Origin of the sequence: Desulfitispora alkaliphila, assembly GCF_050433185.1 — a bacterium.
Taxonomy (GTDB): domain Bacteria; phylum Bacillota; class Desulfitisporia; order Desulfitisporales; family Desulfitisporaceae; genus Desulfitispora; species Desulfitispora alkaliphila.
Window position 1 is genome coordinate 1 of sequence record NZ_JBNPXS010000018.1, and the last position, 56354, is coordinate 56354.

A 56354-nucleotide genomic window follows, 5' to 3' on the forward strand; every position below is an offset into this window, starting at 1 on the left:
TATGCCTTCAAAAGGAGCAATTAAAAGAGCTCTTAAAATTGCTTGGCGATTGAAGCCATCTGCTCCTTGGGGTGATGCCGACATTAGCTGTTTTGTATAAGGGCGCAAGTCCAGGACACTAAAAAATATAGATAAACGCTCTTTTGATTCAATTTCAAATAATTCTTCAAAGGAAAATAGAACTTAGAACTTCTTGGAGAAATTAGCTTCCATATAGACCAAATTAGTCCGACCAACCCAATTATCATCATAAATGTAAAAATAGCAATTTCTTTATTTCCATTGAAAAGCATTACTATTAATAAACCAATTCTTTGTAGCACAAGTTCTACAATAGCTCCAATCCTATTTAGGTTTAAGAAGACAATTACGATGACTGAAATTAATAAAGTTATTATTGCAAACCTTTCGAGAACTTCATATTTTTGACCTGTTTTCCATTGTTTCTTTGTGAGATTAAACCCTCTAATTAAATCTCCTTTTTCTTTTTCAACTCTTTCTTAAAAATCTTGGAATGAGTATTTAAAACCAGCGTTCGGTATAGTTTTGATATTAACTGGGTACAAAAATATGATAGGTTAAAGGTTTCGAAAACTTAACGTTAACAAAGGAGGTTTACTCCTTTGTTTCTTTATTTTGAAAGTTCCTCATGTGGTGGTTCCTCAATCGGAGGGCATACTTTAATCGGCTCACCCAGTTCTGCAGGAACATATATTTGTTCTTGCCAGGAAAAATCAGCAAATGTAAAATCCTGTGTTGGATGACTTGGTATGATTCTTTTTCTATACAAACTACCATCCCATAAAGCACGAACCACAGGGTGATACAAATCCAAAGAATTATTGAGTACTTTCCTATCACGCAAATAGCTAGATTCTATCACTTTATAGGAGTAATATACATCTCTTATGTTCATTAACCTTTCAAAAGTGGTATCATTAGGGAATTCATTGCTTTCTTCTACATAACTTTGGTTTCCAGAAAATAGATTTGTTGCATCAACTACCCACATTTTAATCGGTACAATACTGTTATCCCTCGGACCAAATAATACCAATAGCGACATTCTACCTGATTCTGTTTCCAAGTAATATCCATCGTAAAACCAGCCAAATTCCTCTGACGGGAAAGCAATGAACGCCCAATCAGAAATACTAAGTTTACCAATATCAGTTGTTTTTTTCCATAATATACTATCAAGTATAACTGGACGTCTATTTTCCTTTAAGATTATGCGGCGAGCATCTTCAATATTTCCTTGTTCTAAATAATTAGCAGCAGTTTTGTATACTGTTTCTAATTGGTGGTTTGAAGGCTTTTTGTCAATAATATTACTCGCCTCTGTCCCTATTCGATAATAAGCAGCACTTGTTATAGCAATGATTAATAATGAAATTAAAATAATTTTTTTCACCATACTCCTCCCCCGTATTCATAATCTTAACAAAAACCTTAATTGCTTATCGGGTACTTCGGTTATTTTTGGTGTCACCAGTCCATACCATTTCATTTTTGCTCTGAACTCATCCCATTTGAAGCTTCTTCTCTGACTCCTGCGGTTCAGCCATTTATATAATATCTTTATGGCTGTATTATAGAACTCGTTTATCCCTTTACTATTTCCTATTACTCCGTAGTAGTTGAAGTACCCCCTAAGTTTGGCATTTAGCATGTCTACTATTGTATTTATTCGGTTATTACGATTTTCTTTACACCATTGGGTAAAGGCTTGTATTGATTTACTGAGTTTATTCCTGCTTGTTCTCCTGGCTATGATGTCTTTGCCTTTGCGGGAAACTTTCCACCGATATTCAAAACACAGAAATTTAAAGCTGGTGTTTTCATGTTTTCTGAATCTTGAGAAGCTTATTATTTTTGTCTTTTCTTCGGCTAGTTCAAGTTCAAATTTCCCAAGTCTTTTCCCCAATACATCGTAAAACCTTTCTGCATCACGCTTGTACCTGAAGGCGCAGATGAAATCATCTGCAAAGCGACATATGTACGCTTTCCTTTACTTCTGGGCTTTACCACTTTTTCAAACCATAAATCCAGTGCATAGTGTAGGTATATATTAGCCAATATTGGACTTGCAATAGAGCCCTGTGGACACCCTGTTACCGGGTGTATTACCTTTCCTTCTGTTTCTAATATTCCAGTCTTCAACCACTTCTTTATCAGCCTTAGAAATGCTCCATCTTTTATCCTTCCCTCTAGCATTTTCATCAGCCATTCATGGTCTATATTGTTGAAAAATCCGTGTATATCTGCCTCTACTATGTAGCTGTATTTCTCTTGTATTTCCTTCGTGAGTTCTTTTACCGCTTTCTGTGGTCCTACTCCTGGTCTGTATCCATAGCTGTTCTTTAGGAAATCCTGCTCGTATATTGCTTCTAATATCTGAGCTACCGCTCGCTGTAGTATTTTATCTCTTACTGTCGGTATCCCCAGCGGTCTTGTTTTTCCATTTCCTTTTGGTATGTTGACTCTTTTCACCAGTTTAGCTTTGTATTTCTTTGCCTTTAGTTCTTCCAGCAGTTCCTCCAGATTTTGGTCAAGGTTTTTTTCGAATTCTTTTGCTGTTACCTTATCCACTCCTGCAGATGCTTTCTTGTTGATGTCTTTCCAGGCTACATACAAGGCCTTTTTGTCCAATAATCCGTATAGGTTCCCAAAGCGATAGTCTTTTTCTTGTTTTGCTTTCTGTGATATTCCCCGCAGTGAGGTTTGCATTATTTCCTCCAGTCCTGCAGTCCGGATAATGTTTCCTTTGCGGGCTGCATATACCTGTCAACCCCTTCCCCATGTAGCCGGCTTTCCCGCCCTCAGAGTACTATGAGTTGATCCGAATTCCTATGTGCATTGGTCGTCCTCTTTTTCGATTGGATAGACCTACCTGCAATTACAGGGGCAACAGGAGTCTTCCCAAGTTCCTGACCTCTCTCTCCATACATACCACGTTCTTTGACCCCGACAGACCCTCAGAAATCTCACCGTTTACGATTTCTTTGTGTTGGCTTCCATGACGTTAAACATGTCGCCATCTGCATTTGTGTCTGTTTCCAGACTACCCGGTTTACGAGGCTGAATATGCTTCAGGGATTACGGTCTCCCCTGTGGTCTATATGGTTCCCTGTGTACGCTTCACCTTACTGTTACCAGCTTCGGCGCAACACTCGGTATGGGTGGTTGGTTAGACCTTGCCCAACAGGGACTTTCACCCTGTAAGAAGATGTCAAGCTTTGCTTGGCGCACTAACGTTCCGAGTGTTACCGACATACCCGTCCCGAAGGGCTGGCGCAAAGCTTGCTCATTCATTTTGCTTTATATATTGCAAGCTTTGTGACAGAGGGTATGTGGGCGGCAAGCTTAAAAGTATTTCTTATCCGTCCCTTGCGGTAACACTCTGTTAACTGATGTCGGACAGCTACAGAGCCAGAAGTTTACAGGACGTCAGCCGCTTAGATCTGTAAAATCAGTTTTTTAAATTACAATACAGAAATTATCATTATTGTCCACCATTAAACAGTACCTCTCTTGTCACAGCATTCTCAGTTTTCAAGTTTCTCTCACTAAGAACTTTTCCATCCATATTTTTCGCAATTATTTTAAAATCTTCTTCTTTACCTTCAATAAAGACATACCAAACATAAAAATCATGATCACCTTTGATAATAGTAGCTGTATATTCTTTTTCTGTGTTCAAATTGATTGAAATAATATTATCTATTTCATCATTATTTATCATTCCAAAAATCATTGGGAAAGGAGATTTGCCAAATTCTGTCCCTTCTGTACTAGGCAAATATTGAGCTGACCATGACTCACCAAATTCCATTACGGGATCTTCCTTAACATTGTATATTGGAGAGTGCCCTCCTCCGAATACCCACTTCCATCCAGCATACGTCTTTTTGACAAATTCTGCTTGAATAATCGGTCTATCTTTATTAGTAGAACTGTATTTAACGTGAAAAACTACCACCCCTCTATCCATTTCTAGAACATGTATTACCCTATCAACCGACATTCTTACTTGTTTCACTGCCTCTATAGGAGTTGATCTGGATCGTCAATAAAATATATGAATAATAGCATCAAAAGCAATAACCCAAACCCTATTATTGTTATTCTTTTCATTTTTCCTCCTTCACTTCTGTGTTTTCCCGCGCCATGGACGGCGCGGTCATCGTCCGATTTCAGTTAACGTTCCGAGTGTTACCGAGGTACCTGTCCCGTAGGGCTGGCGCAAAGCTTGCTCTTTTAGCCTTTCTTAAGATATCGCAAGCTTTGTGACAGAGGGTATGTGGGCCGCATGCTCAAAAAATCATCCTATCTACCCCTTGCGGTAACACTCTGTTAACTGATGTCGGACGCCCCAAACTCAGAGGCTGACAGGACGTCATCTCTTTAAACCAAAGTCTTAGCCTTTACTTTACAGCAATAGAGATTATGTCAATAAATAATTATTTTAAATTGCGATTAATATATAAAACATTTCCTGAACTATCATACGCAATTATAGTATCATGTTCAAAACCTGTATCATCATCAGTCAAAAAATAGTATAATTTTTTATTTTGCTCTTTGAACTCTAATAGCTGAGCTTCTCTAAAAGATTCTTTTTGTTTATCTGATCCTACTAATATTTTCTCTACATCAGGAGAATAAATATAACCCCATGCTACTGCAGCTACTTCCGGTTTATCTTCATCAGACGGATTTGATAATAGTGACCATTGCCAACTAATTACTTCATCGCCACTCCTGCCAGTGGGAACACTGACTTTTGCTTTCCATTTGTTATTTACATTAGCTAGTCTTGCAATACTAATTGTCTTTTCCTTATTAAGAAACAGCAGGATTATTTCATCATCGTTGATAGTCTTCTCCCATAGAATTTCTTCTACTTCCATATTTGATCCTGGGTTACTATATTGATTACTAATAATATTTTCATATGATAAACCTTCAGAATCTGCAATGTACCAATTACAACTAGATACTATAAAGGCTAGTATACCTAACATCACTAGTAGCTGTATTTTTTTCACTTATCTCACTTCCTTGTACTTCACATTATTTATCTGCATTGGTATTAAACAACCCATATTATAATTAAATACTTAGCGCCATGGACGGCGCGGTCATCGTCCGATTTCAGTTAACGTTCCCGGCATTCCCGACGTGCCCGTAATTGGCGCAAGACTTGCTCTTCCTGCAGCACATCCCTAGTTGCAAGTCTTGTGACATAGGGCATGTGGTGCGGCAAGCCCTAGAGTCCTAGCTACACCGCACCCTTGTGGGAATGCTCGTGTTATCGGATGGATGAGGCCTCCCGAAGCCAGAGTGCGACAGGACGTCGCACCCTTAATTCCACGATGGATAAAATCTTTTAAACTGACCATATTCAAAAACACTTTTATTTAAACTTCCTATTTCAGAATCTAATAATGAAGCTTTCATATTTGCTAACATATTGGCTATTTTTTTATCTGTTCCGTCATATGATCCATCACCTAAGTATTTTTCTAAGATTCTATTAACTTCTTCTTGAGGTTTTTTCTCATAATAATCAATCAAATAATCAAATAATCTATTTTGCAATTCCAATGAATCATATGCTAAATCATAGAAGATTTTTTCTTCTTTTGTGTCACCCAAATCTTCACCTTTAACAGTTACTACTCCTTCATATATTTTCGTAAACACAAATAAAGAAAATAATAACGTTAATAAAGAAAAGTTGTTTTTACTATATGTAAACTGCTTTTCCCCATAATAACAAGTAAGTGCTCCAAAAGAACAGTGTGTATACTGACATAGAAATTGGTAGAAATCACTATAATATAGCTTATCATTTCCTGCTATAAAATTATTTGGCATAGGAATACTCCCTACTTTATTTCCACTGGTATCAAATATATTGTACCCTTGTAATGTGTAATGGTTAAAAGTAACTGATAAGGGATTCACTATAAATTTCTTGATAACATTCTCCCGTTCGTTTTCTATGTCAATATGTTCTCTAATATATCTGCTCATAATATGGCATTCAAAAATACTACGAATTAGCATAAAACAATCCTCATTGAAAAAATATTTGTCATCATTTAATAAACACTTAATAGCCATTAATGACTTGGTACTTTTAGTAAATGCAAAATAGTCATAATCATAAGATAGTTTTTTACTAAATAATAATTCATCTGGAACTTTCCCGGAAGATAAATATACCATTAAAATATCCCCCAATGCATCTGGAGCAGCGTATTTACAAAAATGTCGTGACTTCAAAATAAGACTATTTAACATCTTGTGACAGTTTTCGGTCATGTTATCTTTCATATCACTTGACCTCCTGAATTTAAAAGATTTTAACACCGCCGCAGGACGCGGCGGCCCCACCTCATCTTTCCGATAACTTTTGTTTTAACGCATCTTAATTCGTGTTAATATTTAATCTAGAAGTGTTAAACGAACTTTGGTTCGTTTAAGCTCCTTATACCTTTAGTCTTTATTTCTTTTTTTGTGCATGATTTTATCTAGTGGACTTTAAATACTGCCAATATCCTTTTTGCTAACATGAGTATAGATTTCCGTTGTTTTTGTGCTTTGATGCCCTAATAATTCCTGAATATAGCGCAGATCTGTTCCGGACTCTAATAAATGAGTAGCAAATGAATGTCTCAGGGTATGTACTGTAATTTCTTTTTTTATTCCTGAATTTTTACAGGCTTGCGCAAAAACCTTCTGTATTGACCTCACATTCAAATGTTTCCCCGATTCAACACCGGGAAAAAGCCAATTGTCCGGCTTATAATTAGCTACATAAATCCTTAATGCTTCTAAAGTTACTGTCGATAATACTGTATACCTATCTTTGCATCCCTTTCCATTCCGAACATGGATTAAATTACGCTTACTATCTATATCATTAATTTTTAGGCGAACTACTTCTCCTATTCGAAGTCCTGCTGAATAGATTAATAACAATATTACACGATATTTTGGGTTCTCAACATTCTCAATAATTTCAATTATTTCTTCTTCACTTAATATATCAGGTAATTTCTTCTCTTTTTTGGGGCGAGGCAAATCCAGGGCTAGGTTTGAAATATTTAATACTTTACTGTAATAAAATTTTATTGCACTTATGACTTGATTTAAATATGAATGAGATACCTCCTTCTCTTCCATCATCAGTAATAAATATTGTTTTATTTGATCTTTATTGATTTTTTTGGGGTGAACATCGAAATGGCGAACCAAACGCCGCACGTGACTTGAGTAAACTTTAATAGTTTTATTGCTATAGCCTCGCAATTTTAGTTCATTTCCCATGTGATTTAAGGTAGCTATTTCATAAACAGGAGTTAAAACATCATCAATAAAAATTCTTTTATTACCAAGAGCTGGGTGAAAGGTAACCTAAAATCGTTCTTCTTTAACCTCAACTTTTATCATGGCACTTCTCCATTTACATAGTTTTACTTTTTCCTTCTGCAAAATTTGTAAAATTCCTGCAAAATTAAAGTTTAATACCAATTCTTTAAAACTTGCTATAGAATATTTACTAAATCAACTTTCCAACCCAGCCGTCAACATTCCGCAAAACCCCTACTATTTACGCGCACAAGTTATATTTCCGCGTAAAAGTACGACCCCCTTAAATAAATATTTCCCCCAAACCAGTAGTCTGAGGGAACATAAAACACACTTCATTATTCAGTTGAAACCCGAAAACCCCTGATACCAACCTATTCCTTCTCTATCAACACAACACACTCAACATGCGTCGTCCTCTCTTGTTGCCATAACTCCACGAAAACCGCCCGGGCTGGTCGTTTGGGCGGTTTCGTTGTGCCTTTTTCAAGCTGCTTGAGGTTAGAGGCTACTCCACTTATATTTTACCATATTTGACCGTCGGGCGCTCTCCTTTTCTCTGGACTGTGGCCGGTCTTTTTCCGCGTTTGTGCTCCTGCCTCTGCAGTTGCTTTATTGCTTCCGGGGAGCTGCGGGGTTTCTTCCTGCTCCTAGTGCTGCTATTATTCCAATGGAGCGGGAGGGCTCTGTCCTGTGTCTGGCGTGTCTCTGGTGGAGCTTCCTCTCTGGCCTTGTGCCGGTCCTCTGTGCTGTCTATGTGCGGGCGGTCCTATCTCTGACCATGGTCTCAATGTCTCCCCAGCTGCCGCAGCCGCCTTGTTTTATGGTCCAGTCGGGTACACCTGCAGGAGGGCGAGGGTTCCTCTAGTGTTATCCTTTGCCGGTATGCCTCCCAGTGCTTCCGGATCCGGAGCAGGGTCCAGCGGGTATGTTATGGATTTATTGGTCTTTCCCTGCTTTTCTGTCGCGGTTATATCTTTACTGGTGGTATTTCTGTCGCGGATATTCCTCCATTGGTGGTATTTCTGTCGCAGTTATTCAAGGGTAAGCCTGCCGCCTGTCCTATGGACTGTCCGGTGGATTGTCCCTCGCTTATCCTGCTTGTCCTAATATGACTATGATTTGTCCCCTCCTGTACCGCGTTTGTCCCTTTTGTCCCTTATTTGTCCCTTGACATTTGGCGAGGCTGCGTTCTAACCTCTCGGCCTGCCGCTGTTCCTTATGGTCTCCCGGTGTTATCGGCCCGCCTTATTCCTTGGCCATTGTCTAGGTGTTCCCGCTGCAGCTGCTTTTATTGCTAGTTGTCTTTCGGGAGCTCCGCCGGCTCCATGGCCATTATAGCGAGAATTGTCGAAAGGTTCCCGACATAAACGCCGGGGAGGGCTGCCCTTTGTCTCCCGGCGGCTCTTGTGTCCTTGTCCCGCTCCGCTGGATCCATAAACCTAATAAGGGCCATTCTTGCCGGTGGGCCTTTGGTGTTTCCCTTCTGGTGGCCATCTTCTACCTGTGCGCGTTCTGTTCGCGTAACGTGCGAGTAACATTCCAGTAACGTGCGGGAGCGGTTCGCGTATCTCTGCAGCTGCGCCGGTGTTTCCTCGTGCTTTTATAGCTGCATTGGTGCCGGTGGCCTTCTGGATCCTCTCTAGGTTCCTGCTGCCTCCTTGCTGCCTTGGCCACTCCTGCCGGTTAATATGCCCGGCTGCTCTTTGCCTTGTGCCCTCTGGTCCTGCTGTGGCCCATTCTGGCCCTCTATACTTATTCAGGGGTGTTAATACTCCGTGTTGCCATATCGGCCCGCCTGTTGTGCTTCTGGCTGCGTCCGGTGGCTTTCTATATTCCGACATTTATAGACATAAGGAGCGGGGGAGGATAAAATTATGGTAAGTGATGGGAGGTTTTCGGATTGATAATATAAGCGGCTCCGGGAGAGGCTGTCAAGCGAGGCATAAAGGCGGTTATATATGCGCCTACCTCGGGTATTAAATAAAAAGGTTTGTCGGTCTGCGTTTATATAGCGCTGCCCTTAGCTTTGGTCTTGGGCTCTTTGAGGTGTCCACGTCCCTAGTGCAGGTCTAAGCGCTATATCCTGCATAACAAGAAAAGAGTCCACTTCCGGTAATAGTCCGGGGCGGGCTCTTTTTGTGTTTGTGCTGGTCTATTGGTTTTATTCTTGGGTCTGCAGCTGCAGCGGTGGCCATTGTTAGTATTCCTCCGGGAATAGGATTGTTGTTGCTGACCGGTCCCACTCGGTTATTATCCATATCTTCCCCTTGCTGGTTTGGTACGCTGCCAGTATCCTGCCCTCGCTTTCGATTGCCTGATCGTTTAGCTCCTTGTCCTCTTGACAGAGGTCTCCCCAGTCTTTCCGCTGGTACCGGTTAAAGGCTGCGGCTATCTCTTGGGCGAATACCGGGCTATTCTCCGCCTCGTTTGCTATGCCTCTGGTTGCTACTATCCTGCCGTATTCCATGGACTACGCTCCTTTACTTTGGTTTAGTTAGATAATACCGGCACGAGCTCCCAGTTGTGAAGGCGTACCGGGTGGGTATTCGTGTCGGGCTTCTCTGTAAGCGTTGGGCGTTATATTGGCGCCTTAAATAATTACGGAGGAGGTTATAAAAAAATGATTATTGCTACCCGCTACACCTTGGAAAGAGGCCCGGACGGTAAGTCCTACGCCATTAAGAACGAGGAGGCCCCATTGTGTCCTGATTGCGGCCAGCTGCTCTCTGGCTATGATAGGAGGCGCCGCCATGTTATCGACAGCTATGGCCGCGTCTTTTGGTTCCAGCTGCGCCGGCTAAAGTGTAAGCCCTGTAATAAATTACATACAGAGCTCCCGGACTTCATGGTCCCCAATAAACACTATGAGGCCCGGATAATAGACGACGTTCTCTCTGGCCGGTCCTACTTTTGCCCTGCGGACGACTCGACGATCCGGCGCTGGAAGAAGTAAGCGCCCACCTAGTTTGCCTTTATGTATTCAGGAAACGCCTTTATTATTAAAGCTGCACAGTAAGAAAAAAAGGGGGTAATATCCGAATGAAAAGCAATCTTTTGATTATGGCAGCTGTGGCCCTTTTTACTGCCATTGTGCTACTTGGTGGCATAATTGTAGGGGCTATGGTTCTAAACAAAAACGATAATACAAATAACACGCCGGGAAACTCTCAAGCTGTTTCGTTGGACGCTGCTCCGCCTGCAGCTCCCGAGACAATATCTATACCCGGATATGCTCAATTGGTTATGAAAGCGGGGGAGCTCATGCAGGACGTTGAATTGTATAACCCTGCGGGAAACCCTTGTTATTTTATCATATCCATAATTCTGCCAGATGGTACCGAGGTCTATAAGTCCGGGCCCATAAATGCAGGGCAAAAGACAGACGTTATAAAGCTGTCGCAGCCATTAGAGGCGGGAACATATAAGGACGCTGTATTAAAGTATTCCACTTTTTCTTCCACGAACGACGAACCAATGAACGGCGCTAATACAAAATTTACTTTGGAGGTGGTCGAATGAAAAAGACTTTTACTGTTTTTCTTTTAATTATTGCTATGCTGGCCATGCCTTTTTCGGTCTATGCTGCAGACGAGACTTCCAGGAGTATGTCCGTTGTTTTTGAATATACCGCTCCGGAGCCGGAGCCGGATCCAGAGCCCGATCCTGATCCTGAACCTCCGGCGGATCCCACTACTTACATCATAGAAATTCCTGCAACTGTAACGAATGGCAACATGGAACATATACCGATTACGGCCTCAAAAAATACGATTGATGAAGGAAAGATGGTTACTGTTTCGGTGGACTGGGACAAGTCCTATGATAGTGAGGGGTATTTTTACCTTTTCAAAAACAAAGGGCTGATATCAGAGGAATTAATCTTATGCCGGGTCTTGCTGTACTTAGACGATAATCTAACCGAGGGTGTCTATGTAGATTATTTTGAAACCACACGCGATAGGCCGCTTGTTAAATTTCTAGCCGGTGACACTACGCCGTCGTACGGTGGCGTTATAGGTCTTAGGCCAATAACTCAATATTCTAGTGCCAGCTCTGGCACCTACACCGGTACGCTGTATTTTAATATTCAGGTGGTAGATGCCGATTAGTAGAGCGTCCCTCTTTTCCTACTGTGCATGAGGAAGGTCGCGCCTGTTATTTGTGGTTGCCAGCGTCGTTCAAAAGGTGTATAATTTAGGTGAGTTCTTCGAGAAAAACCTGTTACCGGTTCAAAGGCTTGAGCGTCTCCGGTGGCAGGTTTTTTGCGTTCAGGTTCCTGTGTCCGCTCTGGATCCATGGCACCGGTCAATAATACATATATCCTCTAAAGCCTCGGTAATTATGCCGGGGCCTTTTTATTGGCCACTCTTTCCATTTCTTGCGCTGCTCTCCCGCGGATCCGCTGGGGCTGCTTCCAGCTCCGGGCAGCTGTGGCCATTCTCCGGAGATTGTTCCCGGTTTAGAAGTGCGGGCCTGTTTTTTGGTCTCCATGTTTGGCCTCTAAGGGCTTTTCTATTCCTTGGCCATGGTATTGCACCTGCTAAAAGTCTATAATATGGCCGCCTTTATCCTTTACCTGCTCCGCCGGCTATTCTATGGCCATGCCTTGGCCACTGGCAGCGGTCCCGGCTGTTATTCTGTGGCCTGTTGCTGCAGCTCTAGGAGCTGGCCTCTGCCTCCTGAGTAGGTTAATGCTTTGAGGCTGGGAGCTGGTGGCCACGTCCGGAGCTTTCCCGCTGGTTAAGGTGTCGCCTCCCGCTCCTGCAGGTGCATTTTTGGTATTAAAACCCTGATATTTGTTAACTTTCCCAGGTCTTTTGTTATATTCTGGCCGCTTGGCGTTGGTTAGCCTCTCTTAATGGCTGGGAATGCTGGGAGCGACTCCGGCTCTCGGTGGTCCTCTCTGCTGTTTCCCTGTTCAGTGTATCGTGTGTTATTGTTGCCGCTTATTTTAATTCAGGAAACCGACTAAAACCCAAAATAACCGAACGGTTAATATTAAAACCGAGGTAAACCCATAATAACCGAATGATTGCGCCGCGGTCCGTTGTGTCTTGGTTTCTGTCGTCAGAAACTCCGTTGTAGGTAGGTTTCTGTCGTCATTATCCTAGTTTATGTTATCATTAACTCGGTTTCTGTCGTCATTAACCCCGCTGAACGGTGATAACTGCGACGGAAAAAAAGGGAGAAAATAAAAAGAGCCCCGCTCCGGATCCGTAGTCCGAGGCGAGGTCCTTTTCTTGCTGCAGCTAGAAAAATAATTCTACAAAGTCCTGTCTAGTGATGTGCCTTTTATCCGCCAGCGCTTCTATATGGGCCTCTAATTCGTCGCTCCTTATGCTGGGGTCAAGGTACCAATAAGCGACTTCTTTCGGCGGCCTGTCCATTCCCCTCATGGCTGCCCGGTATAGTAGCTGCGTTAATGCGCGGACGGTCTTGTTATGCTGTTCCTCGTCTAACTCGGTGCGCCTCCTGCAGGACAATATCTTGTATAGGAGGTCCTCTCTAAAGTCGCTGGTATTACTCGTGGTACAGATACCGAACAGGTGGCAGGCTCTATCTAATAGGCTTATTTGTATGGCGTTAATCATCATTAGCGGCCTCCTTTCGTGGTCTTGGTCTCTTGGCTTGCGTCTGGATCATACTCATAATCGGAGAGGTCGTCCAAAATATCAATAACGGCCTCTTTTATCCTGTCGGAAACCTCCGCCGCTGTGCCTAGTTTGGCTATGTCCTTTCCCAGTATGTCCGGGAGCTCTGATATCTTGCTGTGTATGGTGCTTATCAGGTCCGTTGTCATTCCTTCCACGTCCTCGGCCCTGTGCATTTTGCTCTCTAGCTCTTTAACTTCTAGCTGCGCAATTTTGGCTTTGCTTTTCTTGAGGTCAATCTCTGTCTTTAGCTTCTCGATTTGAAGGTCAGGGGAGACGCCGGTCTCGGCTTCCTCGGCCTTGTGCTGCAAGTATGATATATACCGCTGTATCGTTGAGAGTAAGTCATAATGATAATTGTTGCCTACCTTCTTGCCTACGATGATACCGTCCTGTGTGAGCTGCTGTACCCACCGGCGGGTAACTCCTAAGAGCTGGGCTATCTCCTTACTGCCTACTGTTTTAGGTTTATTGTTCTCGCTCATGTTTTTACCTCCTTACTGGTTATTTTGGCGAAGCGAAGTGCCTCGAAAAATGTTTCAAAAAACTAGGGGTCTTTTGGGCTCGCCAGCTCCGCAGGCTTTTTTGGCGCTCAGAAGGAACCGCTCGACTTTCCCGCCGCCGTCTGGCCGCTCCTGTGCCCCTCTGGCGTCCCTCTGTCCTTGTCTAATGGTTTGTATTGCCTCGCGTCCTCTCGTTCTTCCTGCTTTGTCCTGTGGCCTCTGGTGGCCTCCTGTGCCCTGTATTATGGCCCTGTCTGGTCTATCTCGGCCCCTTGTGGGTGTATCTGGTCCTTTTATTCCGTCTCCTTGGCGTTTATTCCGCCCATTCTGGCCCTCGTCTGCCCTTGGTGGTATGTTTGTACCCCTTGGGCGTGTTTCGTGGCTCCTGCGTCCTCCTGTGGCTTTCTGTGGTGGTCCTGTTGTTTCTTTCTGCCCTCTGGTGTCCCTGTTTGCCTTTTCCCGGGCTTTAGTCCTTCCGAGTGGGGTTTATATCCCTTTGGGCCTTCTCGTCCATCTGTGGCCCCCTGCGTTTCCCTGTGGCCTGTTCTTGGTGTGGTCCTTGGTCTCTGGTCCGGGCTGGTTGTTATTTGTCTGCACCTTTAACCTCTAGCCTTTTTCTTTCTACCGCTCCTACTAATGCGCTCCATGCTGGATCCGGTACAAAGTCCTCCGGCTTTATAAAGTCCTTGCAGGTGTTTTCTGGTTCAATGCCTTTCCAGTTATCGCGGTCTAGGTTTATGCACTTTATCTTATCCGAGTATGATTTGTCCGGCTTGTACCAATGGCAATTCTGACACACCTTTTCGTCCTTAATGGTTATTCCTCCGATCTCCGCTATATGGTTATACCTCCCGGGCTTTGGTCTCTGGTCCGGGCTGGTTATAAATATGGCCGGTTGGTTATGATTAAACCTTCCGGCCCTTGGTCCTTATCTCTTGGCTGGTTCCCTGTCGGTATGGTGTCCAGTCTGCTTTCTATTAGGGCCAGTGTCCTAAATGTTTTGAGGTCGTTCTTTTCCGCGTCATGTGCTGGCAGGGTAAACAGCTCCCCCGCTCCTAGTCCGTATGATGATATTATGAGGCTGTCGGTTAAATGGTCCGCCGGCTTTCTTCTTGGCTTTATATCGTCCAGCGACTACCGCCTTGTCTTTGAGTTCCTGTGTTCTCAGTGTGTAGCTTCTTCCCGCCGGTGATACTTTCGGTGTTGTTCTATGGTGAGTAGGGGAGAGGCCGCCTCCTTGATATGCAAGCCTTAAACTCTTTCCAGAGTAGCCCTTTAATATAAAGCTGGCTTTGCTTTTCTCTGCTTTGTTGAATTGGAGAGGGCCGCTCTTTTGGTGCTGTGGGTCTGGTGGATCATGCCGGCCATTCTCCCCGGAGCTCTTTTCTTAGTCGTTGGCTGTTGTCCTTGATTACCTTCCCGGTGTTTTTCTCAATCCGCTTGAGCTGCTTATTGTCTCTGTTCCTTCTGCCTCTCCCGCCGCTTCAACTGAAAACCCTACATCGGCGTCAAGTCTTAATAGATTGCCTATAGCCCCTCTAATGTGTCCCCCTAAATCGTCCTTGAATTGCTCTGGTATATCTTCTTCGATTACCGATACAATAAATATCCGCTCCATGATCCTCCGCCTTTCTGGTTTATTATAGTGTGGTCATTCCTCTTAGGAGCTTGCCTAGTATTCTTTCATGGAGGACCGTTATCCATTGTCTGGTTTTCCCCAGCTCGTCGGCTATATCTTCCCACGTCATACCTTCTAGATATCTAAGCTGCATTAACGCTCTTTCGAGTGGTACCTCTAGGGACATTATGCTGCTCTCTATGGCTGCCGCTTCCTCCTTGGTACTCATTAGGCTTTTAATGATCATGTTCTCAAGTGTTACGGTGGCCATTCTGTTTTCTGTAAGGCTTGGCGGCTGCCTTTGCTGGGGAGGTGGGAGAGCGGCTCCCATCTTTGCCACTCTCTCCGCTTGTGCCTCTATCCTGTCCAGTATGCCTATATATTCTTTGCGCTGCTCCTTGCTTATGAGTTCCTCTTTCGGTTTCCCTAGGAGGTGTATTGAAGTCGCTCTCATGGCTTTCCCTCCCTGTGGTTTTATTCTCTGGTCTGTTTCCCGGCTATCATTTCCGCGGCCTGTCTTTCCTCCTGTGTTAGAGGCTTGTTGCCCTTGATGATCTGCTCCGTTGTGCTGGTGGCTATGGCCTTTAATTTATCGAGGCGGGCCTGTTCTTCCTCGCTTAGGCCCTCGTCTCTTTTCTTGGCGATAAGCTCCGCCAGCATGGTTTCCGTTTGCTGCTCTAGGTTCTTGTTATTCATTGGTTACGCCCTCCATTCTTTTGGCTGCTGCCTCTGTTCCTTCTAGCCCTCTTAGGCTGCCTCTTACGTATCTGATTTTCGCGTCTCTGTCGGTTCCGGCTTGGTGGCCGTCTACGTTTATGAGTCCGTCGTGCTGCTCTGTAATGCTGACCATGATATCATCTTCCTTGGTTCGTCTCCCGGCGGTGTTGTAGCCTGATCCTGCTACTGGGCCGTATGCAATGGTAAAGGCTTTTTCTTGGATATCCTTGTAATGTTTAGCCCATGCCTCTGCAGCTTTTGAAATATCGCTAGCCATGTTTGATATCTGTGTTTCTTTCCTGATCATGTCGTTGTATGCGTCGCTGGCTGCTTTGAATAGGGCGCTGTCTCCCTTAACTCCTACCGTCTGAAATTGAATGATCTTCTTTTCCAGCGAGTACATTTCGGAGGTGATTTCGTCCATTCTCATTTCTGCCTGCTCTGCCTTGTCGTCGTCTCCCTCGGCTATGTGGTCGGTGATTTCCTCGGCTAGTCTTTCGCTTTCTGCTGCTAGTTCCTCCAATGTTGCCGCCATATGGTCTCTTTTGTTGCGGATCCTCTCTTTCTTGTCCTCGACGTCTGCCTTGTATGCTTCGCTGGCCTCCTTGAATGCCTTTTTAGCTTCCTCGTAGGGCTTTGAGATATCCTGCAGCATTTCTCTGGTTAGTGTGCTAGGGTCCTTCTTCATTTCCTCTAAGCTTATTGTCTTTGTCTCTTTCATGGTTTACCATTCCTTTCGTTTTTTAGTTTAGTTTGGTTTACTTGTCTTTATTGTAATTATCAGAGGTACCGGAGGGCTCTTGGCCATGGATCCGCTGCCTCTGTAATTTTATAAATAATCGTCGCCTCTCTTGAATGTCTCCCACGACTTTTTCCAGCGTAATTGATATTGCTCTTTTTTCTCCTGCTTCTTTGGCCTAGGATTGATTATCTCCTGCAGCTGCTGCCATGTTTTGAAGGTGTCCTCTGATAGCTGGGCCGCTTCCTGAATGATTTTAGCCGGCTGTCCTGTCTGGTGTGCGTGTAGTAGGAGCTTGTCCGCTTCCAGCATATTATTAAAGGCTGCCTGCTCCATGGTTTCTATTTGGGCCTTTACTGCCCGGGCGCATTGGCCTTCAATCTCTTTTCGTAGATACGTGTACTGGTTATATTTCTCCTGAAACGCTGCCAGTGTTGCGTTTTTGACTGCCATTTCCATACCACCCCTTTTCTTTTTCTAGTATTCTCTCTACCGCCTTTTCTGTTGATGAATAGCCGGTGTATTTCCAGTATGAGTAGTTTGTCCGCTTCAGTCCCTCGCTTAAATATTCATCATCGGTATAAAAGGGCCTTAGCCTGTCGGCGTATTCTGGTTTCTTTAGGAGCTTTTCCGCTGCTCTTTGTTTCTGCCTTACCCGCTCCGACGAAACTCCGCAGGCCGCCGCGCATTCCTTGAGTGTTGCGTCCTGCATTCTTAGTCTTAATACTTGGGCTAGGTCCGGCGGTATTTCCCCGAGGATTTCCTCCACCGCATTTTTTAATTGCTCCTTGGCCACTTCCTCTATGACGTCGTCCTCAAACTCCGCCTCTGGATCCGCTAACATTTCGACGACATTCGTGTCCGTTTGATTGTGTACGGTTTCGTCTATGCTTGCAAGTCCCTTGTCTACTCCTTTTTGGTACCTGTAGCGGCTTAGTGCGCCATTTAAGAACGTGAATAGAAACGTTGAAAACTTTGCGCCTCTAGCTGGATCATATTTCTTTGCTGCGGTATAAAGAATTATAAAGCTTTGCTGCAGGTAGTCCTCTATTTCTTCAATGTCGTTACATGCGTAATAACTTAGTTTTTTTATAAGTCCTATGTTTTGAAAATAAAGCGTCTCTGCTGCCTTCATGTCATTGCTTTTTACCAATTCGGCGAGTTCTTCGTTGGTTTGTGCTATTGGTGTTTTCTGATTTTCTCCGATCATCGCCGCCCCCTTGCTCGGGGTATTGTCTCAACCCCTTTTCTCTATCTTTTTCTAAGCTGGAAGCGGCTATTTATACCCTGCATTCCTGCTCTTGGTCCGTTTGCTGCTCTTGCTGCTGTTCCTGCTGTTCCTGCTCTGCCTGTTCTTCCAGCTGGTAGGCGTAGGAGAGTAGCGCGGTTCTTTTCTTTACGTCGAGGGCCTTGTAAATTCTTAGTAATTCCGCCGCCCATTTGTCGCCGGCTCCGGTGTCCGCTGCCTTGCCGTTCCCCACGTCTATGCTCTCCGCTTTGTTGCCTTGTACTATGGTGCTGTTGGTGATATTGCTTGCATAGGTGAGCTTGTCGATTATGTAGAGGTTAACCGCTCCGGGCTCTGCCTCTAGTCCTGCGCCTGCTAGTATTTTCTCTAGCTCTGTTGGTGTGATGTTCTCTTGATTTAGCCTATTGTTAAACATTGAAATTCCCCCTTTTTTTAATACCAATCTCCTGTTGGTGTGTAGTGGAGCCATTCTCCATTCCTGAATGTTACCTGTAGGTTTCGGCCTAGTGGCCTAACGCTTACCGGCGTCCAGCCTTCCTTGTAGTCGTTTCCGACGCCGCTCTGGTGTCTCTGGTGGGTCTTTATGAATTGCGCCTGCTGCTCTGGCGTTAGCTTGTTAAATCCTTTGACATTATCCATCTTTAGGAGCTCCTTTCCCGGGCGGCCTTTAGTTCTTTCAGGGCGGCCCTGTGTATTTGGCGGTCCTTCTCTCTGGTGTCGTGCTGCAACTGGTATTCCAGCGCTGCTATTTGTCTGTCTAGCTTAGTTTTATCCTCTGGTACTATGACTTTTAACATGGATCCATTCCTCCTTTTGGTTTTCCTTGTCTCTGGTCCTATATGCTGGGGTTTATGCCTCGGCCTCTGCTGCTGCGTTTGCCGGTGGTTTGATTAACTCGGTCCCTCTTAGCCCTTGCCGGTGGTATCTGCTTACTACGGTGGTATATTTCAGGCCGTATTTATTGGCCGCCTGTGCTAGTGTCATTTCTTCGCCCTCAATCTGTACGTGTACGTTGGTGCTGCGGTTATTGGATTGTTCTTCCTGTGTGGCCCATCTGCAGTTATCCGGCTGGTATCCTTTTTCGTTTTCTATTCGGTCCAGCATTAGGCCCTCTTGGTATCCGTTTTCTATGGCCCATTCCTTAAATGTTGCATAATCGGTCCATTCCTCGCATACCTCTATGCCTCTTTCTCCGTAAAGGTAATAATCGCTATTGTTAGGGTTCTGGCACCTTTGCCGCATGGCCGCCCATACAGAGTATAACTTTGTTACTCCTCCGCTTGTGTCTCCATGGGTGAGTCTTGCTGCTGCCGTTCTTTCCCTTTGGAGGCAACCGCAGCTTTTAGTGTAGCCCTTCTTTAGGCTTGTGCCGTCTATAATGCAGGGGTCCCCGCAGTCGCACCAACATAGCCACTCTTTCCCGCGCTTTCCGTATCCGGCGAAACTGTCAACGGTTAGCCTGTTAAACTTCTTACCGGTTAAGTCCTCGCTTCTTGCCATCTTTGCACCTCCTGACTCTTGTTTTTAGTCCTCGTCCTCCGGATCCGTCGCCATTTTGAAGCTTGTTAGTTTATGGCCTTGTGTCGTTTCCGGTTCTTCTTCGTCGTGGCCATTATATGGGCCGGTTTCTATTTCGTCGCTAGATGTTGCCATCTTAAAGCCTGATAATACTGGGGCTTTCTTGTCGCTGCTGTCTGCTGGTTCCTTGTCCTTACTGCCCTTTTCTTGATAAAGGTCCTCTAATATTTTTAGAAAGTTTGTAGGCTTCATCATCCAGTCGAATGTAGCCGCCCAGTTTCTCTCGTTGCGACCCTTTAGAAAGCTGCTAGCCTCTGACTTTTCAAATACCGCCTTGAATACCTCAATGTCTTTATGCTCGTTCCATCTTGCCGCTACCGCTTTTTTTCTCTGGCCGTTAATGGCTCTAATAGCTGGATAACTAGGGCAGGTTTCTAGGAATAACTCTTGTATTTTCTTAAATGGTACCGGCTCTTTGGTGGCTGCTTCTGCTGCAGGGGGCTTGTCCCCCTTAGTAGTCTCTTTTGTATCTGTATCTTTATCTTTATCTGTATCCTTATCTGTATCTGTATCTGTATCGGGTTTTTTCGGTTTCTCAAATAACCGTTCGGTTTCTTTCGGTTCTTTTGGGTTATTCTCGGTTTCTATGGGTTCCTTTCGGTTATTCTCGGTTTCTATGGGTTCCTTTCGGTTATTCTCGGTTTCTTTCGGTTCGGCTGGTCGGCCCCCTTTTGCTCCGTTGGCCTTGTTGACTTCGCACCTTTCAATGTATTTTCGTTCGTCCCTGTCCATTTGCGCTTTGATAAATGAAAAGGCCATCATTGCAGCTCCGGGAAGGTCCGGTATTTTTCTACTTTCGGCGTAGTCAAATAGGGCTGTGATAAGTTTTCCGCGTTCTTCGTCTGTCAATAAATCTAGGTGTTGTCGGTAGTCTATATAAATCATAAAACTCTTTTTTTTGCTTGCCGCCATTCTGTTTACCCCCTTTCTTGGCTTATCTTTTTGTTGTTACTCGTTGAGAATAAAGAGATTGTCGAATGTCTTTGAAAATGTTTCGCATATCTCTTTTGCTGTGTTTGGGCTAGTTGACTTCCGGCCGCTTTCTATTTGAGCGTATGCGTTGGCTGTAATGCCTATCTTTTCCGCTACCTCTTTTTGAAGCAGGCCTGCCTTAATCCTTGCGATCTTCAATTCCTTTGCTTTAGCTCTGATCATCTTTTCTCACTCCCTTATTCGTGTAATGGTTGATGTTAATTCTCTTTTTAATAGAATAATTGAGAAATATTATTTTGTCAATACCCTATTTACATTATTCCTGTAAAATGTTAATATGAATATGCTATTACTGGAATTTGAAAAAGGAGGTAAGGTGTATGTCTTTTTCTGAAAGACTGAAGGAATTAAGGAAAGAGAAGGAGTTAAATCAATCTGATCTAGCGGACATGTTAAAGGTTTCTGTTCAAAGTGTTTCTGCTTATGAAAATGGCCGGGAGCCCGATTTCAAAACTCTAATAAAACTATCTGATTTTTTTGACGTGAGTGTTGATTATCTTGTTGGCGCTTCTAACAATAGGCGAAATATGAGCGAGGAAAAGGCGAGGGAGATTTTTTCAAAAATAGACATTGGAGCGGATCCGGCTGTTAATGAAATAGTTTCCGTCGTTCGCGAGCTGATAGAGCTTGAATTATCGGCACCGCATAACTGTAAATGCTTGCATTTATACTCGAATATTCTTCTAAACCTGAAAGAGCTTCAGGAGCTGGCCTATAAGCGTATATCGCCACTTAAAAATGCTTATCCCGACTTTAACTTTGGCGATTTTTACGAAATGACTTCTAAAGAGTTTCTGGCCGCTATGGCTTCCGGTGGAGCCGCAGCCAATCTTTACGATCAATACCTAGGCTCTGTAAGAGATATAGAGTCGGCAGCCCATGAAGTGGCCCATAATGTGTATAGGCTAATCGCCCAACACTTGGCGAATGAGCTCATTGGCAAGAAAGAAAAAGGCGCCGATTAAGCGCCGGGGAAGGAGGTTATAGAAATGGCTTTGTTTTCAATCTCTAAGCGCGGGAGGTTCGCTCTGTTCCTGCTGGTGCTGGTGGCCCTTGCCTTTGTCAGTGTGGCCATGGGTATTAGTGATATGGACTCCGGCTCTTTCGCTTCCAGTTTTGTGGCCTATCTGTTCCTTGTCTGGCTACTGCTCCGGAGGGATATCCGGTATATGAGGACGCCGTCCGAGGTTCTTTGGAGCCAGTGGGAAGCCTGCGCCGGATCCGACGACCAACAAGCCCGATTATCTAGGGCCGCCTCTGGTGAATTGGCCATAAAGGAAATTGACAAAAAGGCCCGCTATGCTGTGTTTGTTGATGGTAAGAGATACCGGACCACTCTGTCCCGCTGCTCCTGCCGCGACTTCAAAAAGCGAGGCGTACCCTGTGAACATATGTATAGGCTGGCCGGCGAGCTGGATATTATCGAGCTGCCTAAACTATCCTAGAAAAGTAAAAAGCCCCGCTCCTATGAGCAGGGTTCGTATTGGAGGTGACTTATGAGAAAAGCTGCAATTTATATTAGGGTATCTACTCAAGAACAGGCCATGGAGGGTTATTCCATCGGAGCCCAAAAGGATAGGCTTATGTCTTATTGCAAGGCTAAGGACTGGCTTATCCATGACATTTATATCGACGGTGGCGTCTCTGGATCCTCTCTTGATAGGCCCGCTATACAAAAATTAATATCAGAAATTGACAAGGTGAACGTCGTTCTAGTCTATAAGCTGGACCGCCTCTCTCGTAGCCAAAAGGATACGCTCCATTTAATCGAGGAGGTTTTCCTCCCGGCTAATGTGGACTTTGTCTCCATGAATGAAAGTTTCGACACTGGTACTTCCTTTGGTCGGGCCATGATTGGTATTCTATCCGTATTCGCCCAGCTGGAAAGGGAACAAATAAAGGAGCGGTCACTCATGGGCCGCATTGAGAGAGCAAAAGACGGCCTTTTCCATGGTGGTCCTTTCTATCCTATCGGCTATGACTACGAAGATGGGAAGCTGATAGTTAACGAGTATGAGGCTATGCAGGTCCGGGAAATTTACGACATGTATATTGGCGGCGCCGGTGATGATAAAATCGCGCAGACGCTGCAGGAAAAAGGCTATACTAACCGTTACGGCTCTTGGAAAAGTAATTCCTCTATCCGAAGTGTGTTAGGCTCCGACATCTATCTTGGAATTATCCGCTATAAAGGTGTTGTGACTGAAAACGCCCACGAGCCTATTATTACACCGGAACAATTCGAGGAGGCTCAAGCTATCCGGGAAAGAAAGAGAAAGATTTATAAAAAGGTCTTTGAGAGTAACTCCTTGCTACAGGGTTTCCTCTACTGCGGAAATTGTGGGGCCCGGTACTATGTAAAGCGTAACCGCGGCGATTTAAGGTATTACACCTGTTACTCCCGGGGAAAAACCGCCCGCCATATGATTAAGGATCCTAATTGCAAGAATAAAAACTGGAATGTTACTAAGCTGGATCCTATCATCGAGGGGGAAATTAAAAAGCTAGCCTTTGATAAAAACTATTTTGAAGAGCTGCTAAAAAAAGAGACTGCCTCAAAAAGGCAGCCCATACAAGAAACCGAAATCCTAGAGAAAAAAATTGATGATCTAGACCGTCAAATTAACCGACTGATGGATCTATATCAAAAAGAAACCATGCCCCTCGATATCGTAAGCGAGAGGATAGAAAAACTATATCAAGAAAAAAAGGCTTTGTCAAAACAATTAAGTGAGGTTAAAGAGGACGCCTCTATCGACTTTGACACCGAGGGTATTAAGGCCATACTTTCAGATATTCCTATGCTTTGGGATATAGCCGATATGGAGCAAAAGCGGCACATAATGAGAAGCCTCATAGACCGTATAATTATTAACGGTGAAGATATCGACATTCATTGGTCTTTCGCTCCTAAAAAGTAAGCATGGCCGGGCCTCCGGTTTATTATTTTACCCTTGTAAGGCAACAACAAACCTCCACATGGCTCGTATGCGGAAACATATCCACCGGCTGAACTACCTGCGTCGCATACCCCTGCTGCTGTAAGATGTTCAGGTCCCGACTCAATGTGCCAACGTCACAGGAAACGTATACTATTCTCTGAGGCTTTGCCTTAGCTACTGCGTCTAGCACTTGCTGGTGGCACCCGCTCCTAGGGGGATCTAGCACTACTGCATCTGGCCTGTATCCCTTTTCTACTAATCTTGGAAGCTCATTCTCAACTTTTCCTGTAATAAATTGGGCGTTATCTATCTTGTTAAGTTCACTATTTTTCTTCGCATCCCCAATAGCCTCTGGCACCACTTCTATGCCAAGTACCTCCTTTGCCCTTTTGGCCAGGTAAAGGGCTATGGTTCCCGTTCCACAATAAGCATCTAATAACAGCTCACTTCCCTTCAACTGAAGAAATTCTTCCGCTTTCTGGTACAGCACAGCTGTCTGCTCTGTATTTACCTGAAAAAATGACTTGGGTGAAATCAGAAAAGTCAACCCCAGTAAATCTAACTGGATGTACTCATCACCAGTTATCAGGTGGCACTCCCCGTAAATGTTGTATCTATCGGCCTTAGGATTAATATTGTGGTAGATGCTGCTTACTGTTTGCTCCAAACTTATTAACTCATTGGATAAAGCTTTCAGGTCACTCTCATCCTTAGTAGTTACAAATATCACCATCACTTGGTTGCAGTTACCCTGCCGGAGAATCACATGCTTCAGCCACTTTAAACTGTAACCAGAAAGCAGTCTGTTAATAGCATGAATGATGTGGCCAAACTCCGCTGCCCCCGCTTGGCAATGAGTTAACGGAACTAGCTCTTTCGACCTAACCTGATAAAATCCCAGTTGCTCACCTCCAGAACAATGCAACTGCACTTTATTTCGATAGGCTAAGGGGTTCTCCATTCCCAACGCCGGCAATACATTTGGTTCACTTATCTTACCAATCCGCTTTAGGGTTTCCCTTACCATATCCTGTTTCCAGTCTAACTGTGCCTGGTAATCCATATACTCTAACTGACACCCACCACATAATTGGCCTTCACTACAAAAGCGCTCCACTCTGTTCTCGGATTCCTGCAAAATCTCAACCAACTCTGCCTGGCCGTATTTCTTTTTTACTTTAGTCACTTTTACCCTAACACTTTCTCCAGGTAGAGCTCCGGGGACAAATAGTGCAAACCCTTCAGTTCGTCCTACCCCTGCTCCTGAATTTGTCAGGTTATCTATTGTCAGAATAACTTCTTTACCCACTTTTAGTGTCATATTTCTTTACCCTCTCTTTTGCGCTGTGAATTTAGTATATTAACTAGTTATATAGCAATACTATTTTAATAAACAAACTAAAAAGGTGATTTCTTTGACCGATAGCTTACTGATAACTTCAGAGTTTATGAAAAAATTAAAGGAAGAACTAGTAAAAGTGCCTGAATTTATATCTTCTGATAGCAATTACATTCACCTTTCACAAGTAGATTTTATCTGTGAAGATACTATAAAAAATACTGATGAGCTCCCCTTAGAAGATCCTTTGGTAGCTGCATTCAATATTATCATAACTGTCTCGAACAATAACTTTGTAGACCACGTAGAACTAGGTATAAATGAGCTTTTAAAAAGCTATGTAGAATACATAGACGCAGATAACCAAGAAAAAATCAGTAAGATGTACAGCTATAGGATTTACTTAATCTTTATCTGGTGTATAAATAGCTCTTTTATTTATACTGCCCATATCTGGAGTTATATAATTGAAACAGTTACACCTGTTTCTCATTATTTATTAGACCAGGAATATTATAATGGCTGCAAAATCTTTTGGAAACAGTTAGGGCGTCTAGGTAGGGGCGCATCTCACAGTGGGCTAAGCACGCACAGACTGCAAAGATTATTGCGCAGCCTAGAGGTAAAAGCTGAAGATATAGCTTGGATAGAAGGCTCCCGACTTTGTAAGCAGTTACGCCATGAACTTGAAATAACATAAGGGGAATTGATATGTTTAATTTTGATAAATACCTGCCAGTTTTATTGGCTATAAATAGTGGAATACTCACTCTCTTAGGTTTTGTTGGAATCTTTATTTCCCTGATTGTCCAGAGAAGAGTAGAACGACTACAGGATATCTTAGAAGAATTTATGGATTTATCCTATCACAAAGATATTAACTTAACAGGCAAAATGTTTAAACTTCTACAAAAATATCAGATGCAGTATATGCTACCTGATAAGCCTAGCCAAACCATATTAAACTATACAAACTTTACTATAGCCATCGTCATAACCAATTGGTCAGCCATGCTAATATCAGCTTTTGAGCCCCCTTGGAGGCCTGAGTCTTTTATTTATTTATTGCCCATTATAGGTGCCCTTATATTGTTAATCTTCTTCCGCCAGTTGCTGAAATATGCCATAAATCCAGTTCGCAACCAACTGTTGCAAACTATTATACCTCCTCCCACAAAGTTGAGAAGCTTGTCCTTCCTATCAAGCTATATAAATGTATCAGTTTCATCCATATTAGCTCAAGCGCGCCTCTCACTAGTAGTAAGACTGAGACCACCTGAGAAAATAGAAACAGCTACTTGTCCAGCTTCACTTGTGCTCAAAGAGGAGCTCTCCTTTGATGACTTCTTTTATTATGTAGAATTATACGAACGAGACAGCAAAGACTTGCTATTTATTGGCTTTGGAGAGGTAGTTATAGATTTCAAAGAAGACCCCATAACCAACAAACCTATTCCCATAAGGCGAAATGTTAATATCCCCATGGGAAATATGGTGTTAAAAAGAGATATAAAGTACCTAGATGCTACCTTACTGTTGTTTTCTCGCAGTGAAAAGCATCCCTTAGAATACACGTTTTATTTAAAAAGAGCTGGCAAAGTACTCTCGCCGGAGTACGAACCAGAGGTCACAACCGCCACCACTATAACTTATAGATTTTCGAATAACGAAATCGAAATTATCGATTGTCACCACCCCTCTGAGTGGCTAGAAAAGCTTTCTACTAACTTTAAGTTTCAATCTAAGAAGTGGTATTTAACTGGTAAGCATTTTGAGAAGTATTCAGTGAACTCCTTGGCCCAATGCGAGGATCAAGTATTTATAAAATAGCTTACATCTGCAAAGTGGTAAATAACATAATTGTCATTATTCCATTCCAGACGGCGTGGGCTATAATGGGAGTCACAATTGACCCTGTTTTTTCGTAAAGCCACGCCAACCCTATCCCCCCAACTGCTAAAGGGATAGCTCTTATTAAATCAAAATGCAATGAAGCAAATAGGATCCCACTTACAATCATGGCAACAGGTAAACTCCACATCCTCCTGAAAACTGGATAAACAAATCCTCTAAAAAAGACTTCTTCTCCAATAGGAGCTAATACCACTGCCATAATAAACGGTATTATCAGCCCACCTGTACTATCAATCTCAAACAATAACTCCGCAAAAGGCTGAGGTTCTGCTTCCACTGCAAAAAAATGACTGATTAATGCTCCAGTTCCCATGACAAGCGCTAATAACGTAATACCACCAGTAACTCCCCAAATGATATTTGAACCAAAGTTAGACAAATTAATTCCTAAATCAGACAACCTACCTCCATAAATCCAAACAGCAAACACAATGCTGAGTCCTACGAAAAGCGTTGTCTGAATAACGCTGGCTATAAAGAAGTAGGTAATATAATCATCTGGAATTACTGGCAAAATCCTAACTATTAAACTCTGTAACGGCTCACCAAAAAAGGCTCCATAAGATAACCCAAATACATTGATAATAACCAATATAATAAAAATATCCTTTAAGTTCCACTGGGGGTTTTTAATGCTTAAACTATTCAATCCTAATCACTCCTATAAGATTTAACACCATCTAATTATAACTTTATGATCTAAAAAAAACAATATACCGCCACTTGGTGCAAAAGCACAAATAAAATTTATGCATTCTACCAATAATAACTATAGTATCTATTTTACTTTCAGCTTTTACATTAGGAGGTTACAAAATGGAAATTTTCGGTCTACCTATTGTATTGCTCGCTTTAATTCTTGGAGCAATTGCAGTTGTTTTGTTTATTGGCAGGGGTTCATTAATACCTAAAGGTTTGCGGAAACCTAAATCCGATCCAGTTCAAGATGAAGAAACTAAGCTTGACGATCATAGCAGTCATCCCACTGATATAGATGAGTACTCTAAGTCTGATCATATCAACCGCTCTACTGATAAGGGCAAGATTTCCAAGTATGGAATCAATGAATTTAGTAGTGAGCTAAGTGAGTTCAGTGAGCTTCTAAAAACTACTGGCAAATCTCATAACCAGTTATCAGAGATCCATTTAATGCTTAAAAATCCCCAATCTATATTTGCCTATTGGAAATGGGGACCTAATGAAGTGGAAAACTTTGAAAAACATTGGGGCTTAGCCTCTTGGAGATCATCTAAACTACTTTTGAGAATGTTAGCAGATAACCGTGACCCATATGATATTTTTGTAGATGATAATAATACTTGCGATTGGTATTTAGATGCGTCACCTTTTCAGGGCGAAATAATAACCGCCTATTTAATGAAACTAACTCCCTCCGGTGATTTTATACAAATGGCAGTTTCCAATAGTATAGCTGTACCCAGTAGTACAGGAACCTTTGCTGAAGGGTGGGAACCAGTTTCAGAAGTTTGGAAGCATGTAGAAGAAAAATGTGAAAGTTCTGAAGTGCATACGGAAAGGATGAAATCATGAGTAAAGGATACCATTTGTTAGTTCTTCACGCTCATTTACCCTATATAAAACACATAGAGTCAATGGATGTACTTGAAGAACGATGGTTATATGAGGCAATAACTGAAACTTACATACCACTAATTCGACTATTGAATAAACAAGTTTCTGATAACATAGAAGGTTCAATAACTATTTCAATCAGCCCTACACTAATTTCTATGCTTACAGATAAGTTGCTACAAGAGCGATATTTATTTTCCATAGTTAATAGCCAGGAATTAGCACATAAGGAACTAAAGCGAAATAAAGATGACCCCGCTTACTATAACTTAGCTGCTTTTTATCTGGAGTTGCTTCATCATGCAGAGGCTACATTTAAACAATATGATAATAATTTGATAACCGCTTTTAAATATTTAGCTGACAAGGGAAAAATCGAGCTCATAACTACTTGCGCTACCCATGGATTTTTGCCCTTATATCAAGAGTACCCCCAAAGTGTAAAAGCACAGGTTCAGGGTGCTCTTGACCTCTATCAGTCTCAATTGGGAAGACTACCACGGGGAATGTGGCTTCCAGAGTGTGGCTATTATCCTGGTCTAGATGCTATGCTCACCGAATGTGGATTAGATTACACTTTTGTGGAAAGTCATGGTTTGTTAAATGCAACCCCACAGCCTAAGTACGCCTCTTTCGCACCTGTAGCCACTAGCAGCGGCCTTTGTGTTTTTGCACGAGATTCTCAATCCTCAAAGCAGGTATGGAGTGCCGAAGAAGGTTATCCTGGCGACCCTGATTACCGAGAATTTTATCGGGATATTGGGTATGAGTTGCCTTTAAAATATCTAGCAAACTGCCTCCCAGGAGGGGACGTGAGAACTCAAACTGGGTTTAAATACTATCGCATTACAGGAAAAACAGAGGCGAAAAAACCATACAAGCCAGAATGGGGCAAGTCAAAAGCTGATATGCACGCTCAACACTACATGGAACAACGGGTTAAGCAAATAGAAGATTTGAGTCGCAATATGCAATTGCCACCAGTCATCCTGTCACCTTTCGATGCCGAGCTCTTTGGGCACTGGTGGTTTGAGGGACCAGTCTGGCTGGATTACTATATGCGAAAAGTTGCAAGTGACCAAAGCAGTTATGAACTGATTACCCCCTCTAACTATTTGGATAAAAACCTAACTTTACAGCAAGCTGACCCAGCCAGTTCTAGTTGGGGTGCTAATGGTTATGCCGATGTTTGGTTAGATGATTCTAATAAGTGGATTTATCCTTTAGTCCACAGCGCCGTGCAGGATATGGTCGAACTGGCCAGATATTTTCAGACACCTTCACCTATAGAAACAAGAGCGCTTCAGCAGGCAGCTAGAGAGGTGCTGCTGGCCCAAAGTAGTGATTGGCCCTTTATCATAAAAACAAATACAGTAACGCCCTATGCAGAAAAACGAGTTAAAGAACACCTTGAGCATTTTGAAGCTTTAAAAAAGGGACTATGGGAAAAGAGCATAGATGAAGATTATCTGTCCAGGCTTGAAATTATGAACAGTATCTGTCCAAATATAAATTACACTCTCTTTAGATAAAAAAGAAAGCCTCTATTAATGGATATTAGTTTATCCATTAATAGAGGCTTATATAAATTTACTTTAATTTGTTAATAATGGCTTCAGCCATTTCGTCAGTAGATGCAGTCCCCTTTAGGTCTGGAGTTACATCCTTCCCTTCAGCTAAAACCGCTTCCACAGCTGTTTGAATATTGTCAGCCTTTTCATGCTCATCTAGGTGTCTTAACATCATTACCCCAGAGAGTATTGTAGAAAGGGGATTTGATATGTTTTGCCCAGCAATATCAGGAGCACTTCCGTGAACAGGCTCAAAGACCGCTACATCCTTACCAATATTAGCTCCTGGTGCCATACCCATGCCTCCTACTAAACCTGCACATAAATCTGATACAATATCGCCGTAAAGGTTAGGTAATACCATCACATCATAATTTTCAGGATACTGAACTAAGCGCATGCACATAGCGTCTACAATAGAATCATCAAACTCAATATCAGGGTACTCAGTTGCTACTTGACGGCAGCACTCTAAAAATAGACCGTCACTGCACTTCATAATGTTGGCCTTGTGCACTGCTGTAACCTTTTTTCTGCCTTGCTTACGGGCTAATTCAAAGGCATAACGGACAACTCTAGTTGAGCCCTCTCTGGTAATAATCTTAATACTTTCAGCTGCATCCTTCCCTACCATGTGTTCCACACCTGCATACAAATCTTCAGTGTTTTCACGGACTATAATCAAGTCAATATTTTCGAACTTGTTTTCAACACCCGCAAATGTCTTAGTAGGGCGCACATTAGCATATAGGTCAAATTCTTTTCTCAGTGCTACGTTCACGCTGCGAAAACCGCTACCCACTGGTGTGGTCAATGGTCCTTTTAGGGCTATCTTGTTATTTCTAATGGATTCCAGTACCGCTTCAGGTAATGGTGTTCCTGCCTCTTCTATCACACCAGCGCCAGCATTTACTATATCCCATTCTACATTTACCCCCGCTGCTTCAATCACCTTTACTGCGGCATTTGTAACTTCTGGTCCTATCCCATCACCAGGGATTAGCGTTATCTTATACTGCATAATTATTCACCTCATCCTTAAACTTTTTCTTTTAAGAAACCTCCCCTTCAAATAAGCAGATACTTACTTGAGGAGAGGTTTCAGTTATAAGAAATTTCTATACTGCTAGAGCTTTTTCCTTCTGTATTAAAATGTATATTGTATTCTTTTACAATACAATGTTTATTTATAACCGGTCTTTAATCAATTTGTTTACCATACCTGGGTTTGCCTTACCCTTTGTCTCTTTCATAACTTGTCCAACCAAAAATCCAATAGCCTTCTCTTTTCCACTGCGATAGTCTTCAACTGATTTAGGGTTAGCTTCTATTACCTTGTCTACTATAGCAGCAATTGCACCTTCATCAGTTATCTGTACTAGCCCTTTTTCTTCAACTATTGTCTTTGGGCCCTTTCCTGTTTCAAACATTTCGGCAAATACTTTTTTAGCAATCTTACCGCTAATAGTATTCTCATCAATTAGTTTAACCAATTGGGCAAGTTGAGTAGCTTCAATTTTGCAATCAGCTATTTCCATGTTCTCAGCATTTAATGATCCCAATAAATCTCCCATTATCCAATTGCTAATCAGCTTGGGATTATGGTGTTCTTTCACGCATTGGTCAAAGAAGTCCGCCAAGTCCTTAGAGCTAGTTATTACCTGAGCATCGTATTCAGGTAGCTCCAGTTCTTGAACTAGCCTTTTTTTCCTCTGATCAGGAAGCTCCGGCAGATTTTCTTTAATCTGGATTATCCAGCTTTTTTCGATAACTACTGGTACTAAATCTGGTTCAGGGAAATATCTGTAATCATGAGCTTCTTCTTTACTGCGCATGGATACAGTAACTCCTTTAGCTTCATCCCAAGATCTAGTCTCTTGTACTACTTTTTCTCCCTCATCAAGAACATCTTCTTGGCGCTCAATTTCATATTCTAGAGCTTTTAGCAGCGCTTTAAAGGAGTTCATATTTTTTATCTCAGTTTTCGTTCCCAGCTTAGTCTCACCTTTTGGTCTTAAAGAAATATTGGCATCACAGCGCAGTGAGCCCTCTTCCATTTTGCAGTCAGATACTTGGGTGTATTCCAGTATTGCCTTTACTTTTTCCAGATAAGCTCTTGCCTCTTCAGGTGAGCGCATATCTGGCTCCGATACTATCTCTATAAGGGGTACCCCTCCCCGATTATAGTCAACTAAGGATCCCTCTGAGGCAGTAATTAATTCACTACCTTGATGACTTAGCTTGCCTGCATCTTCTTCCATATGCACTCGATTAACTCTTATTATCTTTTCTTCCCCATCTACTTCAATCTTCACTTCTCCATTCAGAGCGATAGGTAAATCAAGCTGCGATGTCTGAAAGTTTTTTGGCACGTCTGGATAAAAATAATTCTTGCGGTCAAATTTATTAAATTCAGCAATATTACAATTTAGAGCTAATCCTGCTCGCGTTGCCAGTTCCACAACCTCTTTATTTAAAACAGGTAAAGTTCCAGGCATACCCAAACAGATAGGACATACATTTTCATTTTGGTCACTATTAAAATTATTAGCACAGCCGCAGAAAATCTTGGTATTAGTTTTCAGTTCTGCGTGAATTTCAAGTCCTATTACAACTTCGTATTCAGTAGTCATTATCCAATCACCTCCAATGAAGGCTTTTGCGTGTGGTAATCAGTATTCTGTTCAAATGTATAAGCCACTCTCAACAAATCTGCTTCACCAAAGGCTCTTCCCATTAGCTGTAATCCCACAGGTAACCCCTCAGAAAATCCGCAAGGAATTGAGATGCTGGGAATCCCTGCAAGGTTAGCTGTATTTGTGCATACATCAGACAAGTACATGGAAGCAGGCTTATCCATTTTCTCACCAATATTAAATGCTGTAGTAGGAGACGTTGGCGTCAATATTACGTCATACTTTTCCAGTGCCTTTTCAATGTCTTGTTTAATTAATGTTCTAACCTTCATTGCCTTAAGGTAATAGGCATCGTAGTAGCCTGAACTGAGGGCATATGTACCCAGTACTATTCTTCTTTTAACTTCCGCACCAAAACCCTGACTGCGCGTTTTGCTATACATTTCAATAAGATTTTCCGCTTCAGCAGCTCTAAAACCGTATTTCACACCATCAAATCGAGCAAGATTTGAACTAGCTTCAGCGGTTGCAATAATATAATAGGCAGGTAGCGCATATTCAGTATGAGGTAGAGATATCTCCTCCACTTCTGCTCCTAGTTCCTGATATTTTGCAATCGCTCCCTCTATAGCAGTTCTAACCCCTGGGTCTATTCCCTCTCCCAAGAACTCTTTGGGCACACCTATCTTTAAGCCCTTTACGTCGTTCACAAGAGCTTTCGTGTAATCAGGTACTTCCACATTTACAGAAGTACTATCCATTTGATCATAGCCAGAAATAGCATTTAAAACTAATGCACTATCTGTTACGTCCTTTGTTATAGGTCCCACCTGATCAAGAGAAGAGGCAAAGGCTACTACACCGTATCTGGATACCCTTCCATATGTAGGCTTAAGACCTACCACTCCACAGTAAGCAGCTGGCTGTCTAATAGATCCTCCTGTATCAGAGCCCAAAGCAAATACTGTCTGATCTGCAGAAACTGCTGCTGCTGCTCCTCCACTAGAGCCGCCAGGAACTTTCTCAAAATTCCAAGGGTTTTTAGTAGTAGCAAAATAGGAGCTTTCCGTAGAAGACCCCATGGCGAATTCATCCATATTTAGCTTCCCTGTTCTTACAACATGAGAATCGTCCAGTTTTTCAGTTACAGTTGCGCTATAAGGTGGTACAAACTGTTCTAGCATCTTTGAAGAGCAGGTTGTCCGCTCCCCTTTTGCACAAATATTATCCTTGAGAGCAGCTGGTACTCCAGCTAAAGGTGGCAAGGATTCTCCATTGGCTATCTTTTTATCTACCTCTTTAGCTTGAGCAAGCGCTTTCTCCTTGTCTGTATAAACAAATGCTTTTACTTGTCCTTCAACTGCTTCAATGCGATTGAAGACAGCTTCTGTTAGTTCTTCAGCCTTTACTTCTTTTTGCTGCAGCAGTCTTTGCATTTGAGCTGCTGTAAGCTTATGTAGTTCCACTGTTTTAATACCTCCTCTACCCTAGTCAATCTATCCTATTTTTGGTACCTTGAAAAAGCCGTTTTCACTGTCAGGAGCATTTCTAAATGCTTCATCTTGGTCTAAGCTATCTTTAACAACGTCATCCCTAAGAACGTTCTTCAAGGGTAGCACATGAGCTGTAGGCTCCACATTGCTAGTGTCAAGCTCCTCTAGTTTCTGTACATAGCCCAGTATATCGTTAAGTTGCGTTGTATACTTTTCCAGTTCCGTTTCCGTTAGCTCTAGTCTTGATAAAATAGCTACATGCTCTACATCTTTTTTGGAAATACCCATGTTATTCACTCCTTTTTTCTCTCAAATCTTTAAAACCTATATATCTTAACTATTATAACAAAAAATAGGGCCAATTGCCAATAAATTACCCTATTCTTCTTTGTTCTCTTCTCTTTTTCTAAGTTTCGGAATAAACCTTTTTATTATTGACACCGTACCTGCAAGAGCCCAATTTACTTTATTCTCTTCTTCCCTGTCATTATCTTGCGTATCTTGTGCATCCTGCTTATCTTGTTTATCTCCAACTTTATCTCCCTCTTCTCCCTTTGCCTGATTATCAAAAATTTCCTTTTCGTTTACGGTAAAAGCAGCTAGAGCAAGAGATAACGCTACCATAGCAGCACCGGAACCGAACATAAACATGCGGCTCACCTCTAACATAGAACTAAATGCCGGCGGACCTGCAGCAACTCCAAAAAAACGTACACTACCATAGAGAGCAGTAATGCCCCCTCTTTCTTCTAGAGGAGCTGAACTTGTGATCAATGTGTTTACCGCCGGCAATACTAGTCCAGCTCCCACACCGTTAAAGAAGAGACCTGCAAAAAATACAATGTCATTCTTAATAACCGTTATCATTGCTAGGGCAATCACTGACATTGCTAGCCCTAAAACTATTGATTCTTTCATTTTTTTCATGTGATTTTGCAAGTATCTCCCCGATAAAAATGCTGTGGCAGACATAGCAAGCACTGGTCCTGCTAAAGCAAATCCCTTGACTACTCCCGTTAATCCATATTCATTTTCAAGTGCATCTGATAAAAATGACAATACTCCAAATAAAACTAGTAGTACCACACTACCCGCAGCATAGCATCCCAGCAATGTTTTTCCCTTTTGCTTAAAAATTGTAGTAATATTGCCCACGTATTTTTTAAAAGTCCTGTCCTTAGTCTCCAATGGAGGTTCTTTAATAGCTAACCACACGCCAATAGCGATGGGGATTGCAAGTAGGGCATATACATAAAATAATGCATACCAGATTATAAGTCCAATCAGAGCTCCTACTATGGGGCTAATCACCTTGCCAATACCGTTTGCAGCTTCTATAATACCTAGTGCCTGGCTCCGCTCACTGCCCTTAAAGATATCACCTACTAAAGCCATAGCAATGGGCCCTGTCCCACCTGCACCTATTCCTTGTATTACTCGACCCGCTAGAAGCACATTATATGGGTTCTCCATCAGTAATGGTGCCAAACCAGAAACTGTCCCGCCAATAGCATATAAAATCAATGCAGGTACAATTACTTTTTTACGACCGATTTTATCTGAAACAAACCCTAGTATGGGAATAGTCAGCCCTGCCGGAATGGAAAAAAGGGTTATGGTCAATCCTACCTGTAATTGAGTTATACCTAAATCAGACTGCATTTGAGGAAAAACTGGTATTAACATAGAGTTTCCCAAAACCATGATAAATGGTACTCCACAAAGCGCAGCTAACTTTATCAGTGATCCTTTTTGCATAATTCCGCTCTCCTTTTTTTAGTATCAGTAACTTTTATATTATTCTGCACTTTGCCCTGTAATATTCTGCAAAAAAAAACTGAGTAGCTAAATTTCTACTCAGTAATTTTTAACAATTCTTCTTCATTTATAATTGTAATTCCTAGCTCCTGGGCTTTTGTCAATTTAGAACCGGCCTTGGCACCTGCCACTAGATAATCTGTATTTTTTGAAACACTAGAGCTTACCTTTCCACCTGCACTTTCAATCAGTTCCTGAGCCTCTGTGCGACTCAAGTTTGGCAATGTCCCTGTAACTACTAGCACTTTTCCTACTAGCTTTCCTTCCAGTTGTTCTTGCTTCTCATCTTCCTCAAGCCTTACTCCTGCATTTTGCAGGGATTTAAGCACCTCTATATTCTTGCTGTCTGCAAAAAATCTAACTATGCTTTCTGCCATTTTGGGCCCTACTTCAGAAACTGCTTCCAATTCTTCAACAGTGGCCTTGCCAAGTGCATCAATGGAGTTAAAGTGGCGGGCTAAAATTTTTGCCGCACCTGCCCCCACATGTCTTATTCCAAGTCCAAACAAAAGTCTATCTAAACCGGCTTGTTTACTCTTTTCAATAGCGTTCAGGAGATTCTGCGCTGACTTTTCACCCATTCGCTCTAATTGAACTAATTGATCAAAGTTTAAATAATAAAGGTCTGCAACATTTTCTATAAGCTTTTCTTCGATTAGCTGACTAACTACCGCTGGCCCCAAGCCTTCTATATCCATTGCATTTCGCGAGACAAAGTGAGTTATTCCCTCTCTCAGCTGAGCAGGACAAACCATGCCTGTACACCTAGCAGCAGCCTCTCCCTCTATTCGAACTACATTAGACCCACAGTCGGGGCAGGTTTTGGGCATCTCAAATGCAACCTCTTCACCAGTCCTCTTGTCTTTAAGTACTTTAACTACTTCGGGAATTATGTCCCCAGCTTTTTGTACTAAAACCCAGTCCCCTATGTGAATATCCTTGTCTTCAATAAAGTCAATATTGTGCAAGGTTGCTCTGCTAACCGTAGTACCTGCCAACTTCACTGGCTGTAACACTGCAGTAGGTGTGAGTACCCCGGTTCTACCCACTCGCACAAATATATCTTCTATCTTGCTTTCCCCCTGGTCAGCAGGAAACTTGTATGCCACAGACCAGCGCGGGCTTTTAGCTGTAGCTCCTAACTTATATTGCTGCTCCAGGGAATTAACTTTAATCACCATTCCGTCAACTTCATAGGGCAGAGTATGCCGCTTCTCAACCCACTGCTGACAATACTCGTCTACATTGCCTATATCTTCTGTCACTAGCCTTTCTCTATTTACAGGTAGACCTAATCGAGATAATTGATCTAAGCTCTTACTGTGAGAAGTAAAATCCATCCCCTCTTGGTATAGTACTACGTAAACATATATGAGCAACTGTCTACTAGCAGCTATCTTTGGGTCTAATTGCCTCAATGACCCGGCAGCAGCATTTCTAGGATTAGCAAATAGAGGCTCTCCCTTCTCTGCACGAATTTTGTTCAGATTTTCAAAGCCCCCCTTAGGCATATAAGCCTCGCCCCTAACCTGAAGCATAGGTATGTCTTCCCGCAATACCAAGGGTAAATTAGCTATAGTTTTTAGGTTAGCTGTAATATCCTCACCTATATTACCATCGCCCCGAGTAGCACCTCTGATAAACCTGCCATTCTCATAGGTTAAAGCTATAGAAAGCCCATCTATTTTGGGCTCTACTACATACTCTGTATCTTCACCAACTGCCTGAGTTACACGGCGGTGCCAATCAAGTAAGTCTTCAGTGCCAAAGGCGTTTGCTAAGCTCAATAGCGGAACACGATGTTCTACTGTAGAAAATTCCGGTAAGGGTTCCCCTCCAACTCGCTTTGTAGGCGAATCATCTGTAGCAAGCTGGGGAAATTCTTCCTCTAGATTTATCAGTTTCTGCATCAAATTATCGTATTCTCTATCAGAAATTTTAGGGTTATCCAATACATAATAATTATAATCATGATCCCTAATTTCATCTCTAAGCTGCTTTATCACAACCTTAGCCTTTTCTATCTCCACTTGTACTACCTCCTCAGACACTCAATTTTTTCAAAGGAGCGTACTTGGCCAATAAGGATTTAATTCCCACATCGGGAAAGGCCACGCTGATTTCTGCGTCACCGCCTTCACCTTTCACGCTGACTATTACCCCACGTCCCCATTTCCCGTGCTCTACTTTATCACCGATGTTAAATAGTGGCTCTTCATTAGAACCAAAAGCAGCCTGACTAACTTTAATGTCCCTATTGGTAGGACTACTATTTCTATTAGCACTGGTGCTTTCTGCAAAAAGTTCTTTAGGTATTTCCTGCAAGAACTGTGAGGGAAGGTAATTATTCTGCCTTCCGTAAAGCATCCGAGTCTGAGCGTGGGTTAAACAAATCTTCTCCTCTGCTCTAGTAATACCCACGTAACATAACCTGCGCTCCTCTTCTAATTCTGCACTATCGTCCATGGATCGGGAATGGGGGAAAATACCCTCTTCCATTCCCACTAGAAACACCATAGGAAACTCCAGTCCTTTAGCAGTGTGAAGTGTCATTAACGAAACGTAGTCATCCAGTTCCACATCCTGATCCATATCTGTAAATAAGGACATCTGTGCCAAAAAGTCCTCTAGACTTCCTTCCTTATTGTGCTTATCGTAATCCGTTGTTACTGAGAGGAATTCTTTCAGATTCTCAAGTCTAGTTTGCGCTTGAGGGTCCTTGCTATCTTTGAGCTCTGCTAAATATCCCGTAACGCCCATAACTTCTTCTGCTAAATCAGTTACAGATAGTTCTTTCCGTTTAGCTTTAAAACTATCCACCATATCTCTAAAGGCGCCCATGCCATTTTTTGCTCTGGCAGATAGAGTAGGTATTTGCTCTACTTGCTCAAAAGCCTGTCCAACTGTAATGCCTTCCACTAAAGCGAATTCCTCTAGCTTGGCAAAACTGGCATCTCCAATCCCTCGCTTGGGAACATTTATAATCCGCTCTAAAGCTATTGTATCAGCAGGATTTGCTATTAGCTTTAGGTAGGCCATAATATCCTTTATTTCTTTGCGCTGATAAAAACCCAGTCCACCAAATATTCGATAGGGCACTCCCAGTTTCCGTAACCAGTCCTCAAAAACCCTTGATTGACCGTTAGTTCTATAAAGTATAGCAAAATCAGTATAAGGCTTATTCTCAAGCTGATGTATCCTCTGAATATTTTGCACCACAAATCTAGCCTCTTCGTGTTCATCAAATACCTCTTTATAAATTATCTTGTCCCCTGCTTCTTTAGCAGTCCATAATTTTTTTACTTTTCTGCCCACATTGTTTGTAACCACAGCATTAGCAGCTTCAAGGATGTTGCCTACAGACCTGTAGTTTTCCTCTAATTTAATAACTTTCGCATCGGGGTAGTCCTCTTCAAAGTCCACAATATTCTTGATATCGGCCCCTCGAAATTTATAAATGGACTGATCGTCATCGCCCACCACACATAAATTTTTATGCCCTTGAGCCAATAAATTGATAAGCTGATATTGAGCATGATTAGTATCCTGATACTCATCTACCATAATGTATTTAAACTTATTTTGATAGTAGCTCAAAACTTGAGGCTCTTGTTTTAATAGTTTCACTGTCAGCATAATCAAATCATCAAAATCTACAGCATTATTCTCTTTTAGTTTCCTTTGATACAACGGATACACCTGAGCGGCAATTTCTTCAAAGTAGTCTTCTGCCATCACAGAAAACTTGTCCGGCTCCAACAATTTGTTCTTCGCATTGCTGATAGCTGCTCCAACTGCCCTAGGAGGAAACTTCTTATCATCAATATTTAGTTCTTTTAAGCAGTTTTTCAACAGCGTTTGTTGGTCACTAGAATCATAAATTACATAATTGCTATTATATCCTAGCTTGTCAATTTCACGTCTTAATATGCGGACGCAACACGAGTGAAATGTACTGACCCACATGTGGTTAACATCAAGTCCTACTAACTCCTCCACTCTCTCTCGCATTTCTGCCGCTGCCTTATTAGTAAATGTAATCGCCAAAATTTGGCTAGGCCAAACATCCTTTTCCTGTATCAAGTAGGCAATTCGATGAGTTAAAACCCTAGTTTTACCACTACCTGCTCCTGCTAAGATTAAAACTGGTCCTTCTGTATTCACAACGCCCTCTCTCTGGGGTGGATTTAATTTGTCTAGTTGCTCCATTTTCTCACTCCTTCATACTAATCAACATAATTATAGCATACCGCTATAGTTATTAAAACGCAAAAAGCTAGCACCTGCACTGAGAGTGGCAGCTACTAGCCTAACTATATCTATTGAATTTACTATTTTCTCTTTTCTAATTCTCTAGCTATATGCTCAGGACTTAGCCCTTTTGCCGATAGTAATACTAATAAATGATATACTAGATCAGAAGCCTCATAAATAAGCTCTTCTTTATCCTCATTCTTTGCTGCAATAATAACTTCTGCAGCTTCTTCTCCTACTTTTTTCAAAATCTTGTCTAATCCTTTGTTAAATAGATAGGTAGTATAAGAGCCTTCGGGCATCTTTTCTTTCCTATCTTCTATAATTGCAAATACATCACCCACTACTTCTGCCAGATTACATCCTTGAACATCATCATCTGCTCCTGTTTCTTCTGTTTCAAAACAAGTCTTAGTACCCAAATGGCAAGCTACTCCTTGTTGATTTACAAAGACCAACAGTGTATCTGCATCACAGTCATATGCAATTTTTTCTATATATTGATAGTTGCCAGATGTCTCTCCCTTTGTCCAAAGTTTTTCTCTGCTGCGACTATAAAAACAAGTCTTGCCCTCTTCTAGGGATTTAGTAAGAGATTCCTTATTCATATATGCTAACATCAAGACTTCACCAGTGCTCACATCCTGAACAACAGCAGGTATTAAACCGTGCACATTAAAATTAAGTTCCCCTATATTTCCTATGTTTACCTGTCGCAAATTACTCTTCATATGCATCTCTCATTACCACCCCATTTTCTTTAAGGTATTTCTTCGCTTCTTTAATAGTATATTCTCCAAAATGGAAAATTGAAGCTGCTAGAGCCGCATCTGCCATCCCCTCTGTTAAACCTTCTCGAATGTGCTCTAAATTTCCTACCCCACCTGATGCAATCACCGGAATGTTGACACTTTCAGCTACTGCCTTAGTAAGGGGTATATCATAACCATCTTTAGTTCCGTCTCTATCCATACTAGTAAGGAGTATCTCTCCTGCTCCTAACCTTTCAACTTCTTGCACCCATTCTATCACATCTTTACCTGTAGCAGTTTGACCACCACTGATATAGACTTCCCAGCTATCTTCCCCTTCTTTTTTCCTTGCATCCACTGCTATCACAATACACTGACTCCCAAATTTCTCCGCCGCTTCTTTAATCAAATTGGGATTTTTAACTGCAGAAGTATTAAGTGATACTTTATCGGCACCAGCTGTGAGAATTTTCCGTATATCCTCTACCGATCTCAATCCACCACCTACAGTAAATGGTATAAAGACCTGCTCAGCTGTACGCTTAACCACATCTACAATGGTCTCTCTGTTTTCAGAAGATGCTGTAATATCTAAAAATACCAGCTCATCTGCTCCCTCTTTATCATAGAGAGAAGCCAGCTCTACCGGGTCACCAGCATCTCGCAAATTGACAAAGTTAGTTCCCTTTACAACTCGTCCTTTATTGATATCTAAACAAGGAATTATCCTCTTTGCAAGCATTTTACTCAACTCCATCAGCTATTCTAAGTGCTTCCTCTAAATCTATTGCCTCAGTATAAAGGGCTTTCCCCATTACTACCCCTTCAACACCATACTGTTCAAGTTTTTTCAAGTTTACCAAATCCTGTAGATTAGCTACCCCTCCAGAAGCTATCACTTTAATACCCGCTTCTTGGGCTAGTTCTTTAGTGCTTTCCAAATTAGGTCCTTTAAGTGTACCATCTCTCCTGGTATCGGTAAATATAACTCGCTCAATCCCCAATTCTTTCATTTCTATAGCTAACTCCACAGCTGTCTTTTCTACAGTAGCTTCCCAGCCCTCAATGGCCACAAGGCCGTCCTTGCTGTCAATACCCACAACAATTTTTTCTCCGAAGTGGCTACAAGCCTCCTTCACTAGGTTTGGGTTTCCAATTGCTACCGTTCCTAGTATTACTCTGTCAACTCCCGCAGATAATATCTGTTCTATAGTCTCTATTGACCTAATTCCACCGCCCACTTGTACAGGTACACTTACAGCTTTTGTTATTTCCTTTATTATATCTAAATTTTTAGGAAAACCAGCAAAGGCACCATCTAAATCTACTAAGTGGATATACTTAGCTCCCTTGGCCTCCCACGCCTTTGCAACTGCAACAGGATTATCGGAGAAAATCGTTTCTTGCTTCAAATCCCCCTGGATTAATCTCACACACTTACCTGCCCTCAAATCAATTGCTGGTATTATTAACATTCATTCACCAACTCCCCAAAGTTTTTTAAAATTTGCAAGCCTAACGTAGAGCTCTTTTCTGGATGAAATTGAATACCGTATATATTTTTGTAATTTACTATAGATGGAAACTTAATTCCGTAATCAGTAGTCGTGACTATTTTACTTGCTTCTTTTGGATGCACATGATATGAGTGAACAAAATAAAAATTACTCTGATTAGGTATCCCTGCCAGGAGTGGATTGTTGTTTACTATCTCCACCTGATTCCATCCCATATGGGGTATCTTCTTTCCTGCAGGCAACTTTTTTACAGTTCCATTTATAATCCCCAATCCCTGGTACAAACCATTCTCTTCACCTGTAGTAAAGAGCAATTGTAGCCCCAAACAAATTCCCAAAAATGGCTTTTCTTTTGCTATGATGTTTTCAATTGCATCAATCATCCGAGCTTCACGCAAGTTATCCATAGCGTCTGGAAAGGCTCCCACGCCTGGAAGAATTACTCCGTCTGCTCTTTTTACTACTGTTGGATTACTTGTTACAGTTGCTGCATACCCAACCTTACCAATGGCCTTTTCTACACTGCGCAAATTTCCCATTCCATAGTCAATAATTGCTATCACTCATATTCCTCCTAAACTAGCTTAGCGAACCCTTAGTGCTTAAAGTTCCCTCTATTCTGGCATCGTACTCTACAGCTTGTCTAGTAGCTTGTCCTAATGCCTTAAACACTGCTTCGATTATGTGATGACAATTGTCTCCGCTAATTTGTTTTACATGGAGGTTAATTCTAGCACTGTAAGCAAAAGCTTGCAAAAACTCTTTTGTCAATTCAGTGTCAAAGTCCCCGACCTTATCTCGATCCAGAGATAAGTCACAGGCTAAGTAGGGTCTGCCACTTAAGTCTACTGCGCAGATAATCAACGTCTCATCCATAGGTAACATCACTGATCCATAACGCCTAATTCCCTTCTTATCTGCCAAAGCATCACTTAAAGCAATTCCTAGAACAATTCCCACATCTTCAACTGTATGGTGTCCATCAACTTCTAAATCACCTTTACAATTTACCTTTAAGTCCATTAGACTGTGCTTTGCAAAAAGAGTCAGCATATGGTCAAAGAAACCTATCCCTGTCTCTACCTCACTAGTTCCTTTGCCATCCAAAATTAATTCTAAATTTATCTTTGTCTCAAATGTTTCTCTACTTTGCTTACTTATTCTCAGTTTTTCTGTCATCTTCTCCCACCTGCTTTCGTCAATTTTCATCTGAATCCTTTGTTAAGATGAAAGAATATTTTTAAATTTTATTTTTTATTCTAATTTTAACCGCATTGGCATGGGCAGTTAAACCTTCTCGCTCTGCCAGAACTATTGCCTGTTCCCCCTTTTGTCTTAAAGCTTCTTTTGAATAGGATATAACACTGCTCTTTTTCATAAAGGTATCCACATTTAAGGGCGAATAAAACTTTGCTGTACCACCTGTTGGCAAAACGTGATTAGGCCCAGCTATATAGTCACCGATTGGCTCAGGGGAGTTTTCTCCCAAGAAAATTGCCCCAGCATTTTCAACTTTACCTAAGTTGCCAAATGGATCTTTTATCAAAAGTTCCAGGTGTTCAGGTGCTAAGATATTTGCTATTTTAAATGACTCATCTAAATCCTCAGTTAATACAATTGCTCCCCTATCTGCCAGAGACTGATGAGCTATCTCCTTTCGGGAAAGCTGGTCTAGTTGTAATTTAAGCTCTTCCTGTACCTTAGCTACAAGTTCTTTAGCCGGTGTTACCAGAATAGCTGCAGCCAAGGGGTCGTGTTCCGCTTGAGATAACAAATCGGCAGCCACATATTTGGGGCTTGCTTCCTTATCAGCAACTATTACTATCTCACTTGGGCCGGCTAACATATCTATCTCAACAATCCCGTAGACTTTTTTCTTGGCCAAAGTCACGTATATATTTCCCGGACCTGTAATCAAATCCACCTTACTTACACTTTCCGTTCCATAAGCTAAAGCGGCAATAGCCTGAGCTCCACCCATCTTATAAATTTCAGTTACACCAGCTTCTTTAGCTGCTACTAAGGTATAAGGGTTAACACTACTGCTATTTTTCTCTGGCGGAGTCACCATTACAATTTCCTGAACTCCTGCTACTTTTGCTGGAACCGCGTTCATAATAACCGAAGATGGATAACTAGCACTTCCTCCTGGCACATAGATCCCTGCCCTGCTAATGGGCCTAAAAATCTGTCCCATTATAGTTCCATCTGCCTCAGGCTCTAGCCAAGAGTTACGCAATTGTTTTTTATGGAACGCTGTAATACTCGAAACAGCTTCTCTAATTGCCCCTAAGAACTTCTCATCTACATACTCATAAGCCTGTTGAAACTCTTCCTGACTTACTTTAAAGTTCTTTTGGTTAATTATACTTCCATCAAATTTTTCAGTAAGCTGAAAAACCGCATTGTCACCTTGAGCTTTAACCGCCTTTAACACTTCATCCACACTTTGCTCATATTGATCATAATCTTCGTTATATGCTAAAAGCTCTTCTACTCTGTCATCGCTTGCGGCCAGTACTTTAATCATTTTTATTACTCTCCCTTTTATCCATATATTCTTTTATTTTAGCCACCAAGGGTTGGATGCGCTGATATTTCATTCTACTACTGGCCCTGTTAGCTATTAACCTGGTAGTTGAACTAAATATTTCAGCTACAGGAACTAAATCATTTTCCTTTAGAGTTTTTCCTGTAGACACAATATCAACTATTAAATCAGATAAACCTACTACAGGAGCTAACTCTATATTGCCGTGAAGTTTGATTATCTCCATCTGCATTCCTTTTTCCTTAAAGAAATCTGCAGCTACTTTTGGAAATTTAGTGGCTACCCGGCCATAGTTATAGCTTTTAAGATCAGGATTCTTTTCAATTTTTGCTTTTGGTGCTGCTACTACAAAACGGCAGTAGCCAAATTCCAAGTCAACTAACTCGCTTACATCCTTAGCCTGCTCTACTATTGTGTCTTTTCCCACCATTCCCAAGTCTGCTGCCCCATATTCCACAAAGGTTGGGATATCAGTGGGTCTACATATCATATATCTCACTTGAGTATCATCATCTTGAAATACAAGTTTTCGAGAATCTCCATCTAATAAGAACTCTACTGGCAATCCAGCTGCCGCTAACACCTCTATTGCAGGCTTAAAAAGTTTCCCCTTCGGTAAGGCAATTGTCAACAATTTCATCACCCTTTCTCCACTCCTAATATATTTAAAAGAAATACTTAAAGGCCAAGGCCTTTAAGTATTAGATACTCAATCTAATTCCACTTTTACTCTTTCACCTTTTTTTCTCATTTCCATAGCCTTCTGAATTAGTTCAGTATAATCTGTTCCCTTGAGAACCTGAATTTTCTCCTGGCAGTCATCTCCGCTGTTTCCTTTTGCAAGAAAGATGCGCTCAAGTCCCACTGCAAAACCTGTAGCAGGCTGAGACATTCCGAACTTTCCTAACAAGTTGTCATACCTGCCACCACCGCAAATGGGAAACCCTAATCCCTCAGTGTATCCTTCGAAAACAACTCCCGTATAATAATCGAAGCCTCTGAGTACACCAAAATCAACCATTACTTTGTCCGTTACTTTGTAAGCTTCTAGAATATTGAATATTTCTCGCAGGTTTTTTAGAGCTTTATCTGTCTTGTCATTGATATTAGCTTTTTCTGCAAGATCAATAACTTCCCTGTTGCCATGCAACTCAGGTAAGAGGAGGATATATTCTTGTTCTTGTGAGGATATATTTAGATTATATACTAATTTTTCTAACCCCACTAAATCCTTTTTACCTATTGCCTTTTTTATAGCTTTTATATCTTCCTCAGGTAAATTCAACTGCTCCATTATTCCATTGAAAAGTTGGATTTGCCCAACTCCAATCTTAAAATTCTTTAAACCTGCAACTTCCAAGCAGCTAGCTGCTAGGGCTATTATTTCAGCATCTGCTGCAGGGCCTTGATTACCAATCAACTCAGCTCCAGCTTGGTAGAATTCTCGTTGCCTACCAGCTTGAGGGTTTTCATATTTAAATACATTTGCCAGATAAAATAGTCTTTGAGGAAACTTCTCTTCATTTAGTCTAGTTGTCACTAACCTAGCAATAGGTGTAGTCATATCAGGTCTTAGGGCTAATATCTTTCCGTCTCTGTCAAAAAACTTATACATTTGCTGACTAACATCTTCTCCAGTATCTGTAACTAGTGACTTGTCATATTCAAAGGTTGGAGTTACAACTTCGTCATACCCCCAACTGGAGAACACTTGCGCAAATTCATTTTCTAGCTTTCGCTTTTTCTTTGCTTCCCAGGGCAGCAGATCCTTGACACCTGGTGGCACTTCAACTCCTACTTCTCCGCTCATTTTACCCCTCCATTACTTTAACTTGTTAAAGCGTTATTATGATAAATATATCACCTTTGCAGTACCCTGTCAACTGATTATTTGTTTTCTTTGTCTTTTAGCTTTGATAAAACAAGCTTGTATCCATCTTCTCCGTAGTTCAAGCAACGTTTAACCCTACTAATAGTTGCTGTACTTGCACCTGTTGTTTCTGCTATTTCAGTATATGTACAATCTCGCTCCAGCATTTTTGCCACTTCCAACCGCTGACCCAGTGCTTTAAGTTCACTTATAGTTGCTATATCTTCAAAAAACCGATAACACTCTTCTTCGCTTTCTAATAGCATAATAGCTTCAAAAAGCGAATCTATAAATTCACCTTTAAGTTTACTCTTATATGTCACAGAAAAACACCTCCTAAATTTAATACTTTAATTCTGTAAAGAGATAAAAAATCCTGCATAATATATATTATACCCATTAAAATCCAGTTAATATTTATTACATTAACCCTTGACTTTTGGTTGCCTTTAATGCTAATATTATAATTAAATTAAAAAGCGCTTTACAACTCTTATCAAGAGTAGGCTGAGGGACTGGCCCGATGACGCCCGGCAACCGATCTAACATAGACACGGTGCCAATTCCTGCAGGAATTATATTTCCTGGCAGATAAGGGATTTGGTTGTATTGATCACACAACCTCTCTATCTGCTTGGATAGGGAGGTTTTTTTATGATTAAATTAGAACAAGTTAGTAAGGTTTACACTGCAAAAAAGAACACTGTACAAGCCCTAAACCAAGTTAATTTAAGCATTGATAAGGGCACCATTTATGGCATTATGGGTCTTAGCGGTGCTGGCAAAAGCACTTTAATTAGATGTATTAACTTATTAGAAAAACCCAATTCTGGAAGAGTTCTAATAGATAACTGTGACCTCACAAAACTAGATGATAAAGCACTTCGCGAAGCGAGAAAAAAAATAGGCATGATTTTTCAGCACTTTAATTTGCTTTCTTCACGTACAGTTTACGAAAACGTAGCTTTCCCTCTAGAAATAGCTGGGCTATCAAAAGAAGAAATAAAAACTAGCGTTGATGAGCTCTTAAGTCTTGTAGGATTAAGTGAAAAATCTTCTTCCTATCCCAGTGAGTTAAGTGGTGGACAGAAGCAACGAGTAGGTATCGCTAGAGCTTTAGCTAATGAACCTAAGGTATTATTATGTGATGAAGCTACATCTGCGTTAGATCCAGAAACAACTCAATCAATCTTGAGTTTATTAAAAGATATAAACAAGAAATTTGGTTTAACTATTGTCATCATTACTCATGAAATGCACGTTATTAAGGATATTTGTGACCGAGTAGCAATAATTGACAATGGCCACATTGTAGAAGAAGCTGCGGTCTTAAAGGTTTTCACAGAACCCCAAACTGAGGTTGCTAAAAAATTTGTTAAAACCTTTTATCATTACTGTGGTCTTGACTTCAAGGAGGGTTCATAATGAGTTTTGATACTATAGTGCAAATAATGTTGACTGGAACCTGGGAAACTATTCTAATGGTAGGAGTATCCGTCATTCTATCTCACTTAGTCGGGGTACCACTAGGAGTTATTGTTGTTATTACAAGGAAGGGGCACATATTAGAAAACAAATTGATAAATAGCTTGCTAGGAGCAGTAGTTAATCTAGGGCGTTCAGTACCCTTTATTATACTATTAGTTGCCCTTATCCCCTTTACTCAGTTGTTAATGGGTACTTTCATCGGAATCAAGGGGGTTATTGTTCCTTTAACTATAGCCGCTATCCCCTTTGTTGCTAGAATGGTAGAAACTTCCCTCTTGGAAGTACCAAAGGGTCTTATAGAGGCAGCCCAGGCAATGGGAGCAACTCCACTGCAAATTATATTTAAGGTACTGCTTCCGGAGTCCTTATCCTCTTTAATTTTAGGGGCTACCATTACTACAGTGAACCTAATTGGCTACTCAGCCATGGCAGGGTTTGTGGGAGGTGGAGGCTTAGGCGATATAGGAATAAGATATGGATATTACCGCTACGATTCAACAATTATGCTGATTACAGTAGTCTTATTAGTGATTATGGTTCAAGGAATTCAGCTTATAGGTGAAAAAACTGCAACATCCCTAAACAAAAAATAATAATTGGAGGTTTTTATAATGATAAACAAGAAACTCGTACTTATCCTTATTTCTGTTGCTTTACTTTTCGGTATTGTAGGCTGTAGCTCATCAGGTGATGACAACGATTTAGAAACACTGACAATTGGTGCAACTCCAGTTCCTCACGCTCAATTGTTAAACGAAATTAAGCCTTTACTAGCTGAAAATGGTATTGAACTGAGAGTTCAAGAATATACAGATTATATTACTCCGAATATTGCACTTTCTTCTGGTGAAATAGACGCTAACTACTTTCAAACTATGTCTTATTTACAGAATGAAAATGAAACCAGAGATTTGGGTATTATTGGATTTATAAATGTTCATTTTGAAGCTATGGGAGTTTACTCTAAGACAGTTGATGATTTAGACGCTTTACCTAACGGTGCTACAGTAGCTATTCCCAATGATGTTACAAATGGGTCTAGAGCATTATTCTTGTTACAACAAGCAGGCCTTATTACTATTGAAGATGGAATTGGCATAACTGAAGCTACTGTTTATACAATTGCTGATAACCCATTAAATTTAAATTTTGTAGAATTGGAAGCGGCACAACTACCTAGAGCTTTAGATGATGTGGAGCTTTCCGTTATCAATGGCAACTACGCTCTAGAGGCAGGACTTGATGTAGCTAATAACGCTCTTTATTTCGAAGATAACTCCTCAAATAAAGACCATCGCTATACAAATGTAGTTGCTATTAAAGAAGGCAATGAAACTGAGAAAAAAATCCAGCTATTAAATGAAGTCCTTACTTCTGATGCTGTAAGAGAGCTAATAGAAGAAACATGGCAAGGTGTTGTAGTTCCAACATTCTAGTAAAAAAATAAATCCTCGACTTCTATGAGCCGAGGATTTTTATTTAATTTTTATTTGGTTTGGGTATCACTTTCTAAACGCTTTACCACATAAAAAGCTACATAACCCATTATAAGTGCATTTGTTGCAATTACTAATCCTAGCAGATCAATCTACCCCCTTTGTTATTTACAGCATTTGTTAACATATAGAAAATAATAACATACATTTGTATTATATGCAATATCCTTACAATTTAATCAAAAAGTCCTCGACCTATCGCCAATATTACCGATACATTATATACCGAATGAATAGCAATAGGTACTATCAAATTGCCACTTACCTCATAACTCCACCCTAACAAAATGCTAATGCAAAAAGCCGCAATCCCATAAGGCAGCAATTCTTTTTTAAACCAATAGTGTACAATTCCAAACAACAAGCTGGTAATAAAGATACCCAGTATTGGTTGTAGTGCACCTCTAAATAAGATTTCTTCTGCAATTCCTGCTGTAATACCCATAATTAAAAGCTCTGATGTAGAAAAACTCTTGAGCATCGGCATTACTTGTCGCTGCCCCCACGCCCGAAAGCTAGGTAATTTCAGATAAAGCAGATAAACAAGCACAAAAACGCCAAATCCAGCAAAAGTCCCTATAAAATAATTCTTCACTTGACTCAGCCCAATTATTGTGTTTTCGAATATGTTTGCTCCAAAAGCAAAATAATATATAAGCTGTGCTGCAGCTATTAATATTGCCTGAAATAAAACTGCAGTAACTATTAAATTATTTCTCATGTATCATCCCTCTATTCAGTAGCATACTAAAGATAGTATTTTATATACCATTTGCTTTATCTAAGGAGGTCAATACTTTGTTTCCACTTAGGGATAGCATCGCTTCAGAGTCAACGCCTTATGTGACAATTTCTTTAATCGTTATAAATGTTATAGTTTTTATCTTCCAGTTTACCTTATCTGAGAATCAACTTCACAATTTAATAAATCTTTTCGGAGTGGTACCTGCTGATTTCACAGGGATATCTATTTTTCAGATATTACTGGGAGGCCTTTTCCCCTTTATTTCACTTTTCACTGCTATGTTTCTACACGGAGGCATTATTCACCTGTTTGGAAATATGATTTATTTGTGGGTATTTGGTGATAATATTGAAGATCGAATAGGACATCTAGGCTTTTTAGTCTTTTACCTCACAGCAGGAGTTGCCGGAAGCTTTTTTCATATTCTGACCAATCCCACTTCAACAGTTCCAACTATTGGTGCTAGTGGGGCAGTTGCAGGTGTCCTCGGTGCTTACTTTCTATTGTACCCTAAAGCCAAGGTACAAGCTTTGGTATTTTTAGGCTTTATTTTTACAGTCACTAGAATTAGAGCTGTATACTTTTTATTCCTATGGTTTGTTCTTCAATTTATTAATGTGTTAAGCTCTACCCAGGGAACACAACCAGTAGCCTGGTGGGCTCATATTGGAGGTTTTGCAGTGGGAGCTATGATAGCATTCCGCTACATGCAACAAGTTAGAGTTAGGTGAATACAAAAAAACTGTGGTCAATTATTACAGTCAACCACAGTTTATAGTACTTATATCGCTGCTATCCTGCTTCCCATTGTTTTAAACTGAGAAATACGCTGCAAATAGTGTTTTATTTCATAGGGATATAGTTTTAGTTCCTTTTTAGCAGTTATAATTCTTTTTTGGAAATCTCTCTGAATTCTCCTCAAATCCTCCGCATCTGATAGTAAAAACTTCTGATTTTCTATAATCAATAAGTTGTTTCCTAGAAAAAGTTTTGCATCACACTTAACACCGTTATTCCTTCTCTTTACTTTAAACTTTATGTATGTTTTCCCGTTGTGTTTGTCTGTGTCAAAGTAGTTTGTAATATTCAAAAGACGTACTCCCCCTTAGTTTTTATTGCTCCTATTGGTGATTTAATAATTAATTATGTCTAGAGTTTCCCTCCTTTGTGGCAAAAGGAAAACAGATTAATGCAGCCATACACATGTATATAGCCTTAATCTGTTTCTTTTGATATTTTGGCAACTGGCTGTCTTAGTCATTTACGACGTTAGACCCTATAGTTTTGCGTCACTGCCTTTCAACAGTTTTGCCTTTGACAGAATATTAATTTGCCACTTTCATTTTAACCAATATTTAGATTAATTTCAACTTTTTTTTAGCCCTTAGCTTTAAAAATTAATGCGGCTATGAACGAGAATATAATAGCTGCAGATATACCTGCACTGGTCACTTCAAATATTCCAGTAATTACTCCCACTAGTCCATGCATTTCAGCTTCACTTAGCGCTCCTTTGACAAGTGAGTTCCCAAAGCTAGTAATGGGAATTGTGGCACCAGCACCAGCAAACTTTATTAAAGGTTCATAGAGACCTAAGCCTCCTAGGATTACTCCTGCAACCACTAGTGTAGTTAATGTGTGAGCTGGGGTTAATCTAAAAACATCTAGCATCACCTGTCCGATTACACAAATTGCTCCTCCCACAACAAAAGCCCAGAAAAATTGTTCCATATTAATTCACCTCTTAATCCATTTCTATAGAGACTGCATGAGCAATACAAGGAATACTCTCTTTTTGCTGATAGGATAATGGAGATAAGAGCGCTCCCGTGGCGACCACCAGTATCCGCTTTACTTTTCCAGTTTTTAACCATTCCATAAAATGTCCATAGGTAACCACTGCCGCTGAGGCACACCCACTGGCTCCCGCAAACACAGGCTGATCCTCTCTGTATATTAGTGTCCCACAGTCGGTAAACTGATCTTCAGGAAGTGGTGTCCCACTTTCTGCTAATAAATCGGCACAAATCTTGTGCCCAACTCTTCCCAAGTCTCCTGTAGCTATCACATCATAGTGACTAGGGTCAAGGCCTGTTTCTCTAAAGTGTGCTTGGATGGTTTCAGCCGCTGCAGGAGCCATTGCCGACCCCATATTAAAGGGGTCCTTTAATCCCATATCTACAATTCTTCCGATAGTAGCTTTTGTAACCCTTGGTCCATCGCCTTCAGGAGCAACAAGTGCCGCGCCGGCCCCAGTAACAGTCCACTGTGCGGTCGGGGGTTTTTGCCCCCCGTACTCTGTAGGGTAGCGAAATTGCTTTTCCACTGAACTATTGTGGCTAGACGTACCAGTGATTGCATACCTTGCAGCTCCACTTTCCACAAACTGAGCTGCCACGGCTAACCCTAACATAGATGTTGAACAGGCTCCAAAAATACCAACGTAGGGTATTTCCAGGGTTCTAGCTGCGAAACTACTACTTATAATCTGATTCATTAGGTCCCCACCAATAAAAAAATTCACATCTTGCTTTTTTACTCCAGCCTTATCCAAAGCCTTTTGACAAGCATCTTCTAGCATTAACTTTTCAGCCTTTTCAAAACTCTTTTGGTCCATCCAGATATTGTCATATAATATATCAAAACTGTCGCTTAGGTTTCCTTTCCCTTCAAAAGGGCCTCCCACAACACCTGTACTGACAATTACCGGTTTAGAAGGAAACTGCCACGTACTATGACCGACTAAAATATCTGCTGTCATTAGGCTCCCCCCAGTCCTTGGAAAATAGTAACTAAAATAGCCATTACAAAGGCTGCGAAAACTCCGTAGACAATAACGGGTCCGGCTATTTTGAACATATTCCCGCCAACCCCAAGCACATAGCCTTCAGTTCTGTGCTCAATAGCTGCAGATGCCATAGCATTAGCAAAACCCGTAACAGGAACTGCCGTTCCCGCTCCAGCCCATTGGGCCACATGATCATAAACTCCTAGACCAGTAAGCATTACTGCAATGAATATAACTGTTGCTGCAGTAGGGTTTCCTGCTGTTTGCTCAGTAAATTTAAAGTACTCTATATAAAACATCTGGATTCCCTGACCAAATACACATATTGTTCCTCCTACCCAAAAGGCATTGAAACAGTTTTTCAGTACAGGTCGTTTGGGTTCTCTAACTTTTGCGAACTTCTGATACTGTTGTTGAGTTGACGTTAAATTCTTTTTATTTTTATTGGCCACTAGATTCACCCCATTACCTTAACAAGTATGGCTTAATATCTTCAATAATTTTTTCAAGTCTTTCCGCTTCTTCATGATACATTTTTTTTGCGTCAAGATTATCGGTTTCTAAGGAAAAGCTAACAAGACTAGCCTGAGCCTGCTTCAATGTGGCATAAAGCATTTCTTTAACTTGAGGCTTAGGTAACTTAATCTGATCATCAAACAAATCTACATACAGTTCTCCATAGGCATCTACCTGGGCTAACAGCACATTATCAATGGTAACTCCCAGTTTATCCAACTGCTCATTGAGCCAACTCCTGGTTAAACCCCGAGCCCTTAGACCTTTATCTACAACACTTCCATCAATTATTACTGCCTGTGGCTCAGTTTGAGGAGCTACCTGTATGCCCAAGTGTTTTGGTGTAAGTGGTTTTTTTTCAGATTTTACTAACGCATTTACATCTCCTGTTGGCTCTAACACAGCAAACTCCACATCTGCCACATTAAAAATATTCTTAGCTCTCAGTTTTTCTAGAAGCATCTGGGGAGTCATCTTAGATTTTGCTAGGTTATCTTCCAGTACCCTGCCCTGCTTGATAATAACAGTTTCACTACCAGCAACCAGTTGCCTGAAATAAGGATACTTGGCTAATGCATAACTATAAGCCACTAAACCTGCTCCCCACAAGATAATTGCCACTAATCCAGCCTCTACAGGTATAGCCCCAACTGCTAACATACCAGCTATTATAGCTATGGCAGCAAAAGATATAAATTCAAAGGTAGTTGCATTGCTAATCGGGCGATTACCTACTATGACAGTCCCTAAAAACAAGAGAATTATAACACCCACTGTTTGAATTAAGACTAGAGTTATATTTTCCACTTTTATCTCCCCTTTAATGACCTTTATACTGTGGCTCTTCTAATTCAATCTCAGCTACCCTGCCCTCAAGCTTGCTGATAATTTGTCCAAGCACTGTATGGGCCTCTCTGAAGCAAAGTTTTGCCTCTTCTTCACTACTCTGGAGAGAATAAATCCCTAATGTTCCATGGGCAACTTTCAAGCTACTAACCGTTTGTTTTACTTTGTCCCCTGAGGTCAATTTGTAATCCTCCCTTTGATTTACTCAATATGCTTATCTTTTCTATTTCCGCACCTTTTCATACAAGCTAGTTGTAGAAATTTTCTTCGAACCTTTTTTTAATCTCATACTCAGTATAACCAGCTCCTAAGAGGGCAATTAATTTGATTCGAGCTTTTTTTGGCGGGAGCCCATCCCCAAAAATAACTCCTATATTTATCAGGTCTACTTCTGCACCTCTATATCCATAGGTGGATGTAAGCAGTCTGCCGCGGCAACTACTAGACAAAACTACTGGAATCCTTTTGTTGATTGCTCTACTGATGCTTTTCATCCATTCAGGGGGCACGTGCCCTCCACCTAATGCTTCTAAAACTATTCCTCTTGCTCCCCTCTCCACAAGTTCATCTAATAAATAGCCATTACTACCCAGATTAACATTCAAAATAAACACTTGGTCATGCAACTCTCCTCCCGGATATTCTTCAACAATAACTGGCTTCCTGTACCAGTAAACATTGCCGTTACTCACAACTCCTAGTGGTCCAAACTCCCTGGAACTAAAGCTATCAACTCGAGTAGTATGGGTTTTCTCTACATCTCTGGCACTATGAATTTCTCCGTTAAAAACTACAACTACTCCTTGTTCCCCTCCCAAAGAAGAACTTGCAACTCTTACTGCATCAGCAAAATTGACTGGCCCATCGGGACTTGGCATTGAGGGGTGCCTTTGTGCCCCTGTGAGGACAACTGGCTTTCCTTGTTTCCGTGATGTCAAATCTAATAAATAGGCTACTTCCTCCATGGTGTCCGTTCCATGAGTTATTACAACCCCATCAATATTGGTTTCACATTGGGCAGTTACCAACTCACTCAGCTCTGCTATGTCTCCTATTGACATTTGAGGACTGGGCTTGTTTCTCCAATTTATCCAAGTTAAGTCTGCCTCTTTTTCTATGCCCGGAACTGTCATTACAATATCTTCAGCTTTTAGCTGGGGTGTAGCCAGTTCATCATCAGCACCTGTCATGGCAATCGTCCCCCCAGCAGTTATCACTACTACCTTGCGCATCAATACACCCTCTTTCTCATTCGACATTGATTGTAAAAAATAGTATAATATAACCATCTCAAATGGAGGTGTTAGCGTGAAAAGAAAAGACAATACCAACTACATCATAGGAGGTATGCTCCTGTTTATCTTTCTTATTTTTGCAGTAATGATCAGTGCAACTATAAGTAAAGATGATCCTCCTTCTGAACGACCTTACGGCATGGGAGATATCAATCAAATTTTACAAGATATAAACAGTGCTGAAAGCTACTTGCAGGATAATCCTGCAGACTCTGAAGTGCTTGAAGTTTTAGGTAATCTATATTATGGTGCTGGATATGCATATAAGTATGACTCTGAAGATCAACATAAGGCCAGCCACTACTTTGAACATGCTATTGCATACTATCAGCAAGTATTAGAAGAAGACCCAAATAATATTAATGTACGAATTGATATGGCTACCGTTGCATTTTGGTCAGAGGATTATGCATTTGCTAAAAAGCACTTTTTAAAGGGTATTGAAAGTCACCCTGAATATTTAAACGCAAGAATTAATTACGGAGTTTTTCTTGCT

64 protein-coding genes, 2 pseudogenes and 2 riboswitches (1 of these 68 running past the window's edge) are annotated in these 56354 nt (G+C 41.4%); of the genes and pseudogenes, 15 read left to right on the forward strand and 51 right to left on the reverse strand.

Features of this window, described 5'->3' with window-relative positions:
• The 9 genes and pseudogenes from GGQ84_RS07960 to GGQ84_RS08000 form a co-directional block, all read right to left on the reverse strand.
• Window positions 1-153, reverse strand: a pseudogene (locus GGQ84_RS07960) (transposase); the annotation flags it as partial.
• 478 nt (window positions 154-631) lie between these two features.
• On the reverse strand, window positions 632-1417 hold the full coding sequence (locus tag GGQ84_RS07965) for a hypothetical protein (RefSeq protein WP_429161484.1): 786 nt from the start codon (window positions 1415-1417) through the stop codon (window positions 632-634).
• A gap of 15 nt (window positions 1418-1432) precedes the next feature.
• On the reverse strand, window positions 1433-1927 hold the full coding sequence (locus GGQ84_RS07970) for a group II intron maturase-specific domain-containing protein (RefSeq protein WP_429161486.1): 495 nt from the start codon (window positions 1925-1927) through the stop codon (window positions 1433-1435).
• Window positions 1891-2730: a reverse transcriptase domain-containing protein gene (locus tag GGQ84_RS07975; protein ID WP_429161487.1), complete on the reverse strand. Its 840-nt coding sequence runs from the start codon at window positions 2728-2730 to the stop codon at window positions 1891-1893. The genes GGQ84_RS07970 and GGQ84_RS07975 overlap by 37 nt, the downstream gene beginning before the upstream one ends.
• A gap of 775 nt (window positions 2731-3505) precedes the next feature.
• On the reverse strand, window positions 3506-4027 hold the full coding sequence (locus GGQ84_RS07980) for a hypothetical protein (protein WP_429161489.1): 522 nt from the start codon (window positions 4025-4027) through the stop codon (window positions 3506-3508).
• Window positions 4028-4463: 436 nt separating this feature from the next.
• Complete coding sequence (locus tag GGQ84_RS07985) at window positions 4464-5051, reverse strand: hypothetical protein (RefSeq protein WP_429161491.1); 588 nt, start codon at window positions 5049-5051, stop codon at window positions 4464-4466.
• A gap of 316 nt (window positions 5052-5367) precedes the next feature.
• Window positions 5368-6345: a hypothetical protein gene (locus GGQ84_RS07990; RefSeq protein WP_429161493.1), complete on the reverse strand. Its 978-nt coding sequence runs from the start codon at window positions 6343-6345 to the stop codon at window positions 5368-5370.
• 207 nt (window positions 6346-6552) lie between these two features.
• The gene (gene xerA / locus GGQ84_RS07995; protein WP_429161495.1) at window positions 6553-7341 is read right to left on the reverse strand and encodes a site-specific tyrosine recombinase/integron integrase; all 789 of its coding nucleotides are present in this window, start codon (window positions 7339-7341) and stop codon (window positions 6553-6555) included.
• A 2242-nt stretch (window positions 7342-9583) separates the two neighbouring features.
• Window positions 9584-9853: a hypothetical protein gene (locus GGQ84_RS08000; protein WP_429161497.1), complete on the reverse strand. Its 270-nt coding sequence runs from the start codon at window positions 9851-9853 to the stop codon at window positions 9584-9586.
• Window positions 9854-10006: 153 nt separating this feature from the next.
• Here GGQ84_RS08000 and GGQ84_RS08005 point away from each other — a divergent pair, with 153 nt between their 5' ends.
• From GGQ84_RS08005 to GGQ84_RS08015, 3 genes are all read left to right on the forward strand, one after another.
• Window positions 10007-10339 carry a DUF6431 domain-containing protein gene (locus GGQ84_RS08005; RefSeq protein ID WP_429161499.1) on the forward strand — a complete coding sequence of 111 codons (333 nt, stop codon included), beginning with the start codon at window positions 10007-10009 and terminating at the stop codon, window positions 10337-10339.
• 86 nt (window positions 10340-10425) lie between these two features.
• On the forward strand, window positions 10426-10905 hold the full coding sequence (locus GGQ84_RS08010) for a hypothetical protein (protein ID WP_429161501.1): 480 nt from the start codon (window positions 10426-10428) through the stop codon (window positions 10903-10905).
• Window positions 10902-11495: a hypothetical protein gene (locus GGQ84_RS08015; protein WP_429161503.1), complete on the forward strand. Its 594-nt coding sequence runs from the start codon at window positions 10902-10904 to the stop codon at window positions 11493-11495. The genes GGQ84_RS08010 and GGQ84_RS08015 overlap by 4 nt, the downstream gene beginning before the upstream one ends.
• 479 nt (window positions 11496-11974) lie before the next feature.
• Here the strand turns inward: GGQ84_RS08015 and GGQ84_RS08020 are convergent, their stop codons facing one another.
• The 16 genes from GGQ84_RS08020 to GGQ84_RS08095 all read right to left on the reverse strand — a co-directional run bounded on the left by GGQ84_RS08020 (window position 11975) and on the right by GGQ84_RS08095 (window position 20596).
• A complete protein-coding gene (locus tag GGQ84_RS08020; RefSeq protein ID WP_429161505.1) occupies window positions 11975-12106 on the reverse strand; it encodes a hypothetical protein in 132 nt (43 codons plus the stop codon).
• A gap of 529 nt (window positions 12107-12635) precedes the next feature.
• Window positions 12636-12980: a hypothetical protein gene (locus GGQ84_RS08025; RefSeq protein WP_429161507.1), complete on the reverse strand. Its 345-nt coding sequence runs from the start codon at window positions 12978-12980 to the stop codon at window positions 12636-12638.
• On the reverse strand, window positions 12980-13522 hold the full coding sequence (locus GGQ84_RS08030) for a protoporphyrinogen oxidase (RefSeq protein ID WP_429161509.1): 543 nt from the start codon (window positions 13520-13522) through the stop codon (window positions 12980-12982). The genes GGQ84_RS08025 and GGQ84_RS08030 overlap by 1 nt, the downstream gene beginning before the upstream one ends.
• A 601-nt stretch (window positions 13523-14123) precedes the next feature.
• Window positions 14124-14339 carry a hypothetical protein gene (locus GGQ84_RS08035; protein WP_429161511.1) on the reverse strand — a complete coding sequence of 72 codons (216 nt, stop codon included), beginning with the start codon at window positions 14337-14339 and terminating at the stop codon, window positions 14124-14126.
• A 612-nt stretch (window positions 14340-14951) separates the two neighbouring features.
• The gene (locus GGQ84_RS08040; RefSeq protein ID WP_429161513.1) at window positions 14952-15158 is read right to left on the reverse strand and encodes a hypothetical protein; all 207 of its coding nucleotides are present in this window, start codon (window positions 15156-15158) and stop codon (window positions 14952-14954) included.
• Window positions 15159-15180: 22 nt separating this feature from the next.
• Window positions 15181-15612, reverse strand: coding sequence for a sigma factor-like helix-turn-helix DNA-binding protein (locus GGQ84_RS08045; RefSeq protein ID WP_429161514.1), 432 nt, complete (start codon window positions 15610-15612; stop codon window positions 15181-15183).
• A 20-nt stretch (window positions 15613-15632) separates the two neighbouring features.
• A complete protein-coding gene (locus GGQ84_RS08050) occupies window positions 15633-15854 on the reverse strand; it encodes a hypothetical protein (RefSeq protein ID WP_429161516.1) in 222 nt (73 codons plus the stop codon).
• Window positions 15847-16596: a hypothetical protein gene (locus GGQ84_RS08055; RefSeq protein ID WP_429161518.1), complete on the reverse strand. Its 750-nt coding sequence runs from the start codon at window positions 16594-16596 to the stop codon at window positions 15847-15849. The genes GGQ84_RS08050 and GGQ84_RS08055 overlap by 8 nt, the downstream gene beginning before the upstream one ends.
• A gap of 108 nt (window positions 16597-16704) precedes the next feature.
• The gene (locus GGQ84_RS08060) at window positions 16705-17067 is read right to left on the reverse strand and encodes a hypothetical protein (protein ID WP_429161519.1); all 363 of its coding nucleotides are present in this window, start codon (window positions 17065-17067) and stop codon (window positions 16705-16707) included.
• The gene (locus GGQ84_RS08065; protein ID WP_429161521.1) at window positions 17021-17824 is read right to left on the reverse strand and encodes an RNA polymerase sigma factor; all 804 of its coding nucleotides are present in this window, start codon (window positions 17822-17824) and stop codon (window positions 17021-17023) included. The genes GGQ84_RS08060 and GGQ84_RS08065 overlap by 47 nt, the downstream gene beginning before the upstream one ends.
• 70 nt (window positions 17825-17894) lie before the next feature.
• The gene (locus GGQ84_RS08070; RefSeq protein WP_429161523.1) at window positions 17895-18278 is read right to left on the reverse strand and encodes a hypothetical protein; all 384 of its coding nucleotides are present in this window, start codon (window positions 18276-18278) and stop codon (window positions 17895-17897) included.
• A 17-nt stretch (window positions 18279-18295) separates the two neighbouring features.
• Window positions 18296-18502 (reverse strand): hypothetical protein, encoded by a 207-nt coding sequence (locus tag GGQ84_RS08075; protein WP_429161525.1) that lies wholly within the window; start codon window positions 18500-18502, stop codon window positions 18296-18298.
• A 2-nt stretch (window positions 18503-18504) separates the two neighbouring features.
• The gene (locus GGQ84_RS08080; protein WP_429161527.1) at window positions 18505-18660 is read right to left on the reverse strand and encodes a hypothetical protein; all 156 of its coding nucleotides are present in this window, start codon (window positions 18658-18660) and stop codon (window positions 18505-18507) included.
• 52 nt (window positions 18661-18712) lie between these two features.
• Window positions 18713-19105 carry a helix-turn-helix domain-containing protein gene (locus tag GGQ84_RS08085; RefSeq protein WP_429161529.1) on the reverse strand — a complete coding sequence of 131 codons (393 nt, stop codon included), beginning with the start codon at window positions 19103-19105 and terminating at the stop codon, window positions 18713-18715.
• Between the two features lie 282 nt (window positions 19106-19387).
• Entirely contained in the window at window positions 19388-20353 is a 966-nt protein-coding gene (locus GGQ84_RS08090; protein ID WP_429161530.1) for a DUF6291 domain-containing protein, read from the reverse strand.
• 36 nt (window positions 20354-20389) lie between these two features.
• Entirely contained in the window at window positions 20390-20596 is a 207-nt protein-coding gene (locus tag GGQ84_RS08095; protein ID WP_429161532.1) for a helix-turn-helix transcriptional regulator, read from the reverse strand.
• 158 nt (window positions 20597-20754) lie between these two features.
• Between GGQ84_RS08095 and GGQ84_RS08100 the strand changes: the two genes are divergently transcribed.
• From GGQ84_RS08100 to GGQ84_RS08110, 3 genes are read left to right on the forward strand one after another with little or no spacing between them, the layout of a single operon-like run.
• Window positions 20755-21399, forward strand: coding sequence for a helix-turn-helix domain-containing protein (locus GGQ84_RS08100; protein WP_429161533.1), 645 nt, complete (start codon window positions 20755-20757; stop codon window positions 21397-21399).
• 24 nt (window positions 21400-21423) lie between these two features.
• The gene (locus GGQ84_RS08105) at window positions 21424-21879 is read left to right on the forward strand and encodes an SWIM zinc finger family protein (RefSeq protein WP_429161535.1); all 456 of its coding nucleotides are present in this window, start codon (window positions 21424-21426) and stop codon (window positions 21877-21879) included.
• A gap of 51 nt (window positions 21880-21930) precedes the next feature.
• Window positions 21931-23355, forward strand: a complete 1425-nt coding sequence (locus GGQ84_RS08110; protein WP_429161537.1) for a recombinase family protein — start codon at window positions 21931-21933, stop codon at window positions 23353-23355.
• A gap of 22 nt (window positions 23356-23377) precedes the next feature.
• Here the strand turns inward: GGQ84_RS08110 and rlmD are convergent, their stop codons facing one another.
• On the reverse strand, window positions 23378-24697 hold the full coding sequence (gene rlmD, locus GGQ84_RS08115) for a 23S rRNA (uracil(1939)-C(5))-methyltransferase RlmD (RefSeq protein ID WP_429161539.1): 1320 nt from the start codon (window positions 24695-24697) through the stop codon (window positions 23378-23380).
• 127 nt (window positions 24698-24824) lie between these two features.
• On the opposite strand from rlmD, the gene GGQ84_RS08120 reads away from it, so the two are divergent.
• Window positions 24825-25415, forward strand: a complete 591-nt coding sequence (locus tag GGQ84_RS08120; RefSeq protein WP_429161541.1) for a hypothetical protein — start codon at window positions 24825-24827, stop codon at window positions 25413-25415.
• Between the two features lie 11 nt (window positions 25416-25426).
• Complete coding sequence (locus tag GGQ84_RS08125) at window positions 25427-26545, forward strand: hypothetical protein (RefSeq protein ID WP_429161543.1); 1119 nt, start codon at window positions 25427-25429, stop codon at window positions 26543-26545.
• Between the two features lies 1 nt (window position 26546).
• Here GGQ84_RS08125 and GGQ84_RS08130 read toward each other — a convergent pair whose 3' ends face one another.
• Window positions 26547-27278, reverse strand: coding sequence for a CPBP family intramembrane glutamic endopeptidase (locus GGQ84_RS08130; protein WP_429161545.1), 732 nt, complete (start codon window positions 27276-27278; stop codon window positions 26547-26549).
• 167 nt (window positions 27279-27445) lie between these two features.
• Between GGQ84_RS08130 and GGQ84_RS08135 the strand changes: the two genes are divergently transcribed.
• On the forward strand, window positions 27446-28180 hold the full coding sequence (locus GGQ84_RS08135; protein WP_429161547.1) for a DUF4912 domain-containing protein: 735 nt from the start codon (window positions 27446-27448) through the stop codon (window positions 28178-28180).
• Window positions 28177-29754: a glycoside hydrolase family 57 protein gene (locus tag GGQ84_RS08140; RefSeq protein WP_429161549.1), complete on the forward strand. Its 1578-nt coding sequence runs from the start codon at window positions 28177-28179 to the stop codon at window positions 29752-29754. Before GGQ84_RS08135 ends, GGQ84_RS08140 begins: the two co-directional genes overlap by 4 nt.
• Before the next feature lie 58 nt (window positions 29755-29812).
• Here GGQ84_RS08140 and GGQ84_RS08145 read toward each other — a convergent pair whose 3' ends face one another.
• The 16 genes from GGQ84_RS08145 to GGQ84_RS08220 all read right to left on the reverse strand — a co-directional run bounded on the left by GGQ84_RS08145 (window position 29813) and on the right by GGQ84_RS08220 (window position 47007).
• On the reverse strand, window positions 29813-30814 hold the full coding sequence (locus GGQ84_RS08145) for an isocitrate/isopropylmalate dehydrogenase family protein (RefSeq protein WP_429161551.1): 1002 nt from the start codon (window positions 30812-30814) through the stop codon (window positions 29813-29815).
• 166 nt (window positions 30815-30980) lie between these two features.
• Window positions 30981-32426: an Asp-tRNA(Asn)/Glu-tRNA(Gln) amidotransferase subunit GatB gene (gatB, locus tag GGQ84_RS08150; RefSeq protein ID WP_429161553.1), complete on the reverse strand. Its 1446-nt coding sequence runs from the start codon at window positions 32424-32426 to the stop codon at window positions 30981-30983.
• The gene (gene gatA / locus GGQ84_RS08155; RefSeq protein WP_429161555.1) at window positions 32426-33895 is read right to left on the reverse strand and encodes an Asp-tRNA(Asn)/Glu-tRNA(Gln) amidotransferase subunit GatA; all 1470 of its coding nucleotides are present in this window, start codon (window positions 33893-33895) and stop codon (window positions 32426-32428) included. The genes gatB and gatA overlap by 1 nt, the downstream gene beginning before the upstream one ends.
• Window positions 33896-33925: 30 nt before the next feature.
• Window positions 33926-34210 carry an Asp-tRNA(Asn)/Glu-tRNA(Gln) amidotransferase subunit GatC gene (gatC, locus tag GGQ84_RS08160; RefSeq protein WP_429161557.1) on the reverse strand — a complete coding sequence of 95 codons (285 nt, stop codon included), beginning with the start codon at window positions 34208-34210 and terminating at the stop codon, window positions 33926-33928.
• Window positions 34211-34300: 90 nt separating this feature from the next.
• Window positions 34301-35680: an MFS transporter gene (locus GGQ84_RS08165; RefSeq protein ID WP_429161559.1), complete on the reverse strand. Its 1380-nt coding sequence runs from the start codon at window positions 35678-35680 to the stop codon at window positions 34301-34303.
• A 95-nt stretch (window positions 35681-35775) separates the two neighbouring features.
• The gene (ligA, locus tag GGQ84_RS08170; RefSeq protein ID WP_429161561.1) at window positions 35776-37770 is read right to left on the reverse strand and encodes an NAD-dependent DNA ligase LigA; all 1995 of its coding nucleotides are present in this window, start codon (window positions 37768-37770) and stop codon (window positions 35776-35778) included.
• Between the two features lie 13 nt (window positions 37771-37783).
• A complete protein-coding gene (gene pcrA / locus GGQ84_RS08175) occupies window positions 37784-39949 on the reverse strand; it encodes a DNA helicase PcrA (RefSeq protein WP_429161563.1) in 2166 nt (721 codons plus the stop codon).
• A gap of 122 nt (window positions 39950-40071) precedes the next feature.
• Complete coding sequence (gene hisIE / locus GGQ84_RS08180) at window positions 40072-40725, reverse strand: bifunctional phosphoribosyl-AMP cyclohydrolase/phosphoribosyl-ATP diphosphatase HisIE (RefSeq protein WP_429161600.1); 654 nt, start codon at window positions 40723-40725, stop codon at window positions 40072-40074.
• Window positions 40715-41488, reverse strand: a complete 774-nt coding sequence (gene hisF, locus GGQ84_RS08185; RefSeq protein WP_429161565.1) for an imidazole glycerol phosphate synthase subunit HisF — start codon at window positions 41486-41488, stop codon at window positions 40715-40717. Before hisF ends, hisIE begins: the two co-directional genes overlap by 11 nt.
• Window position 41489: 1 nt before the next feature.
• Entirely contained in the window at window positions 41490-42221 is a 732-nt protein-coding gene (gene hisA, locus GGQ84_RS08190) for a 1-(5-phosphoribosyl)-5-[(5-phosphoribosylamino)methylideneamino]imidazole-4-carboxamide isomerase (RefSeq protein WP_429161567.1), read from the reverse strand.
• The gene (hisH, locus tag GGQ84_RS08195) at window positions 42215-42826 is read right to left on the reverse strand and encodes an imidazole glycerol phosphate synthase subunit HisH (RefSeq protein ID WP_429161569.1); all 612 of its coding nucleotides are present in this window, start codon (window positions 42824-42826) and stop codon (window positions 42215-42217) included. The genes hisA and hisH overlap by 7 nt, the downstream gene beginning before the upstream one ends.
• Before the next feature lie 16 nt (window positions 42827-42842).
• Window positions 42843-43472, reverse strand: coding sequence for an imidazoleglycerol-phosphate dehydratase HisB (gene hisB, locus GGQ84_RS08200; RefSeq protein ID WP_429161571.1), 630 nt, complete (start codon window positions 43470-43472; stop codon window positions 42843-42845).
• Between the two features lie 31 nt (window positions 43473-43503).
• The gene (gene hisD, locus GGQ84_RS08205) at window positions 43504-44793 is read right to left on the reverse strand and encodes a histidinol dehydrogenase (protein ID WP_429161573.1); all 1290 of its coding nucleotides are present in this window, start codon (window positions 44791-44793) and stop codon (window positions 43504-43506) included.
• On the reverse strand, window positions 44786-45454 hold the full coding sequence (gene hisG / locus GGQ84_RS08210; RefSeq protein WP_429161602.1) for an ATP phosphoribosyltransferase: 669 nt from the start codon (window positions 45452-45454) through the stop codon (window positions 44786-44788). Before hisG ends, hisD begins: the two co-directional genes overlap by 8 nt.
• A 69-nt stretch (window positions 45455-45523) precedes the next feature.
• A complete protein-coding gene (gene hisZ / locus GGQ84_RS08215) occupies window positions 45524-46624 on the reverse strand; it encodes an ATP phosphoribosyltransferase regulatory subunit (RefSeq protein WP_429161575.1) in 1101 nt (366 codons plus the stop codon).
• 77 nt (window positions 46625-46701) lie between these two features.
• The gene (locus tag GGQ84_RS08220) at window positions 46702-47007 is read right to left on the reverse strand and encodes a YerC/YecD family TrpR-related protein (protein WP_429161577.1); all 306 of its coding nucleotides are present in this window, start codon (window positions 47005-47007) and stop codon (window positions 46702-46704) included.
• A 167-nt stretch (window positions 47008-47174) separates the two neighbouring features.
• Window positions 47175-47282: riboswitch (SAM riboswitch) on the forward strand.
• A gap of 56 nt (window positions 47283-47338) precedes the next feature.
• Here GGQ84_RS08220 and GGQ84_RS08225 point away from each other — a divergent pair.
• The 3 genes and pseudogenes from GGQ84_RS08225 to GGQ84_RS08235 form a co-directional block, all read left to right on the forward strand.
• Window positions 47339-48067, forward strand: a pseudogene (locus tag GGQ84_RS08225) (methionine ABC transporter ATP-binding protein); the annotation flags it as partial.
• Window positions 48068-48108: 41 nt separating this feature from the next.
• Window positions 48109-48765: a methionine ABC transporter permease gene (locus GGQ84_RS08230; protein ID WP_429161578.1), complete on the forward strand. Its 657-nt coding sequence runs from the start codon at window positions 48109-48111 to the stop codon at window positions 48763-48765.
• Window positions 48766-48783: 18 nt separating this feature from the next.
• A complete protein-coding gene (locus tag GGQ84_RS08235) occupies window positions 48784-49608 on the forward strand; it encodes a MetQ/NlpA family ABC transporter substrate-binding protein (protein WP_429161580.1) in 825 nt (274 codons plus the stop codon).
• A gap of 235 nt (window positions 49609-49843) precedes the next feature.
• Here the strand turns inward: GGQ84_RS08235 and GGQ84_RS08240 are convergent, their stop codons facing one another.
• Window positions 49844-50389 carry a CPBP family intramembrane glutamic endopeptidase gene (locus GGQ84_RS08240; RefSeq protein WP_429161582.1) on the reverse strand — a complete coding sequence of 182 codons (546 nt, stop codon included), beginning with the start codon at window positions 50387-50389 and terminating at the stop codon, window positions 49844-49846.
• Between the two features lie 77 nt (window positions 50390-50466).
• Between GGQ84_RS08240 and GGQ84_RS08245 the strand changes: the two genes are divergently transcribed.
• Window positions 50467-51144, forward strand: a complete 678-nt coding sequence (locus tag GGQ84_RS08245) for a rhomboid family intramembrane serine protease (protein WP_429161584.1) — start codon at window positions 50467-50469, stop codon at window positions 51142-51144.
• Window positions 51145-51194: 50 nt separating this feature from the next.
• Here GGQ84_RS08245 and GGQ84_RS08250 read toward each other — a convergent pair whose 3' ends face one another.
• The 7 genes from GGQ84_RS08250 to GGQ84_RS08280 all read right to left on the reverse strand — a co-directional run bounded on the left by GGQ84_RS08250 (window position 51195) and on the right by GGQ84_RS08280 (window position 55795).
• On the reverse strand, window positions 51195-51503 hold the full coding sequence (locus tag GGQ84_RS08250; protein ID WP_429161586.1) for a hypothetical protein: 309 nt from the start codon (window positions 51501-51503) through the stop codon (window positions 51195-51197).
• 146 nt (window positions 51504-51649) lie between these two features.
• Window positions 51650-51736: riboswitch (cyclic di-GMP riboswitch) on the reverse strand.
• Between the two features lie 54 nt (window positions 51737-51790).
• On the reverse strand, window positions 51791-52144 hold the full coding sequence (gene spoVAE, locus GGQ84_RS08255; RefSeq protein ID WP_429161587.1) for a stage V sporulation protein AE: 354 nt from the start codon (window positions 52142-52144) through the stop codon (window positions 51791-51793).
• 13 nt (window positions 52145-52157) lie between these two features.
• Window positions 52158-53162 (reverse strand): stage V sporulation protein AD, encoded by a 1005-nt coding sequence (gene spoVAD, locus GGQ84_RS08260; RefSeq protein ID WP_429161604.1) that lies wholly within the window; start codon window positions 53160-53162, stop codon window positions 52158-52160.
• A gap of 11 nt (window positions 53163-53173) precedes the next feature.
• Window positions 53174-53653, reverse strand: coding sequence for a stage V sporulation protein AC (gene spoVAC / locus GGQ84_RS08265; RefSeq protein WP_429161589.1), 480 nt, complete (start codon window positions 53651-53653; stop codon window positions 53174-53176).
• A 13-nt stretch (window positions 53654-53666) separates the two neighbouring features.
• A complete protein-coding gene (locus tag GGQ84_RS08270; RefSeq protein WP_429161591.1) occupies window positions 53667-54524 on the reverse strand; it encodes a DUF421 domain-containing protein in 858 nt (285 codons plus the stop codon).
• Between the two features lie 13 nt (window positions 54525-54537).
• Window positions 54538-54744, reverse strand: a complete 207-nt coding sequence (locus GGQ84_RS08275) for a DUF1657 domain-containing protein (RefSeq protein WP_429161593.1) — start codon at window positions 54742-54744, stop codon at window positions 54538-54540.
• Window positions 54745-54811: 67 nt separating this feature from the next.
• A complete protein-coding gene (locus GGQ84_RS08280; RefSeq protein ID WP_429161595.1) occupies window positions 54812-55795 on the reverse strand; it encodes an asparaginase in 984 nt (327 codons plus the stop codon).
• A gap of 76 nt (window positions 55796-55871) precedes the next feature.
• On the opposite strand from GGQ84_RS08280, the gene GGQ84_RS08285 reads away from it, so the two are divergent.
• Window positions 55872-56354, forward strand: the 5' portion of a protein-coding gene (locus tag GGQ84_RS08285; RefSeq protein ID WP_429161596.1) for a tetratricopeptide repeat protein. The gene runs 123 nt beyond the window's last position; only the first 483 of its 606 coding nucleotides appear in the window; its start codon is at window positions 55872-55874; its stop codon lies off the right edge, out of view.

Bases quoted from the DNA above. Each gene is read 5' to 3' on its own strand.
- GGQ84_RS08070 (WP_429161523.1), bottom strand. From the start codon at position 18,278: ATGTTTAACAATAGGCTAAATCAAGAGAACATCACACCAACAGAGCTA.
- GGQ84_RS08000 (WP_429161497.1), bottom strand. From the start codon at position 9,853: ATGGAATACGGCAGGATAGTAGCAACCAGAGGCATAGCAAACGAGGCG.
- GGQ84_RS08010 (WP_429161501.1), top strand. From the start codon at position 10,426: ATGAAAAGCAATCTTTTGATTATGGCAGCTGTGGCCCTTTTTACTGCC.
- spoVAE (WP_429161587.1), bottom strand. From the start codon at position 52,144: ATGGAACAATTTTTCTGGGCTTTTGTTGTGGGAGGAGCAATTTGTGTA.
- GGQ84_RS08085 (WP_429161529.1), bottom strand. From the start codon at position 19,105: ATGCGGCAAAGGTGCCAGAACCCTAACAATAGCGATTATTACCTTTAC.
- pcrA (WP_429161563.1), bottom strand. From the start codon at position 39,949: ATGGAGCAACTAGACAAATTAAATCCACCCCAGAGAGAGGGCGTTGTG.
- GGQ84_RS08240 (WP_429161582.1), bottom strand. From the start codon at position 50,389: ATGAGAAATAATTTAATAGTTACTGCAGTTTTATTTCAGGCAATATTA.
- GGQ84_RS07975 (WP_429161487.1), bottom strand. From the start codon at position 2,730: ATGCAAACCTCACTGCGGGGAATATCACAGAAAGCAAAACAAGAAAAA.
- GGQ84_RS08235 (WP_429161580.1), top strand. From the start codon at position 48,784: ATGATAAACAAGAAACTCGTACTTATCCTTATTTCTGTTGCTTTACTT.
- GGQ84_RS08005 (WP_429161499.1), top strand. From the start codon at position 10,007: ATGATTATTGCTACCCGCTACACCTTGGAAAGAGGCCCGGACGGTAAG.
- GGQ84_RS08105 (WP_429161535.1), top strand. From the start codon at position 21,424: ATGGCTTTGTTTTCAATCTCTAAGCGCGGGAGGTTCGCTCTGTTCCTG.
- GGQ84_RS08065 (WP_429161521.1), bottom strand. From the start codon at position 17,824: ATGATCGGAGAAAATCAGAAAACACCAATAGCACAAACCAACGAAGAA.
- GGQ84_RS08060 (WP_429161519.1), bottom strand. From the start codon at position 17,067: ATGGCAGTCAAAAACGCAACACTGGCAGCGTTTCAGGAGAAATATAAC.
- GGQ84_RS08030 (WP_429161509.1), bottom strand. From the start codon at position 13,522: ATGAGCGAGAACAATAAACCTAAAACAGTAGGCAGTAAGGAGATAGCC.
- GGQ84_RS08025 (WP_429161507.1), bottom strand. From the start codon at position 12,980: ATGATGATTAACGCCATACAAATAAGCCTATTAGATAGAGCCTGCCAC.
- GGQ84_RS08280 (WP_429161595.1), bottom strand. From the start codon at position 55,795: ATGCGCAAGGTAGTAGTGATAACTGCTGGGGGGACGATTGCCATGACA.
- gatB (WP_429161553.1), bottom strand. From the start codon at position 32,426: ATGACTACTGAATACGAAGTTGTAATAGGACTTGAAATTCACGCAGAA.
- GGQ84_RS08145 (WP_429161551.1), bottom strand. From the start codon at position 30,814: ATGCAGTATAAGATAACGCTAATCCCTGGTGATGGGATAGGACCAGAA.
- gatC (WP_429161557.1), bottom strand. From the start codon at position 34,210: ATGGGTATTTCCAAAAAAGATGTAGAGCATGTAGCTATTTTATCAAGA.
- GGQ84_RS08015 (WP_429161503.1), top strand. From the start codon at position 10,902: ATGAAAAAGACTTTTACTGTTTTTCTTTTAATTATTGCTATGCTGGCC.
- GGQ84_RS08075 (WP_429161525.1), bottom strand. From the start codon at position 18,502: ATGGATAATGTCAAAGGATTTAACAAGCTAACGCCAGAGCAGCAGGCG.
- GGQ84_RS07990 (WP_429161493.1), bottom strand. From the start codon at position 6,345: ATGAAAGATAACATGACCGAAAACTGTCACAAGATGTTAAATAGTCTT.
- hisA (WP_429161567.1), bottom strand. From the start codon at position 42,221: ATGTTAATAATACCAGCAATTGATTTGAGGGCAGGTAAGTGTGTGAGA.
- GGQ84_RS08090 (WP_429161530.1), bottom strand. From the start codon at position 20,353: ATGGCGGCAAGCAAAAAAAAGAGTTTTATGATTTATATAGACTACCGA.
- hisB (WP_429161571.1), bottom strand. From the start codon at position 43,472: ATGAAAATTGACGAAAGCAGGTGGGAGAAGATGACAGAAAAACTGAGA.
- hisIE (WP_429161600.1), bottom strand. From the start codon at position 40,725: ATGAAGAGTAATTTGCGACAGGTAAACATAGGAAATATAGGGGAACTT.
- GGQ84_RS08050 (WP_429161516.1), bottom strand. From the start codon at position 15,854: ATGAATAACAAGAACCTAGAGCAGCAAACGGAAACCATGCTGGCGGAG.
- rlmD (WP_429161539.1), bottom strand. From the start codon at position 24,697: ATGACACTAAAAGTGGGTAAAGAAGTTATTCTGACAATAGATAACCTG.
- GGQ84_RS08080 (WP_429161527.1), bottom strand. From the start codon at position 18,660: ATGTTAAAAGTCATAGTACCAGAGGATAAAACTAAGCTAGACAGACAA.
- GGQ84_RS08135 (WP_429161547.1), top strand. From the start codon at position 27,446: ATGGAAATTTTCGGTCTACCTATTGTATTGCTCGCTTTAATTCTTGGA.
- xerA (WP_429161495.1), bottom strand. From the start codon at position 7,341: ATGGGAAATGAACTAAAATTGCGAGGCTATAGCAATAAAACTATTAAA.
- GGQ84_RS08165 (WP_429161559.1), bottom strand. From the start codon at position 35,680: ATGCAAAAAGGATCACTGATAAAGTTAGCTGCGCTTTGTGGAGTACCA.
- GGQ84_RS08095 (WP_429161532.1), bottom strand. From the start codon at position 20,596: ATGATCAGAGCTAAAGCAAAGGAATTGAAGATCGCAAGGATTAAGGCA.
- hisG (WP_429161602.1), bottom strand. From the start codon at position 45,454: ATGAAATTGTTGACAATTGCCTTACCGAAGGGGAAACTTTTTAAGCCT.
- GGQ84_RS08100 (WP_429161533.1), top strand. From the start codon at position 20,755: ATGTCTTTTTCTGAAAGACTGAAGGAATTAAGGAAAGAGAAGGAGTTA.
- hisF (WP_429161565.1), bottom strand. From the start codon at position 41,488: ATGCTTGCAAAGAGGATAATTCCTTGTTTAGATATCAATAAAGGACGA.
- GGQ84_RS08140 (WP_429161549.1), top strand. From the start codon at position 28,177: ATGAGTAAAGGATACCATTTGTTAGTTCTTCACGCTCATTTACCCTAT.
- GGQ84_RS08125 (WP_429161543.1), top strand. From the start codon at position 25,427: ATGTTTAATTTTGATAAATACCTGCCAGTTTTATTGGCTATAAATAGT.
- GGQ84_RS08230 (WP_429161578.1), top strand. From the start codon at position 48,109: ATGAGTTTTGATACTATAGTGCAAATAATGTTGACTGGAACCTGGGAA.
- hisZ (WP_429161575.1), bottom strand. From the start codon at position 46,624: ATGAGCGGAGAAGTAGGAGTTGAAGTGCCACCAGGTGTCAAGGATCTG.
- GGQ84_RS07965 (WP_429161484.1), bottom strand. From the start codon at position 1,417: ATGGTGAAAAAAATTATTTTAATTTCATTATTAATCATTGCTATAACA.
- GGQ84_RS08110 (WP_429161537.1), top strand. From the start codon at position 21,931: ATGAGAAAAGCTGCAATTTATATTAGGGTATCTACTCAAGAACAGGCC.
- GGQ84_RS08040 (WP_429161513.1), bottom strand. From the start codon at position 15,158: ATGGAGCGGATATTTATTGTATCGGTAATCGAAGAAGATATACCAGAG.
- GGQ84_RS08045 (WP_429161514.1), bottom strand. From the start codon at position 15,612: ATGAGAGCGACTTCAATACACCTCCTAGGGAAACCGAAAGAGGAACTC.
- hisD (WP_429161573.1), bottom strand. From the start codon at position 44,793: ATGATTAAAGTACTGGCCGCAAGCGATGACAGAGTAGAAGAGCTTTTA.
- GGQ84_RS07980 (WP_429161489.1), bottom strand. From the start codon at position 4,027: ATGTCGGTTGATAGGGTAATACATGTTCTAGAAATGGATAGAGGGGTG.
- GGQ84_RS08120 (WP_429161541.1), top strand. From the start codon at position 24,825: ATGAAAAAATTAAAGGAAGAACTAGTAAAAGTGCCTGAATTTATATCT.
- GGQ84_RS08055 (WP_429161518.1), bottom strand. From the start codon at position 16,596: ATGAAAGAGACAAAGACAATAAGCTTAGAGGAAATGAAGAAGGACCCT.